The sequence below is a fragment of the Thalassospira xianhensis MCCC 1A02616 genome, from assembly GCF_003326475.1.
Lineage (GTDB): Bacteria > Pseudomonadota > Alphaproteobacteria > Rhodospirillales > Thalassospiraceae > Thalassospira > Thalassospira xianhensis.
Genome location: NZ_JPWA01000008.1, coordinates 57,672 through 114,773, shown reverse-complemented (window position 1 = coordinate 114,773; position 57,102 = coordinate 57,672). Strand labels below are relative to the sequence as shown.

Here is a 57,102-nt window from a genome sequence, read left to right as displayed (position 1 = left end):
CCTTCCTTCTGGGTGATGGTGGAGGTAGGATGTAATTCTGGAAATTCCAGATATCTTCAACATCAAACAGCGAGTAAGACGATGAAACGTACCGTCGAAATCTGCGCTGCTGAAGGTGGCAGCGATAGTCAGATGTTTGTTGGTGACTTGGCCAACGCATACAAGAAGTACTTCGACCGTAAAGGTTGAAGGCACCGCGTCAAGGATATCAGTCCAAGTGACGCGGGACATTACAGCATAGCCCTCGAGGTTGAGGGCGAAGATCTCACAAAATTTGAGCAAGAAGCTGGCGGACACCGAATTCAACGGGTGCCTCCGACCGAAAAGCGCGGCCGCGTCCATTCATCGACCGTGACCGTTTCCATCACGTCGGAAGGCAGCGTTTCGCCAGAGTTGCTGCTACGGGACGAATGTCATTTCCGTGTAGAGTGGTTTTCGGGGACCGGTAATGGCGGACAACACAGAAACAAGCATCAAAACAGTTGCAGGGTCTTCCATGTCCCTACAGGCCTCTGTGAAGCGCGCCAAGGCCGAAAGAGGGAGAACAACCTCCGTGAAGCTAAGACAGCCCTGATTGCTTCTCTGGAGGCTCTGGTGCACCAGAACAAGCACACCGACATCAATCAGATGCGACGGATGCAAATTGGTTCCGGCATGCGCGGGGACAAAGTGATTACTATCCGGTTCCAAGACGACAGGACCGTGCATCACGACACCGGTAAAACAATGTCTACTAAGCGCTATTTGAAAGGGTTTATGGACGAGATCTGGCTCTAAGAGAGATTCCCCGTGTGCACGGGGAACGTCCTTTTTAACTATACACTGACTGATCGCTTTTGGGTTTTCCCCGCGGACATCGGGAAGACTGGTCTTATTGTGCAGCCTGACCTACTCTTCGCAGTGTCAGGGTGCTGGGCTGGCTATGGCACTTTCAAGGATTGAGACGTCGACCTGGCCGTGAACAACCCACGTGAAAGCAAACTCCTCGACGAGTTGCTCCTCAGTGTCACCTGACAAGTCATCGGAACATTGTGCTTCAAGCCACGCGTGCGCCAATTCGTGTGCGAGTGTAGCTTTTATTTGGACGGAGAAGTCGTTTCCCGTGTCCTCACAGGCGTCGTGCAACCGTTCCATGCTGAGGCCGATAAACGGAAACTGCGATGTTCCGTCAGCATAAACGCCATGTGTATTCGCCTGGAGAGAACGCGTCTCAGCTAGAAACACCACCGCCCCAGGAAATTTGAGCGCATCAAGAAGGTCTGCGTCGGCCTCCTCGATCGCTTTCTTCAGGTCATCAAGCTGTTCGGCTCGGGGGAGGGCAGTCAGCTCATAATCCCACGACGGGTTGTAGTCGTGGTAGCCGTGCTGAGGGGGCTCTTCATGTCCGTGATGCAATATATGAACGCGCTGAGCTATAGTCTTCATTTGTTCATATCAACGTGGGGTCGGAGTTGCGTCGTCTTCGCTGTAGGATGGAGTAGGCGCACTTGACGCGGCACTCACACCATGTTCGTTGAAGAGGTATGATGCAGCCGATCCGTGATTGGCCCTAACGTGAACACCATCGGTCTGGACCGTAACAATTGCATCGCATTCCATACTATCCCGGAATACAACCATCTTTATATTGCCCTGGTCGATTTCGATGGCAACGGAGCGTGAGGTGCCATCAGGAGCGTCAAACCACATCATGAGCCCGCCGAGGCCGCCCTCGTTAACCATCGTCGCGTTAACCATCATCGGCCAAGGCTTCTTTTGGGTCTCGGTGAGGTCGTCAGTCTTTCCTTCTGTAACGCGCCCGTCGGAGATCTCACCCTCGAATAGTATAGTCATAGCTATGCTCCTGATAAGAAATGAACAGCCTCAAGCGGGCGGTCTGGACACCATTAATTGGTGGAACCCACATCTGGGTTGAACCGGGCTTTCCTCTGCCGTGATGCAAGATGACTCCTTCACATCACCATTGCGGGCACCGGTTCATGGGTCAGACGCGGCTCTGGAAATTTGATAGCAACGATTTCGACAGCGGGGCTAGTCCCTCTCCACATGTTTCGAGCAAAGGAAGTGTCGATGCTGACGCAGGACATCTGGAAGCCTGTCTCAGAAAGGAATTTGTCATGTTTCGGCGTCGTTTCTTCTTTGAAGCTCTGGCGCCCACTGAAACGGAACGGGGCGCTTTCCTGCGGGATGATGAAGTAGCCGTCGTCTGCGATCTGAGACGCGATATCAATGACATGGTATTCGAATTGGGGACCATTATAGTTTGGACCCGACTTCCCATTTCTGTTGATACGGCCGAAGGGTGGGTTCCCGATAGCCACATCGAAGCGACCCAGGTCCATGTTAGGGATATCGAAAACGTCGGCAACTATCCAGGTTGCTTCGGGGAGGATCTTTCGTCCAACTTCCGCATAGTCCGGGTTGATTTCAACACAGACATATTCAGTTTCCCCTGAGTTTCTCAGAGTATATTGATGGAGGTGGAAGCTTAAAGCCCCAATCCCGGCGCACAGGTCGATATATCGTCCCGGCTCATCCATGGAGCAAGCATATGCAAAGCTGTTTGCAAGCTCGAAAGGTGTCATGAAGGCACCCGCCGGACTGTTCACGTGGTTTGCATCTTCCCTCCAGTGCTCTAGCACGAATTCCCTTTCGGGCAGGGAAAGAACATCCTGTTGGAGAATCTCACATGCTTGAGCATGGAGCTTGGCTTGCTGTTTGGTCAGTTTGGCCATCTTGGAATCTGCTCCGCAAAAATAGTAGTGCCAAATTAGACTTGGCGTCTGTGCTTTCGAACCATTGGAGCAGAACTCTTGGCAAGAGACCGGTGGCATTTGTCCGGAGAGGGTATCCGTAAATTCGGGGTCTATATTGGTAGTCAGTGGCGAAGGTTGACAAACTGCAACCTTCGAAGAATATTAGTTGCCTTGTGAAGAGCACTATCAAACCCTGACCTCGGTCTGCGGTTTCGTCAAACGCCCCTTTTTGGGGCGTTTTGTCGTTTGACAGCTGACGCATGGAAGTTTAGTGATTATTGGTGTGAAACATAACTATCAAACCACAGCCTTTGGCTTACGGTTTTCATAAAGCGTTCCCATTGGGAGCGCTTTATTGTTTGATGGAAGAAGTCAGCTAACGTAATTTCACTCGTTGATACGACTGACCGGCTATTACCTTGCGCACCCGGGTTAAGTTGTCACAGCCGATACGAGAGGCGATTTCGGAAAGGGGTAGGCCGGTTGCCGAAAGCTCTCTGATTGTGCACACATCCTCAATCGAAAATCGGTTCGCTGGCGCACAAACAACGGCAGCGGCCCAATCAGGGTCAAGCCACCGCTCATTCAATGCCTTCGCGATAGGGCGGTTTTGCATCCAGTTTTCGAGGGTTCGTTCGCGCTCTTCTGGAGACAGGGCACTTTCTTCGCTAACGATTTTTCTCCGGCGCAAATAGCGAAGGCCATCGTGGCCGCCAGGTATCATATTTAGCAATCGTGTATCGTGCCAATGACCGGCAACAATAGCTCGCTCCGCTTGATAGAGCGTATCAAGGTCATCCAGCACAGCCAAGACGTGGTGATGGACATGGGTGAGACGACCACCGTTTCGGCGCTCTCTGAATGCTTGATGAAACTTCAGTCTGGAACCGCGGGCAATAGCAGCTTTATGTTCAGCCCATCGCTTTCTCCAGCTTCTCCTTGTGATTCCAACATAGAACAGGCCATTGAACGGATATTCATGTTCGTTGCCAAACATGTGTTCATACAGAACATATCGAGGTAGCTGAGAGTTGTTTCCGTGAACCCGCTTAGTTGTGACCAGATACTCAAGCTTTGTCGAAAAAATTTGGCTTGGTGTTTGGATCGCTCCAATTTCGTATGGCGGTGCAGCTTGGTCTGTGAGTGCGGCTTGAATGTTCTCCATACTCAACGCTTGCCTAGCCATGTATGGGTCGGTAACCACTTCAAAACGCAATATCGGGTGAAGAAAAACATACCCATGCTCGGCAATATCGACACTCTGCCCCATCGTTGATACGCGGGCATCGTCCGGGACAGCAGAAATAGGACCAGGAGGGATATAAAATCGCGTCCATTTTTCCGAATTTTTGATGGCGACAAAATGAATTGTTGGTTCGGGGTCACCAACTTTAACCTTAAGAGGAACGCCTGCTATTCCATGCATGTCTAGCTTCAGGCCAAACTCCTTGTGCCTGCCGAGAAATACGCGAAAAAGATGGTCGAAGTGTGGGAAATGAGCATGAAGCTCTCTTGGAGCAAGATGCTCAAACCAACGCTGATTCAAGATAAACTTCTGCCCCTTCGCCGACATCAGATATCTGATCGCGGTGAACTGTCAGGTTTGACCGTCTGACGCCATTCCTGTTCTGAAATGGTCTCGCCATTGCGGAAATACCGCTCACCTTCAGGCGAGACGAAGGCAGGCCCAAATGGGTTGTCTATTTTCTTGGTTTCCAGGTTCTTAACCATCACAGAATCTCCTGTCCGGCTATAGACGAGGAAATGTGTTTCTTCTGAATATGGTGGAATGTCTACCTTCGGTCGAAAGGCATTCTCCCATTCGTTCATCAGGCCGGTAACCAATTCGAGGCAATCTTTCTCCACACCGCGAAAGTCTGGAAGAGCTTCGACCTTTTGGTTCAGTTCATCTTGCAGTGTAGGCTGAATCTCCAACAGTCGCTTCTGGACGGTAGTGACTTGATTGTAAGAGAGCCACGGCCCGATAGCGGCCACCTCTTCGGGCTCAGCGACAAGCACAGCCGCCAGGTCAAAAACGTCTCGAGGTTGAAAGTTGCTACCTCGATAGGCAATCTTTTTGGCTAGGATTTCCCGCGGGCGCTCAATGACGACATCATGCCCCATCAATTTCACGTTCTCAAAGGCGTCCTTCTGCACAACGGCTGTGCTCGCGATGAAGTCGATTTCCTGCATTCCGACAATGAGCTTTACGGCCGTCGCCTCTTCACTGTAATCAGGGCAGAGCTCTTCTGCCGTGTCGTTGAAACGCGGGGAACACTGCCGAACCAACCCGATGTCTTCGGAAAAGAGATCCAAATCCCGTGATTTGCGATGTCCGTATCTGCGGAGCAGCATCGAGCCACCCCCGATCGTGAAATCAAACGACCTACCGGTCTTTTCCTCGACCGCCTTGATTACCGCAATAGCGGTTGGGAGCAGGGACTTCCAGTCGTCGTTATGGGGTCCGTCGTGAATGGGAAACTGGGTCATGGTGCGGACCTCCAATCTCATTGGTAGCTTGACTATCTGGTCTCAGCAATTTTTCCACGTGCGAAATCTGTTGCTGCGTGATGTCATGCTTCCAGTAGAACTCTTTCTTGATCCTGTCTGGCAATTCTTCCAGAAATCGTTGCAAATGACCAAGCCAATGCTTTTCAACGATGCCCGACTGAAATGTTCTGACTATGGTTGGAATGCTGATGATTCGCGGAAACGGTACATTGACACTGGCAAGCACAATCCGGTCTACATTGGATGAGCTTTTGACATTCAAACGGGTCGGCGCGTATTGCTCGGACGCGTCGCGAAAGCGCGATAAGGCTCTCTCCACCGATTTATTGCCAGCACGATAAAACACGGACCCAATTCCCTTCCATTCAAGCCAAAGCGCCCGAATAACCGATAGTCGTTAAGCCAGTATCGTCTGTTCGCACGCTTGCGACAAGAGGTCCTTTTGGACGCTGTTCCCCAGCAAGACATTTCAGTCGGATGGTTTCTTAACGCCACTCCAGTAAGAAAGTCCCATCGGTGCTTCTCTGCCTTCCGCACTCACCGACCGGCGCAATCCCTCCCATTTGAACAGGAGATTTTTGCGCACCTTGCGCTGGTTCTCACTGAGACGTTGGCGACCATCAAGTAATAGCATGATGCTGGTATCTAGCATAAAGAACGGCTGCCCAGGCTCATTACCCCTTTCGCCTGCCTGCACCAATGGACAGCTATCCCGGTACCGGTTCAAGTACTTTTCATGCCAGCCAAATGCGGGGAACTCCTTGAGATAGTCTTCAAAACTGACAAGGAAATCCTCGAATTTTTCAGCCCATGATTGAAACTGAGAAGACATGGGCTTTTTATCCCACCTCCTGCTTGCAATTCATCGGGCAAGGCCGGGTTTGTGAGGTGGGGGCAGACCGGAGGATGTCCTCAGCCGATGCAACTTGCTTTGCTGGCTTCTGGTTCAATCCACGCACCGTCTGCTTGGCCAAGTGGACCTCTTGATGGACAAAGGCTTTAATAAGCGCGGTTTTGGTTGGCGGTGTGTTCACCATAGTCATTTCCTGCTGAAGGATATAACACTTAAAGGAACCACGAAAGCGGTGCCGGTATCTCCACTCTTTGCCGGGCAGCATGCACCCGTTGGATGAGAGAGGTGAATTCTGATAGCGACACCGGCGCAACTTTTTTGAGCTGGTAGAGACATCTCGTTAGAGCTTCCAGATTATCGTCCCTGGTTTGAAAGAGACCTCTCGACTTCGGGTTTGCCAGACAATCCATAACGATCTCTTTGGCCTTCAGATTTCGTGCTTTGTGTTCCGCGTGCCAAGCGGTGACTTCCTGCACAGAGACATCACGTATGTTCTGGGTGACGGCCCTGGCTTGTACAGCAATCACTGCAACACTGAGTGTTATGACCACGAGCCCCATGAGCAATGCCTTAATGTATGTCTTCACGGACAGTTTTCCTGTTAAAAAATGTCATTTAAATAGCATAGTTCATACTTCAGTGAACGCCAGCCGTAATATGGTCCAGCAACGGGAACTGTGGCATCAACCAATTATCTACCGAGACTTGTCGGCCTGAGAACAGGGCTAGAGAGTTCGGGTCTTTAGCGGCATGTCGGGGGCAGCGCACAGTTATTCAACTCCTCCCGCCGCGCGGCGACAACGGGACGAATGAGACCTGGCAGTTCGTCCAGATCTAAATTCTTTGTAATGCCGACGACTGCCGAGATGTTCGGTCGGTCTGTTATAGCGTATGCCGCAGAACGGTGGCTGCCATCCCAAATACTGAAGCTGTCATGACCATTTTCGTGACGGCCATAAAATCCGACAACGATTGGCTCGAAGACCGGCTCGTCAAGTAAGGCATCCCACATGCCAGGCATACCATTTTCCGCGGCTTCTAGAGACTGCTCCTTCCAGTACTCTTCGGCATCTTCCTTAGACCACAGTGCGGCGACCGGCAGTTTGGCGATGTAGAGCCAGTCGAGTTCTTCAGGCTGTGTGCTGGTCACCATATCTTCCCAGCGCCCGGCAAACTCCGACAGCTCCTCCGGGGAACAGCCAGACCAGACGTCATCGAGGTTGCTCATGTCGTATTCCTTGTGTTCCTGTCGTAAATCCTTCGTGGTAAACCTGTCACGTCGAAAACTCACCACGGCTTGGCGTGTGGATGGCAAGATTATAGTTAAACCGGAGCCATCGAATTGAACACCGGCAGTTCTTCCAGCTCTAAACGCTTCTCTTCTGGGTAGTTGCTTTCGGTGGGATAGACAAAACAGTTATCTACAATCACAGCCCAGTTTTGTGGGTTCCCGAAATATTGGGTTATTTTGTCGCGGTCGGCCGGATCTTGCAGATCGAATACGACTTGACTCTCTAGTCCCGTATACAGGCTAATCCACAAGTCCACGACATAGCGGCGATCCACCACACAAAAATCGTGACCGCCTACACACTGAATCTCGTCATCCGTGCACTCTGGGTTCTGTTCGCAAAGGAAACCATAGATATCTGCACGACCAGGGTAATCGCTGGCAACAACGCGTGCGCAATTGGTACACGTCCCCATTGGCTCACCGCTGGGCAAATAAGCTATGATGTCTGCCTTCGCGCGCTCTTCAGGCGTCATGAGCTCCTGGCGTTTTTCAGTTGACATACACGCGTAATAGACGCCGATTTCCTCTTCGGTAGCATAGCGCTGTTCAAGCTCGGTTTTTACATTCATGATTAGCCTTTATGCGATATAGCTCCGGTTCGAAAACAGCATTTATTCGTCGCACCAATGCCCCATATACAGAGCAAAACTCCGAGTTAGGGTCTGTTTATGGGGCAAAGATTTATGCAAAATGTTTCAAGGAGAGCATACCGGCAAATCAGGAAATAGTCCTAATGGATTCATACGAAACAGAACTGGAGCGCATATCTTGAGGCATTACTAAGAGGTGCTTGCCATGAACATCCATGAATTAGTCTATCTTTCGCTTGTTCTGCCGAGCTCAAACAAACTCTTTTGCCAGCTCATCCTCAATGGCATGAACATCGCACAGAGGTAGCTCGACAAGAACAATAGCATCTCTGGGAACGAATGAATGGTATTCACCATGGTCGCTTTGCAGGCGCATGATCGACCGTCCGCTAAGGTAAGTGTACGTCTCGTGCGCACATTCCGCCATTGTCACGCTCTCGATCTTACATCCCTCTTTGGTGTGTACCACCGTGGTACGGAATTTGCCTTCAATGTCGTCGATATGAATGCCCTTATCTTCAAGAAAAGACTGCACAAATCCCCGCAAGACGCCGTCACCTTCCAGTTCCTCATCCCTGTGAAGACTAAGCGCACTCTCATACAGCCCTTGTGCCTCTGGAGATGGGAACCAGTCCTCGGTGGAGGGACTTGTCTCACTATCTTGGGAAGCTTCATCCAAAAGCCAGATACGCTCAACGAGTAGCGGGTCAAAAACCAATGCCTTATTGTTAAGAGTCTGAACCTGGAGCCATTGATTTTGCATCTCCCCGAATGTATCAAGTTTCCCCATAATATACTCGCGAGTAGACCACGTAATGGGATACCAATGCGTAACGCCGTCACCGGTACGCAACTTGATTCCGAGATGTCCCCAATAAGGATCAATGAGATCCTGCTTTGGCTTCAAACAAGTCCAGTGATGTGCAGATGGAATGGGCGTTTTGTTTTCCAGTAGAAGTTTGAGGTTATAAACACTTGTTTCGAAAACTACAGCCAACATGCTGAGAGCGTCGGCCTCACCCAACTGAGGAGCAATACTCTTAAAGTCGTCAGAGAATGCCAGAGGCATAGTAAAGCTCGAGCGCAATTTACGATACAATTTGTCGAATTTCATATTTTGAATCCAATCCACGTGGTGCAACCTTCGCAAAGATAGAAAGAAAAATGTTTGACGTGTCAAGGAAAATTGGACCAATTTTGTTTGGTGTCTTTACCGTTGGACGATGGCAGGCAGTATTTTGCCGTGCCGCAGGAAGCTCACAGCCACTAAAGTCGCGAACTAACTAAGGATTAGTAGGCTGATATGGCTTGCTGAAGATGTCATCCTTCATCCTCCGCGGCCTAGTGATTGCGCGCTTTCTGCGAGCGACGGATTCATGTGTGCAAGTTCTGTATGGCTTCCGCAGTAGATAGGATTTCCTTGGCCAAGGAAGTGACTTTCAAGTGCGATCGGTCAACTGTATTTTGAGTTTTACCTCCATCTGTTAGTTTCTCGTTACGAAGCAAAACGTTCTATGTTATCCTTTCGACATATCTTTTCTTTAGGGACGCAACATGAAAGAGAATGGCAACCAACCGGCAGCAACCGTGACTGCATGGCTGGAGAATATTGGCAATTATCGCTTTGTTACGTCGAACAGACACAAAATCGATGAGCTAAAAACGATCAAGTGGCCACTGGGAATCGAGCAGGGTCTCGACCTTCCTGAGATCGACGGCCCTCCTGTGGAGATTGCTATCTACAAGGCAATTGCCGCCGGTGCTGGGCGGATTGTGGAGGACAGTATTCTTCTGATAGATGGCAAGGAAGTCGTCGACATCAAATGGAGCTACCGAAAGGTCCTGGGAGCCATTCTGTCTGACGGACAACCGCACGAAATCGTGTGGCAGTCGACCATGGGCTTGAACGACGGAGAACGCATCTTCATCTTCGAGACGCAAACGGAATGCGATTTGGTTTCCAATCCAGATACGAGCCTCCCAAATGCCATCGCCTTTGACCCATATCTCCGGCCGAGCGGGGTAGAACTGTCATTCCACGAATTGCGTGGGACAGGGGAGCGGGAAATCTTCAATCCGCGGTCCCGGAATGCAAGGAAGCTTCTAATCGGCGAGCATACATTGGTTCGGCCGATTAATGAGGTGCCTGAATGGAATGGGGCCTACCAGTCGGCTTCGGCTGAAGGTAGGCCAGTTGGCTCTGAAAAGGCTTTCTAATGCTGGTGTCTTTCCATCCGTGAGAGTTGAATTCTTTAAAACCTGGCCCCTTTTGTGGGCTACCCGCTACTTCGGATGGGACATTGCCATGAAATTCCTCGAAACATCGTTTCTCGCGCTTGGAATTATCGCTGCCACAGCATGTTCAGTTCAGGCTCAGGAATACGGCATCCACTACACCATGGGCTCTGTTTACACTGCCTCCGAAGGTGTCTCGTCCGGCATCAAGCTATCGGTAAGTGTTGACACATCTCGACTTGACATCACGGACGGCGTGTCCCCGGGAGCGTGTGTTGATGCGAAGGTTACAGCGGCGGGCGACGGTACAGTCACCAACTTGGTCTCCTTTGTCGAAGGTGGGGATTCTGACAAGTTCGGTGTTTGCTCACCTACGGAAAAACCGTGCGGATTTGTCCTGGCGGCCGGAGAAAGCTGTAATGTTGGTATTCAGCTAACCGGTTCCGGAAACGCGGACTTTTCTTCGTCGGTTGTCGTCACGGGAACAGGCGCTCGCGAAGTGAGAGTCGGGCTGCAAGCAAGCAGTTCCGGCTTCGCTACAGAGCTCAACTGACATCACGCGGGCTTTAACCATGTCGAGTTCCCCCTGAGGAGGCAATTAACGATGACAAAACACCTCACGGTCTTTCACGGATCTGTTTCCATGGAAATAGAGCCTGGAGAAAGTTTGGAAGGGCTGTTTAATGATGAGCTTATTGGAAAGGGTGGGGATGCGAACTCGGCCTTGGGCTTGCACACATCTTTTTCCCGATGGGTGGCGATTGAATATGCCGAAAACCTTGGTCGAATTACACAAAAGCTTCCGGTCGTCTACGAAATCAGTGTTCCCGTTAATCGCATTACCTGTTTGCTCGGGACATCTGAATACCTGGGGATGGTCGACGGTGAAAGAGTTTTGACCCACAAGGATTTCTCGGCAATCCGTTCTTCAATGATTAAATCTGGCATTGATGCAGTCGTCGTTGAAGGCTGCGAGGATATTGATCCTTGCGTACTTCTTCAGCCGTCCAAGTGCTCCGTAATCTCCCGCTATACCGCCGACACAATGTCTTTACGCCTTGAGGCAGGCGAAATCGCGGAGGAATCAATTCTACCCAAGGGCATTGAATGGGTGTCAGGTGGCGACTTCCTGACCCCGGAAGAATTGATGTCAAACCGCCTAGCCGCGGCACCGGCACCGAATTAGGCCGTCGCTGGTCGGTCCCGCTTTTATTTTGAGAGTTCGATACCAGTGTGTTTCTCGAGCTGCGTTTTCGCGAAGCCTTTGGCAACGTCGACCAGAAAATCGAACGTAAACACTCCGGCTTTCCGTACTCCCGCCCTGGTCTTATTCCAAACCTCTTCGTCTCGCACGCTATCAAGAAAGTCATGACCATCCCAAAGGATGCGCTCAACATGCCAGTGTGTGCCAGTACGTGCAAACATGACAAGGTTCCGTTCGGACAGAAGCTGAATATGATGTGATAGTTGTCGGGCGCGATTTTGCGAAAGCTCTGTATCCTCGATGCCGAGGATTTCACATTCTTCACTGCTAAGGCAAACGAAATCAGCTCGTCCGCCCTCTATCTCAAGCATCAAGCTCCGTATCAGTTCCACGTCTCGTTGCACGCCCTCTATCCTCCTCTGGCGGCGAAGTTAGTTACAGAAGGTAGCGGATAATTCAGATACTTCACAAGGCATGTTTTGACTGATATCGGGGGCCTCCGAAACATGGGGCTTGCGACTTTTTCTAGATGTTTTCCTTTCCTCTGTATATTCTTTCCTTAATCACCATGGAAAGGAAATGACATGCCTTCGCATAATGCCTCCGATACAGATGAAAAGATTGTCCAACCGGGCAGCTGGTTTGAACGAATTCGCCGGATACGTATGAATGACCTGCAAAACAAAATCGCTGAAAAAATGACTCAGATGTCGAGCATGATGCTTGAAGGCCAGCTACCCGACTACGCCGGGTACGATATTCAAAGAGACGCTTTGGATATTGCATCACTGGCTCAGGAAATGGCGAATCTGGTGACCAACCCTTTCTGGGTGCTGCCTCCGATTGGGACAATCGTCACAGTCAATGTCGGGGATGCATCCCGGCCTAACGATGTGCTTGGTGTTCCAGCCCTGTTCGGCGACACACGCCCGGTTGATGGTACACGTTGTGTAATTGTTGGTCATAATCCGTCCGCCCCAGAGCCTTTGGTGCTTACCCCGCTGCATGACTATCAGAACCGCAATGGACGCCATGTTGTCGTCACGGATGAACCTCACTTTTCCGATTTCAGCTACGATGATCTGGTTCCGGTCGGGAAGTCGACAATGGAAGGTGGGGAAGTCTTCGATGGGTACCATTATGTCAAGACACATACCCGCTCAGGACCAGCGCATGCATACCAGGACGGGATGTTGAATACCGTGATGGCGCTACAGGCCGACGGCCGCGTTATCGTACTGGCTCACGGAGCGGTTACGGTCGCCAGCGCAAACGGAGAGAGGGGTGTTCATTGCATTGGGCTGGCAAAAGACTTTGAAGAGATCCGGGAAGCCATGAATTTCACCCCGATCAACAAAGCAACGGCACTGGACGCCGAAGCCATTAGGCGCCCAGCGCCACGAATGTAACTCATCACATTCAGGCGTCAGGTACGAGCAGTCGATGGTGGTTCGGCTGCTCGTCCTGTTCTATGGTGCCATGGGTGCGTCCGGCTGGGAAACTGGCTCCAACCGGCTTTCTACCCAGGCAACGACAGCTCCTTTTAAGCCCTCCGTGTCGTCGAAGGCATATTCACCCAAGGTCGCCATATAGAAGCTGTCCTGATCGCCCGGTGTTGAATACCCGAATTCATTCAGGACGAATGCACCATCCATCGTGAAAACCTGAACAGAGAGGGTCGTTTCTGTGTAGCTGGCGCTAGCGGCCGACGATAGCGCCTTCACCACAATTTCGTCATCGACACTCTCGTCTTCGGCCGGACTGTGTTCAGCTTTGAAGCCGTAGGGTTCCAGTGCTGTGGTCAGATCCGATAATGCCTGTTTAATCTTGATGGTGACAAATGACATGGGGCGCTCCTATAGAAATTCAGGTCCGACTTAACGGACTGTATCGGAAAGTTATGCATGGTGAACAAGGGATTTTCGTCGCTCGGGCTAACCTAGACCCTACATCCCGCCCCAAGGGCCACCCCTCGGACCTTTATCCTTTTGGTAGCTGATGATTGGTCCATCGGCTGCATGATGTCGATCAACCGGCTGGAAACCACACTGCGACAATACATCGGCCGCGCGCGAGTACGGGATGATACCAAGAAGTAATATTTCGGAGGAAAACGCAATGGGCGCATGCATTTCCCTGTTGCGGGGAGAGCCGAAGATTAACGTGTTGTCATTGGATTTTAGCGCCATGATTTCCAGGCCGTATCCGTTGCCATCGTCTTCCGTCCTGGAATGTGTTGGACGGTAAGCATAGGTTTTAAGACGCGGCCCAGGATTATCGACAGCAGTTTCTATGACTGAACCGGCGTTTGTGGTCACCACGGTTTTTGCACCGGGAACTTCAGGATCATCAATCAGAACGGTATGCGGGTGCAGAGATTGCGGAAAATATCCCACGATTAACCCAGGTGTACCCGCGGCTGGAAGGTAGTCGCTCTCCTCTTTGCTATCGGTGAAGACAACCTCAGTACCAAGAGGAAGAAGCGTTGTGCGCGGTTCTTTCTTGAGACTGACGAGCTTTGCATTAAGAGCCTCCAGGCTATCGCGATAAAGCTCCACGCGCTTCTGCATCAACTGGACCTTTTGGGCGGCACCGGTTCGCTTCAGAATCCGTAGTCTTTCTTTCAAATGGACCTGGACCTTCTTTGTCTCGGAAATTGCTTCGTTGAAACCCTCTTCGTGCGCCTTTTGCAAGGCGTGAAGGTCATCTTCATTATTGAAACCGGGAATCTCGATTTCCCAATTCTCGAACTCTCGAAAGAACAGTCTTATATCCTCATCGGAAACCACTGTTCCCGGCTTGACGTCAAAAAGTGTGGAGGCTGGGCCATCATCAATATTGAAAAGCGTCGATAGCGTGACACTGTCGGCAAAACTGACGAACTCGAAAACATTCTCAATCAGTTTCTCTGCTTTGAAACTAAGTTCTTCATCATTCAAGGAAACCGGAAGAAGCTTCGAAATCGCAGTTCCCCTGAGCTGATAAAGGTGCTCTCTATGCAAGTGTTCAAGAACCGGGCCATATCTGTAGGATATGACCGGCTCTGAAACCAGAGCCTCCCTTGTCTCTGCAAGATGAAAACCATGGCAAAGATATATCAACATCATCATCTGCGGCTCATCCATCCGGCGCCCATTTTTAGCCGCCAGTTTGAGAAGCTTGTTTGCAACAATTGCGGAGCTGTATGCCATATCGGTTCAACCATCATGATTTCGTTCTTCGCAGGCTATCATCCCCTAACGCAAACGACGACACTCACGGCGATACACTTCGTTTCTGGCTCCGTGGAAGATCCATGGAAGATGTTCGGAACCTTTAATAGTGATATCCATATTAAAGGTTGGCACAATAACCTTTAATAAGGATTGTGTTGTTAAAGGTTACATCGATGAAGCGCGCTCAATTATGTGAGAGGCTCCAAGAGAAATACTCTCCGACGTCAGGATGTGGTGTGGTGCGCGCTGAAGAGGTACTTGGTTCGTTCGCCCTCCGTCTCCGTCAAAGGATAATCCATCAGGGTTAAATCCGATCCTGATAGCATTGGCAAATCAGGAGCTTCTGAGCCGCCCTTGCTTTTCAACCCGCCACCGCCGGGTCATGCGCAGGAATGCTTGGATGAAACACTGGCTTGAGTACGCTGACCTTGTCAATTATCTGGCCGACGCAGTGGTAGACAGCATCAAGCAGGAAAAGAAAGCAAATCCTGTTGTGGAGAGAGCGCGTGCAGCCCCGCAAGGGTTCCGCAGCTGCCAAGACACTAGGCCGCCTTGTCAATGTGCCCTTCATCACTCCAAGGTATCTTGAAGGCCTTATCGAATGCTCGTACCCTGCGGCCAACAATGCGATTGAGGCCCTTGTAGAGAAAAAGGTTCTCCGTGAAAAAACCAATCAAAAGCGAAATCGGATATTTGTTGCCGAAGAGGTTCTTTCCATTCTTGGGCACGCGCATGGGGTGCCGCCGCAAGAGGCGTTGGAAGAGGCACAGCGATTATTAAGCCTGTGACGGGGTGCCTTCTCGACGTTCCTTTACTAACGCAGCAACCTTTTCGTTGATAATCTGCCAGCCGCGAAACGCCGCACGATTATTGTCCTCAGCCATATACCGGGCGTACTCGTCATTTTCTGACTGGAGGGCTGCGCATGTGGCGACTAACTTCTCTAAATCACTCCTGAGAAGTTCGATAGTTTCTACGTTTTCACCCTGACCCATCGACACGTGACTTGAGATAAGCTCATTGTCGACCGCTTCAGTTTGTTTCAACCAGGCTTTGATTCGGTTCAAGGAACAGGTCATTTTCTTTATCCAAACAAAAGGGTTACTCGTACTGGTATGCGCAGTGCCCCGCAGTCACGGGGAAAACTCAGGTCAATAAATGATGCGGCAAACGCTACGAGAGGCATACCCCCACATGCGTGGGGAAGCCGTTGCTGCAAGGGCAGGGATGCCCGAACTGACTGGTGTACCCCCGTGTGCACGGGGAAGACAACTACCGGGAGGAGGCATAGCTGGCAGCCCAGGGTGTACCCCCACATGCGTGGGGAAGCCTGAAAGGTTTGCCGTCAGATGATGAACCTTTGCGGTGTACCCCCACATGCGTGGGGAAGCCCCTTAGATGTAAACCTTTGTAAACGCGCGATCTATATTTCTATGACCACACAAATGCCTAGAATTTAATCAAGTATGGGATGACAAATTAGCCTTAAGATTTATCCTTGTCAACACAATCGGTAATCCTTGTTGGCCTGATCCGGTTATTCAGGTCAGTCAATCTGCCGCCACCGCTTCATCTCAGGAAACATCGCCGCTCCACCCCGATTGTGCAGAGACGTCATTCCTGCATGGGCCAAACCATGGATGCCAAGGTAACCGGTAACCCGGCCGTAAGGGCGACCCAGTTCACTTGAAAGCAACTGACTTCGCACATTTGCCCCGGAGGAGCCATAGGCATCATCTTCAATGATAATTTCCGGCTTTAAGCCAAGATGCATGCCTGCGGCCCAAGCCCATGCTGTAGCTTCTGGGTCAGAACACTGCATCGCGGGCTGAAAGACCTCTGAATCAGGCCCCAGCTTTTCCACATCATCAAGCATGAGCTTCAGGCCTTCACGAAGGTCGTCACTCATTAAATGGCGATATCGGCCAGGTGTGATTGCAACATGCCCGGCCTCATGTAAAAGGTCACCGATCGCGCAAACTTGTGGATCGACCACAAGTGACCCTGCACGGATAACAACGCCGTCACAGAAGCCAGAAACGCCTGCTTCAAAGGTCGCATTTAAACCGACTGTGTCGGCCAGAAATTCCACAACTTTGTGAAGGTCACTGGTACTGGTCATAACGGAACCCGCCTGTTATTCACCCATACGCAGGAGAATGGGAACAAGGAAAAGACATTGCAGAAAAAGAGCCGAAACATTGCTACCATTTTTGACAACTTTTTCAAGCAAAAGTGATGACAAAGTCCTAATGGCTGTGCAACAAGTAATGGAAATACCGGGACAGAAGGACAGATCATGCGTTGTACACTCCCTGCCATATCGATGTTGGCAATACTTGCGTTAAGTGGATGTGTAACCGGAGACGGACAGTCTCAGGGAACATCTGTCAGCCAACCGGCGCAATATGCCATATGGGAACAACAGGTGCTGTCTGCTTTGCCCGCGGATGCAGACCGCCAGAGATATGTGTTGGCCCAACAGCAGAGTCTGCTCGTAAACGGACAGTATCGAAGAGCTGACGGCCACATAGTACCGGTTCCGCTGAATGTGCAGTCATCTGATGGTTATTCGATAGGCGAGCGGAACGCCACTTCTGGGGAGAAATACCAACAAGACACGGATGCCAAGCTGAAGTTGTCGACTATCGGTCTGGAGTAACCAGTGGTATGACGACTAGCGCCCGCAAAGCCTTCCTCTGGCTTGTTCTATTCACGCTCGCCTATCTCGCAGTCGAATTGCATTTTAATGCCACTCTGCTGTCCATCGCGAGTTCCGCCGTCAGCACGGCGGCGCAGATTTCTGATGTTGAGCATTACGGCCGAACTGTCAGCGGGTTTGGCTTCGGGCTGACCCTTCTTGGGTTTCTCGCCGGTTCAGGTTTTCTTCCGAACAGTAAATTGGCACTACTTTGGGGTGCCGGAATGATTGCATCGGTCGGCGTGTTCTGGTTCGCTCCCGGGGAAGAGTTAGCATTTGTCTTCTTCCCGGTTGTTGGCACAATCCTCGCAGGATTGATAGCGTACATCTCGCTTCAGGAACCCGAGAACACGGGTATTCTCAAGTGTCTTGTGGTCCTTGCAACGTTTATGACGGCAGTCCCCGGAATGTATTTCGGTCAGAAATACCTTCTCGATGAACTCGTAATCAACCCTTCATCCGGGGAAGACCGGTTGCTGGCCAAAAACATCGCGCTTCTCAAGTCAGGGCTCTCCAACTACAGCGTTGCGATCGATGAACTGGATCTCGAGGCAATGGGCGGACGTGAAACTCCTGAGGCACAAACGCTTCTGAGCCTCATCGGGGCGGTGGCCATGAACGCGGAGCCCTTCGTTAATTCGATCATGGACAACGCAACCCGCAAAACCATCGTTGAACAGGTGGCGCGCAATCGAATGCTGGTTGACCTTGATGAAAAGTACGCGCAGTACCAGGATGCTGGCGCAAATTTCGAGCGGGACTTTGTTCAGATATATGGGAAACATTCGAAAGAATACGGTGACGTTCCTAGCCGAGCTGGCCGAAAGGTCGATGAGGAATGGAGCCGTATGCAGGCAGAGCTCGATAACAGCTTCAAGCGCTACACAGCGGCATCTGACCAGTTTCTCGAAGACATGCGTGAATTCTATGGCCAAATCTATCCTGACCGGTTGCAGAGATTTTACAAGAGCCTGGGACGCTGCGACACGCGCGCATGCGTCAACAAACATCAAGAAGACTTCAATAAACAATGGGCTCGCTCGCGCTCCAAGGCTCCGGCCCCGGATCAGATGGCTTTTTGCCGTAGAGAAACAGATGGAGAAGCTGCTGGTCGAGCGGTTGGTGATTTCGCGGGACTTCGGCTTCTGGATCTGTTTGACAACCTTCAGGGTGATAGGCAGTGGAAATGCCCGGCCGAGCCGAACACCGTGTTCAACAGGGTTGTTGAGATACACATTCCGTCCTTCACCGAAAGCTCCGGTGGCAGGCCACCGTTTATGAGCCAACAAGAGTTCCGCGCGCATTCGAGCGTCATTCAGGAAGTGCGCAATCAACTGGCCGGGCGAGGCCTTAAACTTCCACCCAGTTGGACTCCGCTTAACAAGCAGGCATTTGCAGACGCGGTCTATGAGAAAGCAAACGGCGAGCGCGTGGCAAAATGGCGAACGTCAATAACCAATGCGCTTGGCTTCTATCTTCCGCCCGGGCTTTCCCGGCAACAGTTGATATCTCAAAAAGACGTTCAAAGCGTCATTCGACAAAAGGTTGGTGATGACATCTACATATCCGGCTGGAGGTGGGACTGGTCACATGAAGCCTTCACTCGGCAAGTGGTACTGCCTCGAATAGATCAGGCAATCAAAGACGAAGTTTCCGAGTTCAAAAGCAATGCTGTGAATTATGCAGACGGCGGTAGCCTGGAAGAACTCGGGAAATCGGCATATCGAGCAATTCTGGTACCGGTGATATCGCTGACCTTGTCGCTAGCATTTGCCATCTTCACAGCCGTGAAGGCTGTGAGCAGTATCGTCCTTCTGTTGACTGGAGGCCACCGCTACGCACTGATTGCAAGCAAGTTTGCCGTTCTGGCCGCAGCAACACTCATTGTGTTTGCGCCATTGTCTATAACGAATGCCTATACCGAAAGCGGCGCTTACAAACGCCTGCACTTGATGGCGATGGATAGCAGCCCCGCGGTGGCGTCCCTGGCCGACTGGACGATACGAATAGAACCTATTATCGCCCCGATCGGGATGGCGATGGTGCGCACCTACAATCCGCTGGGTGCGGCGATAGTGGACGACAAATCAGAGAGTGGCGATGAAAGCAGCCCGACCCGGCCCGTAAATTTGCCGGATGACTATGCGCCTGAACTGAACGCGAATATGGTCCGGGAGGTCCAAAAAGCCGTGGGGGCAATCCCGGACGGAGATTATGGCCCCAACACAGCACGGGCCGTCAGAAACTGGCAACAGAAAAACGGTTATGAACCGGCAGACGGGCGAATATCGGTTCGACTACTGCAATTCGTACGTGAAAACACATGATTGTTGTCAACATATGTTTTGCTTGTTGACTTGCTCCGGATTTCAAGGAGAATGAGGTTTATTCTTGAAGGATAGATTTGAGTCTCGCGGTCTTTGATCGTGAGATGCTACTTTCATGAGTGTTGGCGTTGGAATGGTTCAAGCCGGTCCATACCACTGTGAAAGCTGTGGGGCGTCCGAAATTGGGCCACATGACAAGCCAAGGCCGCTTTCTGAAGAAGAACAGAATTGTCAGTGGTATGCGCCAAACTCAGAACCTGGGTCCTCGGCGAACGTCATCGCTGGTAAAGTAGTCTCTTGCCACGAAATGGAGACAGCATACCGCCTGAAGTTTGAAGGTAATGACGACTGCGGCAAACCCGGCATGGTTGAGGATTGGTTTCGGGAGATAAGGAAAAAGAGTCCCTCGTTTTCTTGAAACGATAGTACCGTCCGTATCATCACACACATCTGAACTGGGAACCGCTATGTCGAACGACAATTCCAAGCCGCAAGGCACGCCGCTATCTCGTCTGTCAGAGGCGAAGCACCTGAATAGCTTAATCAAAATGCTCGATGTCGTTGGTAAAGGGGATATCGATGAAGGTATTCTCGCCTTGTCAGTTCTTCTGGCTTCGGATTATCTAGAGCAGGCGAGAGACGCGTCATGGTTGGTGAAGATCATGATGCTGATGGCCGAACACAAAGCAACGAACGGAAATATTCTTGATGTCCGCGCTAGCGGCTTAACCGGCTTGCCCAAGCAGGAAGCAAACAGCATGGTGCGAACCGTCGAGGGGCTGCTCAGTGAGAATGCAGCGCTTAAACAGCAGTTTTTTGATGCATCTCGTGATGACATTTCCGAGAACGATGTCACTGAAGCTCGCCATTTGTGGGCAATGCTCGGCAGTGGCCCGGAACATATGGAATATGCGATCTCGAAGGTCGCCAAGCCAATGCTGGAAGAAGTTACAAGTAGCGCGCCCAGCATGTGATTATCGGCCGGACTGAGCCGGTGTAGCAGAAGCCCCTCGGCCACCACTGATGTCCCAAAACTGCAAGGATAGCGCCCAAATGCCAGTCAAAAAAAACTTAGACCTCGGAAGACCTCTTGAGTTCGGTGACATTGAGCATGATTTCGTTTTTCCGATCCAAAAGGAAAATAACGGTCGAGTTTTTTGCTTCTGTTGCCAGGATAACGGGCGTGACACTGATAATCTTGTCCCTCTGAGGCTTAGTACCGGTGTTTTCACCACACTGACCCGCAGCCAGAACGGGGAACCTGTGTTCCTTTGCTTGGAGCATATCCCTTATGGCGATGGTTCGGTTGAAATCTTCACACCTGAAGTGACTGAATTACTCAGACAGAAGCGCAATAAACAGAATACGGGAAATGCAGCGCCTCGGATGTAAGGCTTGTCGTGATGCTTTGGGTGTTTACGGCAGGGAGGCTGATTGGCCTGTGGTTACTTGAACTTGTTGGGCAAAGAGGTAGGGCATGAGTCACTGGCTTCTGGATGTGATAGCTGACAAACGCACCCGGGCGTTGAAAGAGGCGGCTCGTGCCCAGTTGTTTGGTAGAATGACGCAGGAAGCACCGGCGCTCAATACAGAACTTCTGCTCGAGGTTGTTGCTGCGCTCGAACTTGCCGTGCTCGACCTAGATGCAGAGCGTCTGGGCCCAGATGATGAACGTCTGGCGTTTCTGCACAAAGCTGCGACAGATGCATTCCGATTAATGAGGGTATCGGCCCTGCCAGATGCACAAATGGCTGCTGCAACCCAACTGCTGCGAGCTTCTGCACTCGCCGTCATTGGCAATCATGGCGCGGAAGCAGCCCAATGGCTGAGAACTTTGGAAGTTGAACAGGGTTGGCCTAATCTGCCGCTGAATTCGGATAATTGGGGGGAACGTTGCCGCGCTACTCTCGCCGATATCTGGCTGCGGTTGATGTGCGGGAAGGACGGGGATGACCGCGATGTTATTCTGGCTCGTGTGTCTACCCTGCGAGCTGAACAACAAGAACTCGAACAAAACTATCTAGCATCTCTTGGCGGCGTGGAGGCCAAACGCTCTGCACTTGAGTTGATTGCCATCTACCACCTGACCAAAGCCGCGGATGTCCTGGCCCATTTCATCACCGGTGGAGTAGAAGAAGACAGCTATCAAGTTCAATCTGTTCTTGATTTGCACTTTGATGGCGCTATTGCCGCTTGTGATACCGGCAATCTGCTGGAATTGGGGCCATTGACGTGTTTACTTGCGCGTGCTGCTACTCAAATGGTGGAAGGTTGTTAGCGGGGAAACCGCTGACCAATGTTTAGTTTCAGTAAACTACTAATTTCACCGATAGCTGAAAGTGCAGTATTTGCTGAAACTATTCGCCTGTAATGGGTCTATGGCTACCAGAGGTACTGCAACCATGTTTCCAGAACGGACTTCTCGCCCCATGTCGTCCTTCTACCCCTGTCATATATTCACCCTGTTCCTTTTGAACTTGAGACCGGAACAAGTGCGCGGGCTTCAAATAAAAAAAGCGCTCAGAAACTATCAAGAAAAAGGCCTCCCATGTGAGAGGCCTTTTTATCTCATAGGCAGCATCCAGCTTATCTCTTACTCCGAGACCACTGCGAAAGTCCTTTTCACTGTTACAGTGATAGTCGCGTCGTCAGTTACCTTGGTGACAGATGGTTCGGACAGGAGTTCATCATACGGGAACTGCAAAGTGTAATTTCGGGAAATCAGTTGCGCCGAAGTGACCTTCTCTTTGTCATCGACACTGATTGGTTCCAATTTCCCTGTCACAACTCGCATATCAACACGAACTTCGTTGTCATTGAGATTGTAGGCAGCACTCAGATCCATACCTGTTCGCAGAACATCCTTGACTTCGACTGTCTTGCTTTCGCCCTCAACGGAAGCAGAAAAGGAGGCGAATTCCTGCTCGCGATGGGCTGAGATCGCAGCGCGCGAGGGTTGGTCCGGGTAGACGGCAAAAGTGGTGATGTACTTTTCAACGTCTTCTGAGGATGCTTTTCCAGACGTGACCGAAATCTCAAACATCGTAGTTGGAGATTTCGGAGAGTCATACGCCACCAATCCTTTTGCAGGTACGGCCAGATATAGCATGGATACGCCAAGTAGTAGTGCGTGTGCGCACGCGAGTTTTATCGAGTGAATCATCTGAAGTCCTCCTGAGAAATTAATTGGCTTGCGCCAGGAGGCGGGAATAACCGCCTGAGCTATCGTCTGCGCAGTGCATTCTTAATCTGACTCGCCTCCGAGCAGCCTTTTCACCGTCACCGTGATTTTTCCCTCATCAATTACCTTGGTAATTGATGGCTCGGAAAGGAGTTCATCATAAGAGAACCGCAAGTTGTGAACTTGAGTGGTGATGTCGGGCACCTCGATTTCTGCATCCCCTTCACCGAATTTGTTAAATTTCGCAAAAGTGACTCCCAACTGAACATTGATTTGTTTGTCATTCGGGTGATAGGTGGCGTGCATCTCCATGCCAGTTTTCAAAACATCCTTGGTTTTAATTGTCTTGCTACCGCCTTCGAGAGAGTCAGAAATCGTGGTTTCCGTTCTGGAGACATATTCGCGTTCGCTATTCTGCCAAATAAGCGCGTGTGCAGATCGATCTTTGAAGATGTAGAGGACAGTGTTGCCACTTGTGACGACCTTGGCGTCCGGTTTATCAATGGCCAGAGAAATCTCAAACATGTCCGTTGGAACCGCCAAGGGGTCAACCACAACGACAGCTTTTGCAGGCATGGTTGCCCACAGCAATAGCATCGATACGCAAAGAAGCAGCACGCCTGTGCATGCGAGTTTCATTGAGTGAATCATCTGAAGTTCTCCGACTTTAATTGGCTTGCGCCAAGGAATGTAAATACCCGCCCAAGCTATCGCCTGCGCAGTGCATCCTTTACTTTTGGATCTCCTGAAGTTCGGAACACCAAAGAGCGATTTCACGCTCATCCTCAAGTTTTAGGATTGCGATCCTGCCGTGCGCACACCAAGAAATTTGGGTTCCCGTCATACCGCCCGGCCACAACTTCCGTGAACGGATGTGCTCATGGGTGATCGAGCCACCTTCACAGGTTGGGGTGTTGTCAAACAACTGAAACAGCCCTTTGCGACGGCGCTGACCAACCTGATACTTGTACCCTTGCGTCATCGACACATCATGAAAGCCGTAGGGCATCAATTATGCTCCGAGCGAATCACAAGAGGTGGGGATAGCCACTCTGTAGGATGCATTTGACAGCAAACTTTCGTGCTGCCCCTCGGTCAGGAGGCGAAGCCTTTCGTGTCGCACATCGGCCATCAGATGACCCTCATTAATCGGAGTGTTTCTCAGTCGTGCAGCTTTGTTCTTGAAATACAGTTCCCATGCCCAGTTCATGGAAACACCTAAACGGAACGAGGAAACGGTAACTGAAATTTCTGATAGCGCGCGGCCGCTCAGCTCTCCACTTTCAATGACGCGCCGGAAGGCTTCCTGGTCTCCTCGGCTAAAATCGTGCTGAAACCGGGTGCAAACATTCTCGACCGCATCGTAGGCCAGAAACAATTCGAAACAGCGACTTTTGACCGATTTGGCGATTACGTCCTTGTGAGTGCCCCAGCATGAGGTTGCCTGATACATTGAGGTGAGGGCTTCCTGTCCCACTTTGGATGCAACCCAGGAAACACCCGCCTTGCAATGCTGGCTAATCCATTTGAGGCGCACTTTACTCAGTGCGAAAACTTCTCCTCTGATACGGTCAGTGGTCGTTTCAAAGAAAAACGCGAGTTTCGACACGAGCGCCTGCGAAATCTCCGCAGTGCCATCTTCACAGGCGATGAGATGCAATGGGTCAACTCCCACGGAGAGAGCGACGTCTTCGACGCTGAGCTTATGCTTGACGCGGAGTTCCTTGAGCGCGTTCATGCTGTTTTCCTTCTTGCGACACAGATCGGGGAGCTTGGGTTTAATCGCGACAGGCTTCGTCCACGATTTCGCTGAGCGGCATGTCGAGCATGACAATCTCTCGCGACGGAACGTACCAATCACAGTCGCCCCCGAAGTCCGAAAAGCTAATCATTCGAGGCACGTTGCTACACAGGTTCCCGATGGCCGCTTCAAACACTGCCAGACAACCTGAATTGCACAGGGTTTCCGTACGGGTAGTGCCATCGACCATATGGGTGTTGGTCGCGGTCATGGCATCATGAAGGTCAAGAAGATCTGAAATTTCCCACTTTTCCATAAATTTCGTTGCGAGCTGATGGAAACTTACAGACATTCCCTCAGGGAAATCCCCTTCAGCGAGTGAGATTTCCACTGCGCCTTTGAAGACTTCCGCAGGATAATAGTTAGAGACATGGAATGGCGCGTCCCGATAGGAGCTTGGCATTTCAGCAGCCTCGTCGACGAACGTAATTCGCTCGATTTTCAAGGCATCAAAGACAAGCGCCCTATTGTTCAAGGTCTCGGCCGCAATCCATAATTCACTGCGGCTGTCGTCTGCCTCGAGGCACTCAGTAATTTCCTGATAAGCCTCTACCGAAATCGGATACCAGTGAGTGACAGACACTCCCTTTAGCTTGATGCCGATGTGACCCCAAAAGCCAAACTCGGTGAAGTCATCAAATTCTTTCGTCATCATAGCAGTAGAGACAACGTCATCCGAGAATGGATGTTTTCCCGAGAGGTGCAGGACGCTTGTCCCGAATGCCACCGCCAAATCCCGCCAAAGGGTTTGCGACGGCTCAACAACACCTTCTTCCACATCATTAATGTGCTGCGGTGGAACATCCACCATCTCGGCGAGATCCTCGACAGAAAGCCTGCGGGCCTCACGAAGGATTCGGATTCTTGACATCTCGCTGTTCTCCTTAAATTTTAAAGGAGAATATGAGGCGGCATTTTACATGTCAACATAATTGTCTTTGTTCGGTTGAAGAATTAGACCTTCGCAGCATGGGCCGCTCGGAAGTGTCAATCCCGGAAGTAAGCTCTGCGGGGATGTCGAGAGTTTCGGTATCGTTTTCGAGTAAAAGCATAGCTCTGCAAACTTGAACTTGAGGCTTTTCATCCAAGTGGAGTGACCCTGAGTCATGGAGCCAGCATAGGGTGCGAACGAAGCGCGTAAGAATATTCTTTGATGCTTCCTTCCACATAGCCGCGTCACCCTGCCCTACAGAAACGTTCTCCTCACTTGCGGTGGGTTGAACTACGTCATCGCCTTGCTCAGATTGGCGTTTCTGTTCGCACCTCGCAACCACGAACCCAAAGTCCGACAGGTCTCCCTGAGCGTCAAATTCGTTTTCGTGAATAGCTGGGAACTTGCCCCACGCCAACGGTCGCCAGATATACCGGTTCCCGGCGAATACCCATTGAAAAGGGCCAGTCGAAATAGGGTCACCAAACAAGGCTTGTGCAACGGCAAAGTTCAGTGCACGACCGTTAAGGGTTGAGATTTCAACTTTCATGGGTGGTTTCCCTCGTTTCTGCGTGATACATCGCTAAAAACCTCTTCGACGACACTATCATATTGTCCAGAGAAGTACTGACTCCACGCGCGGCCTCAACTCAAGCAGGGTCGCGGCGAACACACCGAACGTAACGCGGGTTCTGGGCGCTGCCAGCCACCATCAAGCCGGGAGATGAGGCGGAAGTCACATTTAGCATGGAAATTGATGAACCACTCGAACCGAATGTATGCGTTGTCCAATATTGGGCTGGATCGGGGACATAATTGTACGGCTCTCCCTCCAAAGCAGCTTGCCCTAAAGGCAAAATTTTCTTTATGATCGAGTGAGAAGGTGCATACCAGTCGTCGTACCCCTGAACATTTGCTTCCGCACAAGCTGTTGCAGCCGAAGGGGTGGTTACCGACGGGTTCACATTGGTGAACCCCAAGATGCCAGCCTGAACACCAAAGCCGTCTGAGTCTCCAAAGTATGCATCCGGCCCCAAAGCGGCTTCCAGCCCAGCCCAGTGGCTTGGGTCAGACGCAATATAGAAAGGCATCGGACCCAAATCTTCCTTCATCATGAAGTAGCGGTATGATGGGCCGCTAAAGGAATGTGTCCCGATGTAAATTAACGAGTCTTCACACAAATCGCCGACGGATACTGCTTCGTCACAGGGACGATATTTAACAGTTATAATGAAAGGCTTTGAGTCGAACTTGTTCGCGCCGTCCGTAACCGTGACGGAAAAACTCGAAGTTCCTGGAGCGATTGGAATTCCCGACAGTTCAGTGACATTTCCGGTAACCGGGTGAAGAGACATCCATGCCGGTTTGTTACCCGAAGAAAAAGTCAGTTCCGGGCTGTCACCCGCGGCCGCTTCAATTTGAGCCTCGTACGTTTGATTGACAACGCCATCTGGTATCGAAGTCGTTGCAATCAATGGCCCATTTTCTTCAGATGGCGCTTCATTCTGGCCGTAAACGGAATATAAGTGGTGGCGAAACTGATAAGTCTGCGCAACAACGGGCGCTTCTGAAAAAGAGGCCGTTGCGAGCAATGACAGTATGATGAGGCTCTTTTGCATTTGCAAACCCTCTGGTTGGAGTGAACTTTGTAGTCCGCCCCATAAGGGAGGGGAATTCAGATATATCGCTGAGACTTGGATATTGGACTGTTTTGCTTACCGATGGTTGCGGGGTTGTAAGAAAATGTCAAGGAAAATAGAGATTTGTGCATACCCCACGCATGTGGGAAGAATTTAGCAAGGAAGACCAGTCGGGGGGTGTCAACATGTATAAGGTGGTAGGTTCTGTACCTTCAATCTTCGACCTCGTGGTCAAATTTTTCAGAACCTGGCGCGGGCGTTGAAGACATAATTTCCCGGACTTCTTCGGCGGTCAGGTCAATTGTTTTCAGTGCTACCCTTCGGCGATTCTTTGAGGTGCCGTGATTCTTTGACTGTATTCGATGTCTCATTTTGTTGCTTTCTGCTTTCATGTTTGCGCAGAAATAATAGGAAAAATCTGCTGAAAACGCTACTATTGATATGAAGAAGAGACTTTTATAGACAAACTTCTTGCTTTTTTGCCGCTCTGAATGAAAAAGTCTCTTTGGCGATGCTGTTCGATTAGCGCCCGTAGTGCAAAGATAAGAGAGTGAGATCAATGGATCCTTGTGCCCCAAAGAAAGAATGCCCGAAACTACAAGACCTTGGTATCACCCATATCGAAGAGTGGCGTAAGGGTATCTCGCAGCCCGATGGGCTTTGTCTGGTGTGTGGTCCAACGGGGTCTGGCAAGTCATTCACCTTGCATGCGAGTATCAGAAGTGATGAACTCTCTGGCATGCGCCTTCTCGACATTCAAAATACGCTCAGTGCCGATCTAAAGCAAAAGGTCGACAGATGTTTACGTGCTGGTCCAGAAGCTGTACTGGTTGACGAAATTCGCTCATCAGAGGACGTTTCGCTAATTCTGAAGACTGCTGGAACCGGCCACCTTGTGCTGACGACTATGCAGGCGAATTCAATACAGGAGGCACTTCAGAGATTGAGCGGCGAGTTGACGTCAAACAGGGCGGCGTGCCTTTCAGTTTTACGTGCTGTACTCTGCCAGAAATTGGTGAAGAAAATTTGCTCGACTTGCAGCGGTCAGAAGGTCGATGACAAAGGGGCTGTTTGCGCGGACTGTGGAGGTTCAGGTTCCGATGGCTACACGCTGGTGTCCGAATGCGTTTTCTTTAACAATGAGCAAGAAGTTGAAGCCGCATTAGCTGGTCATTACTCGTGGCCCTCAATCGCCGAAGATGCCTATGAGAAGGTTAGGCAAGGTTTCATCACTGAGCAAGAAGCGGTGAAAGTCGTGGGGCAAGAGTTGTCCGGAATTCTAAAGGCGACCAGTGCCGCATAGGCTGTTGCAGACGCCGGTCGAGAATTACGCCGGGCGCTCCTTGATGGAGCGCCCTTTATCATGCGAGTAAACTCCATCATCAGGCAAGGAAAGCTGCGCTTAAACGATCCCTCTCCTCTAATCCAGATAGCAGCGAAGCGGGGTCAATGAAGAATGTCACCTATCGGTATCCTGGTCGTGGACTTTCAGCCAGGAGCGGCAGTCTCAATCCGAAAATGGCATCACTTCCTGTAAAAAGCGGCGACATTCTGAAAATCTTGGACTTCAGGGTTGTACTCAGAAGCGCACTTAAGAGCGAACTGTCCTGAAGCTCGCAGGATGTATTCTAGCCTTTTGGATGCGCAGTTTCCACAGGAAATGAAGCCTTCCCACAAAGTCCCGTTGTCTCAAGTGGCTAATACCCCCGTACACGCGGGGAGGACGTCGATTAGGGAATGGAATTTGCCAAAGCAAAAGTCTGGCCAATGCGTGCGGGGAGATGTTTGAGATACGCAGGTTAAAGAGGATGCCCCACAAGCGTGAGGAAGTGTTTTTTGTATCACCCAAATTGGGATACTCCCGGATGCTCCGGGAAAGAGGATGCATTTGCTAGCTTTTCTTTTATCTGACCAAGGATAAGTGTCAAGGAAAACTTGCGGGCGTATTCCCCGCATGCGTGAGGAAGACCAAAGCGCTGTCCGAAATATGTATGCAAATTTCGGTTTCACCCCACGTCCGTGGAGAAGACAGTCACGCCCGTAACACCTTTAGCGAAAGCAAGCCTTGTCCATCCAAAATGTACTGTATATTGGACATTGAAAGGTATGTTACTAATTAAGTAAAAAATATTGGACATGGCGAGCGGGAAAGAATGAAGTAACCTCATTTTTCTTGTTGCCAGCCCGGCAATAGAGTATTGTTAATCCTGTTGCGTCTAAAGGCCTAACAGAGTTTCAAATTGAGCGTATGAACGGGATTGCGAAAGCAATGCGCTCCTCCAACTACAGCCAAGGCTGTAGTTATCCGCCCAAGAGCGGCTATAAAGGAGCCTAGTTAAGAGAAGCCCCGTCGGTTAATCCGGCGGGATTTTCTCATTTTTAGGCTATAATGGATTTTTCTGATTTTGCCGAGTAGGCAATAATGAAGAAACCGATCTTCCGCAGTGCCGGTTGCTGGCTTTGATACGTTACATCACACACGCTAGCGCTGGAAACATACAGACGTAATAGCCTTCTCGATACTTTTGTCACTTTGAAAAAGATTTCGTAATCGACAGGTTTGCCTGCCGGATTGACAACACGGATTGCAATATAGTTGCCATTACCCGTGTTGTAATAGGGCAGCGTATTGAGCGACAGGATGTGAGCGGGCACACTTTTTGTGAGTTCATATCGGTCGAAGCAGAAAATACGGTTCTCCCGAATGTCGGCATAAAGGTGTACCCCCACGCCCGTGGGGAAGACTCTTCATCAAGCTGAATATCCGAAGGCGGCTGGGGTGTACCCCCACGAGCGTGGAGAAGACCGCTCTATACCCATTTTCCTACGGCAGTAGTGAGGTGTACTCCCACACATATGGGGAAGACAAAGCCATTCATATCGACCGACCGAGTAACCAAAAGTGTACCCCCACGTGCGTGGGGAAGACGGTATCGCGGACAGGCTCAGAAACCGAACGAAGGGTGTACCCCCACGTGCGTGGGGAAGACCGCGACGGGTCTTTCAGACAGGCAAGGTCATCTGGTGTACCCCCACGTGCGTGGGGAAGACCAATCCGTGGGCGATCTGGCGAAGGTCGTAACCGGTGTACCCCCACGTGCGTGGGGAAGACCCTTGCTAGTAACTAATTGAAAACAATTGATTGTGTCAATAGAAATTTCAAATTTGCCTATTTTTTAATCAGAAGTAAACCGTCAAAATCTACAACCTCCCGACTGGGTTCTCCAAGAGTTCGTATCATAAGTTTTCCGTTTTGTTTACGTGAGGGCCAAAACATTAGGATTGATCCGTTGCGTGTCTCTTCATACCAATCGGCTAAAGTTTGCCACACAGTATCGCGGATGCTAGATGACATTGATGGCTGCACGAATACGCCCTGAGAAACTTCCAACATAATTGATGAAAGAAACCCGTGAAATCTTGGCTCTAACGTGCGAACTACGATTGTGATCATTAGGTTGCCCCGGTTTCTAATGTCATAAACTTCTTAATATTATCAATCATTTGTGGAATAATATCGTGCTCTCTTAAGTACGCAGCGGCCCGGTTGCGCACTTTCTTTTCTAGCGAATCACCAGGTGAAAGAGTTGCAACAGTGCCAAAGGCAATATCGAGGAGAGCATCCTGCCGATATAGGTCTGACATATCCAAAATGAAGGAATCACCTGCGTCCTCATGAATAAAGCCTAGCTGGGGAATGGCCCCTGTTGCTGAAACCGCTATGCTGGCGGCAGAACGCAAAATGGAGGATGCAAAATTAATCGCTTGATTTGGCATGTCAGCACTTGCTGGGTTGTGCCGGTCATAGCGCCTCCCTCGCCATTCAATCCCATAACGCTCAGCAGCAAGTCGATAGGCGACTTTGACTCTTACCCCTTCCATTCCTCGCAGCACGTCCAAATCCTGAGTTCGGACAATTTCTCCAAACCGCATCGCATACATCTGCCTGGCAACTCTAATTCTAGAGACGGGGTCCGACCAGAGTTGTGCATGACTTCGAGCAATGTCAGAGCTTTTTGAAAATTGCGGCGGTGAAGTATAGAAGCGAACGCCACCGCTCCCTATTGCTGCCACTCCGCATCCATGATGACAAATAATCCTAAGAGCATCATGGGTGATTGATGTTCCAGGCCCGAGTAAAAACATTGATATTGTTTGATGCGGAATCTGGTACCGCCCTTCCTCAAGCTCGCTACCAGAGGCTGCCACAAAGCTCAGGCAGCCGGAGACGACCTCCAGCCGACCGAAGTCTAACCAAAGGAGGCCGTGTCTATCCCTATACGGGATAGACACCTTGTTGATACCAAGCCGACCTTTCAACATTTGCTCAGTCTTTGACCGGACGCAGAAGCATCATGCCAAAGCCGTAGGCCTTATGGCGTCCAACACCACCTCGTAGCAATTCTGCAAACGCAACCGGGTCGGTCACGGTCAACTCACCGTGGAAAGTGATGTCCGGTCCATTGATTGACCGACCTTTACGTGAAGCCTTATGCATCTGGAAACGCTTCATGGTGCCGGTGTCGACCGTCGCAGCGCCCATAAGGCGCTCTTGCAGCCATTCAAGATAGACGTCTTCACGCGTGCCAATAGGCTCGCAAACGGCGCTATACCTGGCATTCAAACATGCAACCTGGTATGCATCGACTTCGGCACCTTTTTTGTATCCGCCAATATCTTTGGCAAGACGACGAACCGGTCGCAGGCGGACATCGAAGGCGTAACGCTTGCCCTCTTTCCATGCAGATGGCATTCCCTTCATCTGAATGCGCTCAGGCGCACAAACTGCGAGTGCGTTCGGCATCCCGGTTTCCGCTGCGGTGGCGCGCAGATCATCAATCGTCTTTGTGGAATAGGCATACAGGGAAGAAGTCTTCGCACCGGTTGCCTTCATCACTCGAAATGGCTGGAGAACGCCTTTTCCGAAAGTTTCGGAGAGGAGGTGATGCAGTGCCTGGCCTTCATCATTGTGATAGCCGCGCTCACCCCGCCAAACCTGAAAGGCGACGGGGTCGAACGGAAGGTGAATCATGGAATAATCAGACATTGGTAATGTCTCCGGTGGTGATTTTGGGAGGTGATACGTAGCCTTCCACAACCAGGCGAGACCCGCCATGGAGGCGGCTTTGCCAGTTGCGTGTATCGGGAAGGTTGTGAACCTTATGAACGTTGGGCCCCTCACTCGGACCATTATTGACGGGCCACAGGGCTCGCAACTGGCAGGGAACGCCTGCATCATTAACGACGGACGTCGGGATGCTTGCAATAGCCTCATAGGCGCTTGGAGCAGAGATCAGTTCCCCATAGCGGATAGGTCCGGTCGGCAGGCATGTTTTCCGTCCGATGAAAAGCGGACGACATGGAGTATCCAGAGCGCTTGCCACATCAGCGAGATCTGGCAAATTCGCGTCGTCGAACCGAAGAGCAACGATTGCGTTCAGGTCCTGATGAAAATCCCGGAAGCGACGGTGGGGTGCGTCGGTATTGCCACTTGTGCACATCTCCACAATGCCGCGCGTTGTCCAGCCTTTATCAGACTTTGACAGTTTGACATTCTGGGTGTCGGTCAAGACTGGATTGCTTGTCGACTGTTCCAGTCGTGTCGCGAACACAAGACTATCCTGCAAGGCTTGCAAGTTTGCAGTGTCGGTGCGCTTCCATCCAAGTGCGTTGGCGATCAGCCCAGTAATCATTGAACTGGCAGGGAAGTCACGGATGACGCCTTTTTGGTCCACCGCAGCACCGCCGAAAGAAATCAGCGGTGCTTTCAGGGTGATGACCAGCCAGTTGTAAGTGGCCAGATTAGACATCCGGTGCCTCCAGGACACGGGCTGCGGCCCACTCGGCCACATCTTTGAGCGACGACCGGGACATGCCACCGACGGTTTCCGGGCTGAGCGAAAGCAGGCGTCGCTCTTCACCAGTTGCATAAGTTTCGTCCAAAGCGGTCAGATGCATGTCGAGCGCGCGGACGGCCACTTCGCGATCATGCGGAACTGCCTTCCGGTAAGCTTCAGCCAGAGAACGCGGCGCACGGTCACCGGTTTCAACCAGAAGCAAGTCGGCGCGGGAGTAAGGGGCAGTGGAGCCTTTCTTGGCACCTGGGGACACTTCGGCAATCAGGTAGATGAGATTGTGAACCAGTCGGGAAGCAAGTTCCTTATCGCCACCGCAGTTTGCAATCAGTCCCGGCAGGTCAATGACTTCATAGCTGTAGAACAGACCGCTGTTGACTTCGGTTTCCTGCACGGTATCCGCACCTGTTCCACTTTCGCTATCACTGGCGAGGTCGTCGACGGCAGTGAAGTAGTCACCTTCGGTTTCTTCGCCATGTACTGTGAATGCATGAGCAACGTGCACCGGTGCGTCGATGTTTGCCTTTGGGTCTGATGTAACCATGCGGCCGAACATTGCTGCTGGCACACCGGCGGGTGCTGAGGCGTTTGCAGCCATAGCTTTGTAATTGACGCCCTTCACCCAGTCCTTGACCAAGGCAGCCGCCGAATTCGCGTCAGTAGCTTCGCCTGCGATGCGAGCAGCATTCTCTGCGAGGAATTTGAGTTCCGGTTCGCCCAGCAGCAGTGTCTGGCGGCTTTTCTTACCTTTATCAGCTTTGTCGCCATAGACCAGCTTCTGGAACTCGGGCTCGATTGCATCAATGATAGCACTGTCAAACTCACTTCGCAGGGGAGCGATAACCAAGTGAGTGACCAGCTCGCGCGAACGAACCGAGTCAACAAAACCGGCGACATTTTGAAGGGCATGCGGGTCGTTTTCTGCAACGCGCCAGTGGCGCTTCAGGCACTGCGATGAAATGCGCGTGCGCATGGTTCCGCCATAAAGCATCTTTTTCGCAAGACCGGTATCGTCGCGGTTAATCAAGGCTGCGGTATACGTGTGAAGCCCATGGATCTGGAGGAAACGGGGAGAAATGGTCATGGCTCAGTTACCTTTCGGGTTGGTGGCGGCGTCAAGACGCCCGTAATAGGCTTTGGAAAGCTTTTGAATGTGAGAAGGGTCGTCAGACAGGAGCAGGTTGGCGATATCGAAGCAGTCGATACCGATGTTCTTGTCCCGTTTGTTGGCAATCATTCGTACCGCCCGCTCCAGCCCTTCGGCACGACGGTTGAAGGGGAGGGCGATAAGTCTGGCCAATCGCGCCTCTGAGAAAACGGGCATTGCATTTGCGCCCGAAACCCATCCTGACTGGCCACCGTCGCAAAGCGCCCGCCCAAGCGGATAGCTTCTGGAATGCAGCGAACCTGCATCCCCCTGAGCGGCCCGCGGGGTTAGGATTGCCATGATTTTGGTAATCGCCACCCACGGCTCGACCGGCTGGTGCAGGAAGCCATATTGAGAAGCGAGGCGCCAGAATGCCGGAGCGCCAGGCCCTTTAACCTGCTGGCGGCGTAATTCAGCGAGGTCGCCAAGCGGAAGGCCTCCAAGGTGGCTCGCAAGCTTGGGGATAATGTCAGTCAGCGTCATGATTGGTCACCTTCGATTTGCGGTGGTGTTTTCCCGGTATCTTGGGGAAATCTTTGTGAAAGAAGCTCCGGATGCTTTGAGGCAACAATCCTTCTGAATGAAGCAGTTGCCCTGGCTTGCGCGCGATGCCGCATTGACGAAAGTCCGGGGACCGTCATCAGAGCCATTTTGAAAGCTTCTGTCGCCTTGGTATGAAGCTTGCGCACGAATACGGCGCGCGCTTCATTTGCTGCATCCGGCTCAGCTTCGAAACGCAACCAAAGTTCCGGGAAGAAAATCTCGTCGGCCATCCGTTCGAAGTCACGAATGAACCGGGCAGCCCGGCTATCGATCCGTTTCATTTCATCAAGGGAGGCTTTGGTTGTTTTCCCGTCCTCGGCCAGAACTGCAAGACTTGCTTTGAGAGCAAATTTGAAGTTCCCGATTTCGGCGACCATGGACGATGCGATTTCATGCAGTTCTTTCTGGCGTGGCCCAAACGCGCGAACAATACGCCCACTAATCGGGAGACACCTTTTGTGGAAGCCATCAGTTTTGCACTGGCCGCGCGCCAGAGCCGCCATAACCATGAGATAGGTTTCATCTTGCGCGTCGGTTGGCGCAAGTCTGGCCAGTACAGGCAGTTCCCAGTTTCCCGAGAATAGAAGGTCTACGACACGGTTGTAGGAAAACGCGCTTGGGAAGTTTTCCGAGTGCAAATGGAATGCTTTGTTCTCGGTGATATTGATCGGCATGAACGGGTCTTCCAAGGACCCTTTGAATTCCTTGGCATTGATGCGCGTTTTGCTCGATCCTTCCCGCACGGCAAATATCTGGGAGCCAGCAACCCCGAGCCGATAGCGGCGTGAGATTTCGATAAACCAGATGTCGAGCTCAGTAACCTCGAGCTGTTTTTCTCCGTCCCACATCGGAAGCCAGGTCAGGCAAATTCCACCATTTGGCGGAAACTCGATTGCGGAGCCTTCAAGGACGATTTCTCGGGTTCCCAAAAGCACTTCAATATTACGCCTGAACCATGCGCCCGGCATTGGATCAGTAGCCTTTGATGATCCAGTCATCGGAGCAAGGCTGACGAGTGTGCGGGAGGAGAAGCCGCCGTTCATTCGGGAAATGGACAAGTTGCCCCGCCCTACAGCGCCTTCATTTGTCTGGGCCGAAATCAGCGCATACACCCAATCCTCTGGCGGTGCATTGAAGGCGACGGCCTGCTTCAAATCGTGGTTCCGCGAGGTAATAAGGACATCCAGTGAATCAGGGGCATAATCCCGCTGACGATCGCTGCTCCAGAGGCCTTCACCTGTCGGTGTTGGCGCTTGCATGAAAGCCGGGCCTTGAACATCCATGTTGGTCAGGCACCAGGGGGCGTCATCCGGATAAAGCTTGGTGAGACCGCGCAGCGCGTCCAGCCATTCCTGCTCACTTTCAGGACAGGATAGCTTATCCGCACGGTGGAGAGCCAATGCACCCAACTGCACAAGGAACATGTGCCACGCTGGTTCCTGATGCGCCCTAAGGGCACGGAAACTTGTGACTTCGTTACGAGACAGTGCCGCCATCAACCCGGGCAGGGTTAATTGACCTCCCGGCACGACGCTGAATAGCGATTCAGTCAAGAGGTTGTACCTTAGTGAATTCATGAGGATTCCTTTCTCAGACCGGTTCTCATGTACCGAAATGAAACACCTGCGATTTCAAATGAAAGCCCACCGCGCTCTGCGATTGGAGTGACCGGCGTGTTGCTGTGAATGGTGCCAGACCAGTAGGACGGAAGGGTCACGCTGTGTACGTCTTGCCCAAAGGGGCCTGAATAGGGAGCATCAAACTGGATACGCGCACCGTCCGCGCCCAACCGGGTGCGAATGGCATCCCCGTCTTGCGGGAGAGGCGGGGTGACAAAGAAGTCTTTGCTGCTGTCGAGCAGGACATGCTTACCAGCTTGAGCGGTTGCCATTCCTACGCCGTCATACCCAGCTTGATAGGACCGCCATGAGCTACCGAGTTCTTCTGAAAGAGCGTCTATGAATGATTGATGTGTGGTTCTCTCGACCAGTTCCCGGTTCATGCGTGGCAGCTCCCATACAGGGAGGTCCGCAATGAGACGACGGGTTAGCTCGCATGCATGAAGGTTGAGATAGACACCTTCCCATTTCTTTGTCGCGCCCAGTCCATTTTCCATTGCCGGTGCGGTAAACTGGTCAAGGCCATCTGACGGCACCATCACGACGCAAACCGGCTGCTCAAAACCTTCAGGTCGACCGATATCATGCCGGTGAAGGCGACCAATACGCTGCAAAAGAACATCAGATGGAACGAGGTCCGTCACGAGATAATCGGCATCGATGTCGAGGCTTTGCTCAAGGGTTTGGGTCCCAATGACGATTAATCCGTGCCCAGGTGTCCGAATAGGTGACAGTGCTTCTTCGACGGCCAAATCCAAAAGCTGACGGTCTTCGGGAGCGAACCTGCTGTGATGCAACGCTGGTGCCCCGGCCACTTGCAGGAGTAAATTCCCATACCCGCGCTCGACCGCTTTCAACCATGTATCTGTGGCAGCCGATACCGTGTTCCTGATGACAAGCACGCGCGCGCCCTTCATTGCGGCACCGAGTGCGTAGTTGACAGCAGTGTCCGACGTCCAGTCTTCCGCCAGCACCATCTTCACGCTCTTGCCCGGAAGCTGCCAGCTTTCGGCAGGAACCGAATACGGAACGGAAGAATGCCTGGTCCAGATAGCCGGGAAGGCGGCGGATACGGCAGATTGGGCGTCGGGACGTTGGTCATTCCGGCGCGTCCCGGTCAACCACCGCATCCGGGCGGCCGACCCGAGGGTTGCAGACATAAGCATGGAGTGGCCGCCTAGCTTCGTATGCAAGCTTATGAAATGAGCGATGATTTCCGTCATATAAGGGTCGGAGGCGTGCACCTCGTCGATGACGACAAAGGACCGGGCGGCCGATGACATTCGAAGGTGAGCGTGCTGGACGCGCATACCACCCAGCATCAATTGGTCGACAGTCCCCACCGCGATGGTCGCCGCGAGGAAGCGTTTGCAATTCTCCGCTGCCCAGCGACCACGACGCATTTTTTCATCACTATGCCCGTCGTCATCCCAACGGGTCTTGAAATCCGGAAGAGCGACACCTTCAACATCACCGGCTTTCAGGTATCCGGGCACCGCGAGAACCGTTTGAGGTGCGTCGTCGCCAAACAGAGCTTTCATCATGCGGTGGATGCGCCCGTGCAACTGCCGCGCGGCCGCACGTGTCGGCAATGCGAAGTACAGGCTGTCAACCTTCCCGGCCATAAACAGAAGGAACCAGCGCCACAGCGCGGCTTCGGTTTTTCCCGAACCTGTCTCGGACTCCAGGATGACCACCTGTTCATCAAGAGGGACTGTCCCGATAAGCTGTTGAACCGGTCGCGGGAGCCTGCCCTCAAACACGTCTTCAAACTTCAGTCGGGGAGAAAGTTTCTCGGCCAGGTGTGCAACATCAAGTCCCACATCACGAATCAAGCGTTTTGCGATGGACCGTGCGCGCCGGGAATAATCTGGCTCAAAATCCGGTCGGAACGCGAAATAGTCCTTCATCGACCCAAGCCAATCACTCAGCTGAATGAGGCCTGCTACAAAGTGCTGAAATTCTGCATTTTCCGGGAGGTCGTCTCCACCATCTTCAAATGCGAGAGGAAACCACTGCTGTACCGCCACCCCTAAGTCACGGGCGGCATGAAGCGGGTCATACCCAACTTCATTTATCGGTGACCAATCGGGCGAATAGTGGTCGTTAGCAGCCACCGGTGCGCCATGATGCGACAGGGAAGAAAGCAGGATGCCACTGAAGGATATGCCCCAATCCTGCATACGAAGAATTTGCAGGTTCTCAGACAGTTTGTGGTTCAGCGCCCCTCCGACAATCGCGACACCTTCCCTGATATGGCCAGACACTGGGGCTTTGGCGAGGTTGAAACAAGGCATCGGCAAATAGGCCCACAGTTTTCGCTGGAACCCGGGACATATCTTTCCGATATCATGCAGGAAGGCAGCCACGGCCAAACGCTCATGGTCTGTGGCGGTTAACGGACGTCCCGCGACAGCATCGAGAATCTGGCTAAACACGCGAAGACGGATAATCTCCTGAAAACAAGCGGCCACATCCGCCATATGATGTGCCAGGTGGTGAACGCCGTTTGCATCCGCTTTGCCACATACGGGCACTATCGCTTCTGTAAAAAGCGCAGAGGCGGGGGTTTCGATCATCGAACGCGGCATCACGTTTTCCTTAATGTCTTCGGGGATTAAAGGAAACATGATCAGTTTTCCTTAAATCAAGCCCTGTATCACACAAATGTTTAACACGAGTCAAAGGAAAATTGTAAGGAAAACAAAAATTTTGCTTTCTGTGCCGCTGCGCCTCCGAAAATGAAGATGTTTCTGGGCTTCCGAGCATATCCAAGGAAAAGATCTTCTCGTTGACTGCGGCCCAAATTTGCGAAGTGAATGGACGAGAAGATACGAAGGCACTAGGGTAGGCGAGAACAATATGTTGGAGGGTCTTCAGGTGACAGGCAAAGAAACCATAGAAACTCGGCCCGCAAGTCAGCGGCTTCCGCGAGCGCGCCGAGCAAAGCTGTCGCCAACCGACAAAGAGGTTCTGTTGGTTGTAAACAAATCCGAGGACCTGGAGATCGATGTTCTGACAATTGTTGCGACCCTGCAAAGCGGGGCTTTACAGAAGGTTTGGTCAGAACACATGTTGCGATTTTGTCAGGTGGTCCCGGATGCAACGAGACGACATTTCCTTGAAGAACACCATATTACAGCCAGCCAGATGGCGTTAATCGAATTGATGCTGAAACCTGAAAATCGGTTGAAGTGATCTGCTTCGGGAAAGGGAATTGCCATTCCTTCTTGATGCTTGCTATGTGCCGACGTACTCAGCAGGTATCTGATGACAGGGGGCGTCGTCGCGAACGAATGCGTCCCATAGGTGGAGAGCGCGATATGCCAGAAATCAAAAGGTCATGGTGTACCAAAATGGCGGAATTGGAAGGCGAGCATGAAATTGGCGTCGGCTTTGAATTGTCGGGGAATGCCTTTAGCGATGTATATGTTCGTTCGTCTGCTCACCGTGAACTGAACCAGGGAGATGAAGTTGATGTTCGGTTCTCCGGTTTCTCGCACGACAGAAGGGCCTTCGACAATTGGGTTCCAGCGGTGGTGGTTGAGATCCAGGGGAGCGATATCTTCGTCCGCGAGGAGAGTGGCGAAAGGGAATACTGGCTGTCTGACAAGCAACTAATCCGCCACCGCAATGGAGAGGTTATCTATCGCGGTGGGAATTCATCGACCAGCCCTGTGTCACCCTAAAGGCGTTTCGCGACGTCCTTAAGGGGTGGGTGACGCCGGTCCCGACTGCTTGTCTCGAAGTGCCGCCAAATAGCCTCTCAGTGATGGCGAACCTGCACTCAACTCATTCTCAATGTTCGCAGCGCATGCCTTGATAACATCGTCTGGTACTGATGCTTGGGCAACCGCAACCCTTTCTATGAGCTCGCTCATGAAATGAACCAGACGAATATTCATGGGGATAGTTTCGAAGCTCCGTTGAAAACGGTATGCCGCCTGGAAAGGGTCAGATACCCGAAGGGAAGTCTCGAGATAGCTTTCTACGAGTTGTTTGTACTCCGGGTCTAGATCGCTTGCTTCCCAAGGAGACACAATTTCAGCATTTATCTGTTCTTGCAGATACTCAAGGATTGGACCCGAATTCTGTTCGGAAATAGCCTTCCTGACACTGTAGTCAACATTGATGTCATGCCTCTGCGCCGCCAATTCCAATTCACTGCGAACGAGCATCTCTTGCGTCAGCTCCGAAACCGATATCCCTTTGTGTCTCGCCGCCCTTTCGCGATCTGCCTGAAGCGATTGATGAACAACACCGATACAGTGGCAATCAGAAAGCTCAGGCTTTGCATCGCGCCCCGGCCCCCAAAAGACAACCCGATAGGAAGGGCTAATGTTCTCTGACTTGAATGTGAAATACGAACCATAATCGGTCGTCAGAACCGGTTCATCTTCTGTTGCCATCTCTCAGCGCTCTCCTAAGTGCGTCCACGGCCGCATGCTACGGCTTCCCGTTATAGTGACACCTCGGCTTGCAAACGTGTGTCGAAATAGCATTTGTCCCCAGGCACGTGGGGAAGACGCAGCCGATGCGTTGCCCGCGTCCGCAATCTGTGGTGAACCCCCACGCATATGGGGAAATACCTGGGAAGCCGGAGTCTCTTCAGGTCTGATAGGAACACCCCCACAAGCGCAGGGAAGGCAGACTTTCCAGTCGACATAATCACATCTCCAAAGGAGCACCCCCAAATTCGTGGGGAAGACCTTACGATGTTCTTTGGTGTACTCCTTACCACACAAACTATTGTTCGTATGGTAAGGAGCATCCCCGTAATTACGAGGAAGACAATTTGCGACCTATCCACGCGCAAACTTGTGCCGGTGCACCCCCGCATGCACGGGGAAGGCAAGCATCGGAATCTGGTGAATTCCGCTTGCTCGGGTGTACCCCCCGCCCGCGGGGAAGACCAAAACGCTGGGAAGTATCCATTCAATCAATGAGGCGTACCCCCACGCACGTGGGGAAGACGTTTCGCCGGTTGGTGCGCTGGGGCTTTGCCAAGGTGTACCCCCACATGCATGGGGAAGACGCCCTAAAGCGCAGTGATGCGGCCTCTCCCGGCGGTGTACTCCCGTATGCACGGGGAAGACCATAGCCCACTTCTCTAACGCTTTTCGGTCCACGGTGTACCCCCACGTACGTGGGGAAGACCCCTTGACGTGGACTTGACTGGCGAAAGGTTGAGGTGTACCCCCACGTACGTGGGGAAGACCCTTAAGGTTAAGTCTTTGTAAAGGCGCGATTTAAGTTTTCAACACGACAAAACTGCCTAGAATTTAATCAAACATGAGATAGAAAACTAGCCCCATGTTTTATCTTTGTCAACACAAACGGTAATCCTTTCATTCTTCAGCGCGAGGCTTCTCCGGCTTGGGAATTGAATGAACTTTGTCATATAGAATGTTCACCCCCTTTCCATTTGGAAAAACGGACGTCCATTTATCGCGATGCACCAGACTGTCTGACAATGCAGCGTGAACATCATGTACAACCGACGCATCTGCGGTGATGAAACCAACCGGTACAGGCAGGCGGTCCGGGTCTGTATGGGCAACGTAGACGATGACGGCAGCAAACTTCCCGGGGCGCAGGATGATTTCAAGGCTTCCTGCAATGCTATCCAGTGGAAAGAGCACCATTTCGTCGAAAAGCAACGTATCCCGGCGGTCTTTGTACCTTTTGGTGAGTTTTTTGCCTTCAGATATGTGATCCGGTGGATACTCCCCCTTCAACGCTATTGCAAAGGCGGCTTCGCCATCGCCTTCTCTGAGCTTCCGAGCCGTCGCATCAAACTGTTCTCCCTTGCCCCATAACGGGTAATCTGGAGCAACCCAAATCAGGCGATCATTGGCCGTAAGCGATAGTGACTTCTCCACCGCATCATAAGCTTTCATAAACCCGTCACTGGTCGAAGACCCTATGAAGAATTCGGTAACGCCATCGACTGCGAGAGCACTTTTTCGGCCGGACAAGATGAAGGAAATGCAGGCTTCCAAATCAAACGAAGTGGAAGTCATGAACTGTGACAGGAGCTGATGGTCACAGCTGGCCAGCCAGGCAAAAGCATCCTGACTGTCGCGCGGCCACCTATAGCTTCTGAGCTTTTGCATGATGGCTACAATGATAGGCTCTCGTGAACGCCCCACGCGCCCGGCTTCAAGAAGATCAGTGAAGTCTGGCTCAACGATGACTTCACCGTTGATGCTTGCCTTGATGGGGATGCTCATTGGCAGGCTGAGAACATCCAGAGGCTCGACATAGTCGATTGAATAGAGTGTCGTTGCCCGACCATCCCCAAATTTGTCGTTGAATTCACGGAATGTCTCTTCCTGGAACGAAGCACGCACATGGTCTATGGCATTCGATGCTATCTCTTTGTCTGCTGAAAGTTCGTCAATTGTCCGCATGTAGGGCGCAAACTTTTGTCGATAGCCAGGGGAGTTCCCCAATGGCAGAGAGACCGACAGAAGGTCGAATGTGACCAGTTTATCAAGCTCGGCAACTTCCGTGATTATGGGGTCACCATCGCTCTCGCGAAACAGAGATTGCCCACTCTGTGTAAGTGCCAGCCCACCGTCTTCTTCACTCACGTACCCAGCCATCATGAGGTCATGCAGGAGGACGCCTGTTTCTTTCTTCGATAGCCCGAAATATGACTGAAGGTCTTCTGCCGTCGCCCATTTCAGCGTATGCAGAACCAAGAGACTGTATTCCATCGTAAGAGGAATCAATCGCTCTTTGGTAACGGCGGCTATAATCTTGAAGTTGCGCGCCGGTAGAAGGTACTCGAAGGTGTCGACAACGATTTCGTTGTGGTTGGTTTCCTTTGCCATTTCTCAACGAGCCCCCAATTTTTTCGAAGGAATCATGTGTGCTTCCTTGTATGTCGGGCTCACCACTTTTCTGGCGATACCGCTCAGGGGATTTTCAGCCCATTCTTTGGAGAAGATGTCCCGGCATCCGACGACAACCAGTCTGTTTTTCGCGCGCGACAGTGCGACGTTAATCCGGTTCAGGTTAGCGACATGCCCTACAATCCCCTTCTTGTTGCGACGCGTCAGCGACAAGATGATGATCTCATTGTCCTTCCCCTGATAACTATCAACGGTGTCGACTTTCACCATCTGCTCAAAACCTTCCGGCCATTCCTTGAGCATCATGCGCTGCCTTACAAGAGCTGCCTGTGCCGCATAGGTGCAGATTACGCCTATCGTCGGCTCTCCTGCGCGAATGAACTCTCCAAATCCGTCGATAAGCGTCTGCTGAGATGCCAGTGTTTCAAGCAGATGAACAATCACGTCAGCTTCGTACCTGTTGTTGTAACTGGTGCCGGATTTCTGCTCATAGGCTTGGCTGCCTGCCATATCTGACGTATCGACCCAGACCAACTGCTCGTGAAACGGAACAGGTAATCCATCATAGTGGGGCGGAACCGGGCCTCGGCCGCTCACCAGCTTGGCCCCTGGGTAAAACTCGTCGGAAACCATCTTGGCGATATCATCAGCCATCCGATACTGCTCAGTGAGCGTCTGTCCAATAGCCTTCCCGTACCCAGATTCAAAAATCCGTTCGAAGTCTGACCTGAGAACGTCCGCCCTTTCAATCCCGGCTACCCGACTATTCACATCATTGACCACCTTGAAGTTATACATCGGAGCCAATTGCTTGTGATCGCCAACCAGAAGAGCACGCTTTGCCACTTTTAAACCGACAGCCAACTCTCCCGCCGTGCAGCGCGCGGCCTCATCGATGATAACCAGGTCGAACTGCATCTGGGAAAGGCCGATTTTCTGATGGCCAATGCCAACACATGTTCCGCTGACAACAGACCGGCTGCGAACGAAGAAGTTCTCAAGTGACCCGTTCTTGCTTGCCAGAACGTTCATCCAGCGGCGCGATATTCGGATGAGGAAGTCGAGCTGGCGCACGGCATCAAGATTGTTGATCCCGTATTTGTCTAGGAGGATATCCTTCGCCGTATACAAGAACATTTCCGGTTCAACTGTTTTTCCGTCAAGCCATGCGGGGGCTTCAACCGCATATGCCTGCATCAGGTTCCGTTTACGTCGTTCTGAGAACGCTTCACTGATGTCTTCCGGGGCTCCATCAATAATCTGTTCGATAAGGTCCGTAAATCGAATGGAGAGAGCATAATACTGCCGGACGAACTCTGGCTCCAACCCGAGACGCCGTGATAGCAGAAGAACTCGCTCGAGCATTTCAGCTTTGAACTGCTGACGGTAGCTGTCTTGCAGATGATTAGAGTGCAGGTCGACTAATCGGTCGGAAACCTTATCCATATTGCCGACACGAATGATTTCTATGTCCCCGCCATACATCGCACCAAGGTCCATGATCTTTTCAACCGCATGGTTCGTTGCTTCGTTGGCCTGGCTCAATATCAGAACATTCCTAGCCCCGCCTTTTGTCAGGGCGTAATGGCAAAAGCTTGCAATGAAGTGCGTTTTGCCTGTGCCCGGAGGGCCTTGTAGCAGCCCGATTGGGCCATATTTCCACAGGTTCTTGAAAGCTGACACCTGTTGCTTGTTTAAACGATAGCGTTCGATATCTGTATTGGTGACATCGCCTCCCATCACCACGGGCAGTTTTGACGTAGCCGGGGCAAAGTAATCCACCAGATTGTGAATGAGGCAATTGTCGTCGATTATCGCATTCAGTGCGTCCCTGCGGCGCCGAAGGTTTTGCATCGCTTTCGTCGAGACGATCTTGTAGGTGCGCTGTGGCGCAATCCGGATGTCTCCAAACTGTCGGCGCGGCTTCCAAACCTTCATTGTTGTCGACTGCCGGGAAGAGCTAATGCTGCGGGAATCCACTATTCCGACCGTCGTGGTACCAGATAACAATTCCAATCGGTCATCTGGCTCAAAATCAAGAGCCGGTTGCCCATCGGGAGTTTCATAAGAGACAATAAAAGCGTCACCATCTTTGCGCGGTGGAAGCGTGACGGTGATTTCCTGTGTCAGTTCCTCCTCTGCCTCGATGGTCGCGCGCCACAATTCAATGATTGACCAGCGAGGTGCATCTGGCGCCGCGACTATCGCTTGCAGATCGTCTTCCTCGTCAGATGTTTCTTGCGCGCGGGTTACCGTAGCAGCGTCTTTTGACGCAGAGTTCTCCTTAAATTGCTCGTAAGCATTCTTGAGCTCCCCTTTCAACGCCCCAATTGAATGAGACCGGCCTTTTCCGAAGGAGATACCGGCTGTCAGTTTATGTTGGGCTTTCCCCCACACGAACCGGAGTGTTTTCGTTTCGGCATCGTTGCAGGAGATGTATTCCAGGCTCCAGTCCTTGATGGATATCTCGATTACAGCTGTCTGGGCTGCACCCGCAATCTGAAACCGGACCCGGTTCCGCTTGGTGTCTTCCTCAATGAAAATGGCATACTGCTGATTGTCGGCATAGAGCTCTCCTTGCTCATGCAAATAGGGCGACTCAATATGGTATTCTAGGACGTGTGTTGCACTGACCGGTTGCCGATTTGGATGAAGAAGCCGCTCTATAGCTTGTTTCACAGGGTGCAGCGTGTGGTTGGCCGGAGAGCCCTCGGTAATAGTCGCTATAGCTTCTCGGAGAGACTGGATATCGGCTGAAGAAAGAGCATCTGACGTGCCTGTCTCGACCCAGACTAGGATATCCTCCACGCATTGGCAGATCGCAAACCTGTCCCTTGAGAGCGGACTACCGTCTCCAGTGGTCGGCGTGTAACGTGCCGTTCCGAGATCCTGAGCGCCACTAGAGGAGTAATCAGGAATGTCGATTAAAACCGGATACCGGGAATCAAGCTGATTTGAGAGCAGAATATTTTCCGGTTTGATATCACCGTGGAACAGGTCGTTGGCATGCAGTGCATCCACCGCGGCCAGCAGCTTCTGGCAAAATGACAACAACTCAGACCGGTTCAGCTCCGACAACGCTCTTTCATCAAACACAGTGCACTCGGAGACTTCTTCTGTAACGAGGAAGAGGGTGTTGTCGCTTGCAATGCCAAAATTGATGATTTTCTGGACACAGCTCAAATCAAGTGCCGCCAGCTTCTGCGCCCGATAGAGGAACTCGCTAACGGATGCGTCGCTTAAACCGTTGGCGGGCCAGTATTTCACGATTAGCGCGGGCGCGTCTTCTGCCGGTTGGTGTCGCCAAATGAAAGGCGGTGTCATCGATATCCATGGACCGCTGTTTGGTGGATATGATGCCATTGGGAAAATGTTTTGCTTATGAGCGACGAATTCCTCAGCATAGGAAAAGGGCTCATTCTTGAAGCTCTGTGTTTTCCGAACAAAGTCCGCCAACATTTCCAGACCATCCTGAAAACGGTCTTCAGGCACCGGGCTCAAGGCTTTCTTGAACCATAAAGTGAGGTCTTCGGAAATCTCTGGCGGAAAAGCACTACTGTCGTCGAGAACGGGTACGTTCTCTTCTTTGCGCAATGGAACCCCCGTTAATAACTCCCATACCAGTGATGCTGTCAGGAAGACATCTTTTGCAAACGCGGTAGACTTTTCTCCAAAGAAATCTTCTGGAAGCTTGGCGTTAGTGCCCATCATGTCTATGCGACGGTTTGAAAGTGTCTGTGTATCTGGGTCAGGGAATTGGGCGACGCCGAAGTGAGAAAGCTTTAGTGTGTTGCCTTCAATCCAGACGCAGTGGGGGCCAATATCGCGGTGGGCCACTTTGATTTGGTGTAAGTCTGCAATGGCGCTAATGAGAAACTTGGCATGTTCGATGCGCTTCTCGAATGAGATATTTTCACCGCGTGCCCGGGCATGCTGAAGAAGGGTCCGCGCATTTCTCGAAAGGTCAAAGAGTTCCCAGTATCGAATGGAATACTCAGTGTCGCGCATCATGCTTTTGACCGCTGTGTGACCATAGAATTCTGCATCACGGTCCTGAATGAAAGCAAGCGCGCGGCTCTCACGCTGGACGAGAGGTCGACGTGTTTCTTCGGCACCACCACTCGTTTCCAGCTTCGAGTAGTCCCACAGACGAAGCATTGCTGTATTGTTCCGATCCTCATTGGAGGTCGCCCGATAGTCTTGATAAACTTGCCCTTGAGGAAAGAAAATCGGGTCCCCGTCCGCTTTATAGACCTCGCCATATAGCATTTGAGCGGGAAGAAACGGACTTGAACCATCCACCTTGAAGAACTTGGAAAGAACGTTCTTTCTGGATTTGTCACAAAGTGGCGTTTTCTTGAACTTTCGGGAAAAGTAGTCGGAGTCATGCTGGAAGAACTGATTGTAGGCTGAGCGACCAGCAAGCTTCAAAAAATCATCGAGCAATATTGCATGCGCTTTGTCAGCATCACTCAGACCTGAAATATCAACGTTTTTATTAGTGAAGACGACGAATGGCTGAATCGTCGGACGAGGGCCATCCCATAGTTTCGGAGGTATCTTGTTCATGTAGTTCGTAAGATGGGACACCATGCATCGAGCATTTTCGGCTATTTTGTCGCAATCTGACCCACCGCGATATTTACCTTCCTGATACCAAAATCCTCCACGGTTCTCTATGCGCCCATACCAGTCTTTCAAATCGGCAATGATAATCCGGTCGTGAGTAATAATTATAACGTCAATCTCACGCATTTCGGAGGATTTGGCCGTCCTGCGCATCCAAAGCGAAGAGTATCCATACCAATCGTTTGGAAAAGCCGCTTCCAGCTTGGTGAGAGCCGCAACTTCCCTCTTGTGGGGGCCTTTAGCAGAAGCTGATTCAATGCGCATTTGTATCCCCCGAGCCTGATCGTTTTGGTTGTTAACATCGCTTCTAGCACCCTCCAATGTCGGTGTGAATATTTTTGACGCCTAATTAAGCGATTGTGGTTTGCTATTGGATGTTTCAAGATGGAGAACCACTCGATGGCCATCCGTTGTTAAAGTAAAATTGGCTTGACTTAAGGAGAGAGCAGATGCGTAAGTTTGACTTCAAGGTCGTCGTGTTTGTAGATGGCGCGCCCAAGTATATTGACGGTTCTTACCCGGATCTGAGGTCTGCCCAGCGCAGAGTGGTTCAAATGGCAAATGTCTCCGGTATTGTTGACGGGGAACGGGTGTTCGCTGTTGACGGTGATGACGACCTTGTGATTGTGGACGGCGGCGGACAGGTCGTTTCTGTTTGGCACCGGTTCCTTGAAAAAACTGTAGAGAATTTCGCAGATTTCGACTTTTCGGCCTTCCAGGCTGAATGCGAAGCACGCGAAGCCATTCGGCTGGTCGGGTTCCGGATTGAAAATTGTGCAGGGGAGTGCATTCACGGCACTTTTGATGACCCGTTCAATCTGTCCCAGTCTGACATATTGAGTGATGACGCGGTTTTAACCGCAAAAGGATGGGCTGATAGTACGCACTTCATCGTCAAAGAGGTTTGGTCAGCAGACCCGGCGCTATACAACAAGGTGACGCACATTTCCGAGCAGGGGAGCTCTCCACAGCCGTTCTGAGTGTTTCCGCCAAACCTACTCATACTTTGGCATCCAGGCACCCCTCAATAAATGTTGACATTGTCATCCGCGGTATCTTTGCCGCTACATCGTTCAACATTAGGAGAGAGAGAGTCCATGGCCCTATTGATTAACAAGCGGCATCCTGTTGGCGGTGCGTATGTGGAAACTCTCAGTGGTGGCAGGGTGTTAGCTGGGGAAGCGCTTGAAAGCGCGTCAGAATTCAAGAATGCGCGCGCAGCATACGATCGCTTCCGTCCCGTCAATTAGTATGAGCAGCGTCCCGCCACCGCACGACGATGGCTCTTTCTATGAGCCTTGCCTCGTAACTCGAGAAATCAGAAATCACATCGATGTTGGCGAAGAAGTCGTCAGTGGCGCAGCCACCAAGGTGTCCCTTGGTGTAATCGGTAAACTCGCCAATAAACACGATATCTCGGTCGGCTCCCCATTTTGTTGCGGCGCGAACCATTGCGTTATTGGTTGTTGGCCACGAGCATAGCAGCACATCGTGAGCATCCCCATGCAAGTCGACGGCCATCTCAGCATCAAGCTCTTCCACGGGGCAGTACATGCGTTCGCCATGGCCGTCATGGCCCGAAAACAGGGAAGTGGGCGTTATGGAGACGCCCTGCTCTGAAAGGAGTGCTGCGAAGTACCCGTTTCCAGCACAGATCTCCAGTACTCGCTTTCCTGACAGAAAGGTGGCCAGTTCATTAATGAATGGCTGAGTAAACCGGCCGTAGGCTACGGCATGTGTGTTTAGACAGGAATAAGAAAACCCGGGTTTCATGGAAACTATAGCTCCATTTTCTTCGTTCACTATTTAACAGCGCCGACGCTCCCTGAGCGTATCGTGACGAGCCTACCTTATCAGGTGGCATCCTTCAAAGGACGTTCTCAGTGACTTAGCACTGAAAAATAGACATCTTCTGAAACGTTAGGTAGTTTGATTTTTGAATTATCTATCGGGGAGATAGTCGCGGGCTTCTGCGACTTGAGAAGAGAAAGAATATGACCGCCTTAAGTCACTGGAAGCTCAGAATAGACAAACACCTTCGTGCTTTGATGGGGCTTAGCCAAGTTGCTCAGGATGAACGATCACATGATGACGACATCATTGAGAAAGCCCTGGTCATTCTGTGGGACGCCGCAAACCAGGCATCGACGACACTCAAGAGAGGGTTTAGCTCGGTTGCTGGCCGCTACGACCCAACGCACTCCGAAATTGAAGAAATCATGGCCGACGAATTCCTCACGTTGGATGACAGCAAATTGAGTGCGTTGCGAAGAAAGTCAGATGCACGCCTCTTTGAGTCAATTTGTAGTGCTATCGGCCGATTTGAGGGTGCATATCTCAGGCGTCATGACGGTATAAGGAAGGAAACAAAGGTTCCAGTAGTAACCGTTGAACTGGGTGATAACGAGTGCGGCTTTCATGTATTCAGAAGCAGGCGTCGAGGGGCATGGAAGCCAGGTGCAGGAAGTAAACCAACTTTTGAAAAAGGTGTCCTCACAGGTCTTCGCATCGTACCCGCTGTGATTGATGATTTAACCGTGTCAGTAGAATGCATTCGTCCGTCTGATCTTCGGGAATTTGACATCGAAAACCCTATCCGCTTCGCGGGATGCACATTTGATAACTTCACACTCGGCACTAAAAAAACGCAAACAGGATTCTGCGTAGTAACAGCCGACGCCAAAGACAAAAATCAGCAGATTGAGGACGCGATCCGTAGTGCAGTGGCTCAGGAATGCCATTTACTGGTTTTCCCGGAGCTGACAATCGACCCGGACTCAATTACGCTTATTCAAACAATACTGGCGAGATTGCCGCTAGAACAGCAGGCCCCAGTCGTGATCGCCGGGTCATGGCACCATCCCGAGAATGGCAGCTTTACGAATAAGTCTGTCGTACTGCATGGTGAGTCCATCGCACCCATCACGTACAATAAACGCTTGCCGTTCCGATATGTCTCTGACGACGAGGACATTATTAAAGGGCAGTCGCTTCTTTTGCTGGAATGCCCATTCGGCATATTGACGGTCGCAATTTGTCTGGATTTTTGTGACAAAACACAGATTGGAAATTTTGTCGCGCTCGACCCCGATTTTGCCATTGTACCGTCATTTGGCAATGACCAAACCCTTCAGGGGCATCACGATACAGCGAAGTCACTATACCAGCAGCGGTCATGTCGTACCTTTGTCGTCCAGCAACTAGATCCAACTCAAATTGGTCAAGGCGGTTTGACGGCGCATGGTGGATACGTACACCAAAGCTCATCCGAGCCATCTATTCACCACAGCTCGGCTCCGGTCTGCGTGTGGTCATCCGCAACAAACTCTATCACATAGTTTCCACTGGGATGTCGTAAACTTGACATTAATGAAGTGAAGTGTAGTGTAGTGAGTGCAACAGGTAACTCTGAGGGTCAACTTCAGAGATTGGGAACGAGCATAGGAATGGATAGATCGCAACAGCAAACGCCAGGCAGGCGTTTATGAGGCATCAGGAAGGTGCCATAGGAGAGTGTATGGGGCTGCACAATTCTAATGAATCCCTTGACAGGGATACCTTTGAGACCGGTATGAAGCGTCTTGAAGATGGGGAACTGCATCTGAATGATGCCTTCACGCTGATTACGCGGGTATTTGACAACGATCCAACGGACAAAAAGGACCGTCTTTACGACGCCATCCGGAATGTCTCGTGGCAGATGCTGTCTCGAGGTGAGGAGCAGGCCGATTTGAGCGGCTGGGCCAAGCTTTGCATGCGCACCGCTACCTTGTGCGCAACAGGGGGTGACGGCCGCTGTGCTGGTCGATTTGAGGCTATCAGCGACTTGCTTCAGCATTCGTCCAATTCTGTGACTGCAAGGCCGTCTGAAAACGATTTGCTCGCGAAAAAGCATGTTCGCGAAATCATCGAGATGTGTCTCCAGTCAGAGGATTTCTCCGTCAGCCGTCAGGAAGTTCGAAAGGAACTTGGCATCCGCGATTCCAATGCAACAAGGGTCATCAACATTATGATTGATAGCCACGTTCTGGTCCGGGAACAGATGGGCAAGGAAGCTGTTCTGAGACTCTCCGAGCGAGGTAAGGCGTTTGCGGCAAAGAATGGAATCGGTTCGGTTGCAACGCCACCGGTCAATGTTCCCAGGATGGCATCGTTGCGAATTCCGGTGTCAAAACTGAAGGGCATGTTATTGATCCCTGTCGGGCACACGCCGGACATATTTTTGGAACAACTCAGCCAACTTCAAAAGCGTGTCAGGAATTACGTCGTACACGATGGGCACTGGAGTAACTTTCAAGAGGTCACGACGGCCCGGAATCTCAGGTATGCGCAGTCTAATGAAGGGGTGCACGACGTCCAAGCCCAGTACCACGCTGCAACGCTGCAAGCCTTGAACGTCGGTGATAATCCTCATGGTTTCGGTGTTCGCTACTACGGCAAAAGAGTGCAGGCGAAAGCCGTAGAAGCAGAACCGTTGCTGTACGTTCGACAGGGCAGGTTGAAAAGGCCGTTCGGCAGGTCCAAGGTTCCGTCGAAAGCCTGACGCAGAAAAGGTCGCTCGGAATAGAGCGACCTTTTTCCTTCCGTCCAACTGCATATTTGACAGCCACGCACGTGGAGTTGGCTGTCAAATATGCAGTCATATGTAAACTTGAGATTGACGAATGGCTGGCATCGGGGCTTTCCTCAGGCTACTTCGGAATACAAGGTTGTGAAGTCGTTCAGTGCTGATAGCAGCCCGTCTGTGCCGCCACATGTGGCCGCCAACTCCGGGAACCTTTCAGCGAAAGAGGATACGTCCATTCTTAGCTCACGCTGGGACTTGTTCGTGATTTGTTCCAGCGGAAGTGCCCGGACAAGCTGATGATAGCTGGCAGTCTGTTCTCGGTCGCGCTCCATCATCTTTTCGCTTTCTTCCTCAAGTTGCCGCATGCTCTCAAGAAGGTCACGGGTGCTATCGGATGAATGCGAAACCTCGATATCGGTTAGCATGGTAGTGCTCCTGTATATGGGATGGTTTTGGTCGCCTGAAATTGATACTCCTGGGATGGGGTGTTGTCAACATTATAGGTGGGGCGTTTTCAACTTTTTTGCACTTTAGAAAGGAAAATGGTTTTCTTAATCTTCGCGTTTTCCTTTTGTTGTGTTAGTAATGTTTAATGGTCGCGTGCGAACGACCCGTGAATTGCCAGGTGGGAGCGAGTTAATTTTGCCCTGAAGAATCTATGCTGGAGAATGATAGATGAGGCGTGAACTTGTAGAGCTGATTGAGGCGGCCCGGAAACTCGGTGTGCAGAGGATTCCAACCCCCGACAATCCGCGATACATTCGGATTGTCGGCGACCGCAAGGACTTCCCGGACAGGCTCTACAGAGTGGCAATCGCACTGGAAGCTGTTGACCGACTGGGTTCCAAAGCGCTTGAAGGTGTAAATGACCCAACTCTGAATGCGGCCCATCTAAGATTGGCAGTCGACGGTATTTTCCGGTGGATGAAGGCCACAGGCGTGGATATTCAGGAACCGTATCAAATCGTAGCGGCCGCCCTTGGTGCAAAAGGGGCGAAGCGTGGAAAGATTTACCGGAACGCTCCAAAATTCGATGCGAACTTTTCCAAAACTAAAAAGCCGAAGCCCATGCTTCAGGTTATCCCCACCGGAGACGAGCCGACAACTCTTGCGGGGCTTCGACAACGAGCGGCCCAGGCACACTTCACCAATCTCAGCCTTGGAGCCGCGGCGCCAAACTATGGACGATAAAAAGGTGAGATACACCCATTAGAGGAAGTCCTTTTTCATCGCCACGGATATAAACTGGTCAATGCTTTTGGTGGCGTCTTTCATGCGTTCTTCGAATTTTCCCGCGTGGAAAAGACTTAAGTCTGTCGGTCGAAAGTTGAAAATCCATAGCGATGATTTACTACGTGGAATTTTGTCCTTGAATACGAAGGTGGAGATGGGCTCATCCGGCGAAATAGTCCAGTTAGCCAGAAACCGAATGTTTTCTTGGCCTTCAATATACAAGGCACCCTGATCGGAATAGTTTTTATCAAACCCCACAAGATAGTTATTCCAGACCAAATTGAACTGGTCCTTGTCGAGAACGGGGCGAATTTTGAGATGCATGATTCTGAAATCAACCGGTTTAAACAGGAACGCTCAAAGTACACGCATAGGTAATAGCGAACCTTACCGTATCCATCAAACTTTTTTGACGACCAGAAATTGCGAAAGAGTGAAATTCACTACTAAATAAACGCGAAGGGGCTGTCTGCTGAAAAAATGCAGACAGCCCCTTCGCGACGGATTTCCGGGCCTCTAAGCAGCCATCAACTCCTGAACGATTTCCTCGGTGACACCATTCATGGTTTCCGCACCGGTGTCGCCTTGCTCCGCCCTCTCGATGACCCGCCGGTCGACTTCGTTCTTGGCCGAGCCTCCAGGGAAGCGTCGCGCGAGGCGCCTTCGTGCTTCGACAGGTCCAATCGTGTTATACAGACGCGTGCGTATCGCATTGTCTGCCGGTGTTGTCGAGAACGCCCAAATTTCCATTGGCCCAAGCGTGTTGTATAGCAAATGCTCGTGCTTGCCGTCCTTCATATTGAGAACAGCAAGAAGTGGTGCTCCGCCTGGACCCGGGCCACGAAGGTTATGGGTAAGACAGGCTTTAGCGGTATCCGATAGGCCGAACGTGGCCGCAGCTTCATTGGCATCTTGTTCGGTATTGGCCCCCATGATCCAGTATGATGTTGCCAACGAAATCATGTCTGCATCGAAGTCACCGATAAGCTGGGATGCCAGAGAAATCTGAATGCCCCATTTGCGGCCTTCTCGCATGTAGATAACGACCTGCTGACGTACCTGCGGCGTATTCCTTGTACGGTGGAATTCGTCGAACACAATGCGTTTGGGCGTTTCACGAATGCGCTGGATTCTCAGGCGGTGATACGCCTGATACTCTTGAGGGAACTGCTTGAGAATCTGGTCGTTCAGATAGAAGTCACGGGTCGTTACAAAGGTTCCAAGCATATAGACCAAGGCAGTCTGCTTGTCGGCCGAGCCACCCCCACTGGGAGCAGCCTCATCCAGGTCCAGTGCGACGATGCGCGCCGCGCCGATTTCAAAGCGGGTCGGACCAGACAGAATTGGATATTCCCGCAAGGCGCTGGAAATGGTTCGGTTGAAGACCTTTAGCAGAGGTTCGCCCGATTCCGTGAGTGCCGAACCAAATATGTCCTGAATCTGCTCTGTTCTCGTCGCCATCAGATCTTCGACACGAGGCACCGCGTACCGTTGCGCCATTGTCGCTTCGCGGATGGCTCCGGCGGCAAACAGCTTATCGACGCACTCCCACCAGGTCGGGCGACCGGAAAGAGCGATATTGTGCTTGCGCAGGGCTTCATCAACCTGAAGGTCTTCACCTTCAGAATATTGCCGCGGCTTTCCTTTCTTGGTTTTGTCCGAGAAGGTTTCGTAAAGCGTATCGATAATGGCGCCGCTGAGCTGTGATAGCCCGCTTGGCGCTTGCCCGCCATGCTCTGTTCCCAGCATGGTGATAAAGTTCTTCAGAGTTGCCCTGTCCATGGGCAAGCACTCTCGACAGCCAAGTTGGGTGTCGAACGGGTTGATAGAATGCTCACTGACCATCCGAAGGCGCTTGTACTCAACCTCGTGACGGCGACTTGGAGGCAAAGCCTCCTTCAGTAGAGAAATCAGCCCGGACGAAGAAGGACCGATATCGATGATGGCGATACGCGGCAGCTGTGCCCCGCCCGCACCAGATGTCGCCATCGGCGATAGGCAGAATGCAAGGCTCGTCGAGTTCAGGAAGACGGACTTTCCCTTCCCGGGAGGGGCGTAGATGATGTCAATGAACGTATCCTGCTGTGATGAACCCGGCTGGAAAGGCCAAATTCGCCTGTCGATGGTGCGGAATAGGATGCTGCCCTTCTCAAACGGGCTGGCATCCCTGTCCCAGGGCATCATGTAAAGCGCATCCATGAGAGGGGCACCGGCAGCGGGGGCGGTGGAGGCAACATCAAGGCCAAGCGCACTTGACATGACACCTGCCAACGGGTCGCCGGAAGATGGAGCGGCATTACAATACCCCCACGATTCCACGGCGCGCTGAAGGCGACTGGAGCGGGACTCAATCAGGTTCATCTCGCCATTGGGTGCCCATGTTCCAAACGAGGCCCTGAAGCGCACGACAACTCCGCCCTCGCGTTCGAACGCTTTGAGCTGTTTAATGGTGTCTCGAATAATCTTGTTGTCGCCGCTCGAGAAACCGGCAAAGGCTGCAATGAGGTTCTTTAAACCGAACAGTGACATGCCGTCCCCCTCCAAAAGGAAGGAGGCTCGCCATGGGAACTCTTCAAGCTCCATCAAGCGGGAAAGAAGATGGCTGAAGGGTTTGACGTCCTGCGGACCAACGGTCATGTTGACGCCGCTAAATAGATAGCGTCCTATTCGGACAATCTGAGAGTTGATGCGTTCCGCATCCACCGAAAATAGCTGATCGTCCAGCTTCGGCCACAGGAGATGGGATATATCCCCGGATTTGATTTCCGGACGCATTCTCCAACGTGGTTTGGCTTCTCTACCGCCGGATGGTGCCTTCCCTAAATCTCCGGGAAGATAGGGATGCCAATTGGAGTTGGCCGTTGCCGGATCGATACTGTTCCTGATTGCACCAAGGGCGGCATGAACGTCCGTGACAGAAGCGCGGATCTCGAAACTTTTCAAATCAGCCATAAAGCTTGCCACAAAGGCCTCGTGACGGGTCGTCATGGCATTGCTGAGCAGGAATGGGTTATGTGAGTTAGCGGCTGCTGGCCAAAGGGGCGGTGCCTTCATTGCCACCCTTGCCTTCTTGAGTTCCTGCTTGCCGAGTGCCGACATTCGCGTCCATAGAACCATGTAGAAGCTTTCCGGAACGATATAGTTCGGCAGGACATTCTCGCGCTCCTCGAAAACGTCATCGAGGTTCAGGTCCAGACGCTTGGCAATTGTGCGTGGCGTTATGTTCAGAGACTTGACCAGATCCCGTGACAGGTCAGGGTCTCTTGAGAAGAAAACCTGAATAGCATGTCCGGGGCGACCAAGATATGGAGAGAGACTGGTATTGGCTCGGTTCACAAGGACATTCAGCTCGTGCCCGCCCATCATCCGCTTGATGCCGTCAATTCTCACAAGAGTTGCCAACGATCCGT

56 protein-coding genes and 1 pseudogene (1 of these 57 cut by a window edge) are annotated in these 57,102 nt (G+C 51.6%); 18 read left to right on the top strand and 39 right to left on the bottom strand.

Annotated features, from left to right (window positions below; genetic code table 11):
* Positions 1-15 precede the first annotated feature (15 nt).
* Both TH5_RS25980 and TH5_RS08925 read left to right on the top strand, forming a co-directional pair.
* A pseudogene (locus TH5_RS25980) lies at positions 16-348 on the top strand (PCRF domain-containing protein); the annotation flags it as partial.
* A 3-nt stretch (positions 349-351) separates the two neighbouring features.
* Positions 352-777 (top strand): peptide chain release factor-like protein, encoded by a 426-nt coding sequence (locus TH5_RS08925; RefSeq protein WP_279627757.1) that lies wholly within the window; start codon positions 352-354, stop codon positions 775-777.
* A 126-nt stretch (positions 778-903) separates the two neighbouring features.
* Here TH5_RS08925 and TH5_RS08920 read toward each other — a convergent pair whose 3' ends face one another.
* The 11 genes from TH5_RS08920 to TH5_RS08865 form a co-directional block, all read right to left on the bottom strand.
* Positions 904-1,425: a protein DA1 gene (locus tag TH5_RS08920; protein ID WP_114121567.1), complete on the bottom strand. Its 522-nt coding sequence runs from the start codon at positions 1,423-1,425 to the stop codon at positions 904-906.
* A gap of 9 nt (positions 1,426-1,434) precedes the next feature.
* Positions 1,435-1,833, bottom strand: a complete 399-nt coding sequence (locus TH5_RS08915) for a hypothetical protein (RefSeq protein WP_114121566.1) — start codon at positions 1,831-1,833, stop codon at positions 1,435-1,437.
* 119 nt (positions 1,834-1,952) lie between these two features.
* Positions 1,953-2,735, bottom strand: coding sequence for a class I SAM-dependent methyltransferase (locus TH5_RS08910; RefSeq protein ID WP_114121565.1), 783 nt, complete (start codon positions 2,733-2,735; stop codon positions 1,953-1,955).
* A gap of 397 nt (positions 2,736-3,132) precedes the next feature.
* Complete coding sequence (locus tag TH5_RS08905; RefSeq protein WP_114121564.1) at positions 3,133-4,329, bottom strand: GIY-YIG nuclease family protein; 1,197 nt, start codon at positions 4,327-4,329, stop codon at positions 3,133-3,135.
* Positions 4,329-5,246 (bottom strand): nucleotidyl transferase AbiEii/AbiGii toxin family protein, encoded by a 918-nt coding sequence (locus TH5_RS08900; RefSeq protein WP_114121563.1) that lies wholly within the window; start codon positions 5,244-5,246, stop codon positions 4,329-4,331. The genes TH5_RS08905 and TH5_RS08900 overlap by 1 nt, the downstream gene beginning before the upstream one ends.
* Positions 5,212-5,613, bottom strand: a complete 402-nt coding sequence (locus TH5_RS25300; RefSeq protein WP_147250083.1) for a hypothetical protein — start codon at positions 5,611-5,613, stop codon at positions 5,212-5,214. The genes TH5_RS08900 and TH5_RS25300 overlap by 35 nt, the downstream gene beginning before the upstream one ends.
* 123 nt (positions 5,614-5,736) lie before the next feature.
* A complete protein-coding gene (locus TH5_RS08890; protein WP_114121561.1) occupies positions 5,737-6,099 on the bottom strand; it encodes a hypothetical protein in 363 nt (120 codons plus the stop codon).
* A 233-nt stretch (positions 6,100-6,332) separates the two neighbouring features.
* The gene (locus TH5_RS08880) at positions 6,333-6,707 is read right to left on the bottom strand and encodes a hypothetical protein (protein ID WP_114121559.1); all 375 of its coding nucleotides are present in this window, start codon (positions 6,705-6,707) and stop codon (positions 6,333-6,335) included.
* Between the two features lie 155 nt (positions 6,708-6,862).
* Positions 6,863-7,348, bottom strand: a complete 486-nt coding sequence (locus TH5_RS08875; protein WP_114121558.1) for a hypothetical protein — start codon at positions 7,346-7,348, stop codon at positions 6,863-6,865.
* Positions 7,349-7,443: 95 nt separating this feature from the next.
* Positions 7,444-7,983, bottom strand: a complete 540-nt coding sequence (locus tag TH5_RS08870) for a hypothetical protein (RefSeq protein ID WP_114121557.1) — start codon at positions 7,981-7,983, stop codon at positions 7,444-7,446.
* A 271-nt stretch (positions 7,984-8,254) separates the two neighbouring features.
* Complete coding sequence (locus TH5_RS08865; protein ID WP_147250082.1) at positions 8,255-9,136, bottom strand: hypothetical protein; 882 nt, start codon at positions 9,134-9,136, stop codon at positions 8,255-8,257.
* Positions 9,137-9,558: 422 nt separating this feature from the next.
* On the opposite strand from TH5_RS08865, the gene TH5_RS08860 reads away from it, so the two are divergent.
* The 3 genes from TH5_RS08860 (at position 9,559) to TH5_RS08850 (ending at position 11,425) form a co-directional block, all read left to right on the top strand.
* Positions 9,559-10,221: a non-canonical purine NTP pyrophosphatase gene (locus TH5_RS08860; RefSeq protein ID WP_114121555.1), complete on the top strand. Its 663-nt coding sequence runs from the start codon at positions 9,559-9,561 to the stop codon at positions 10,219-10,221.
* Positions 10,222-10,309: 88 nt separating this feature from the next.
* Complete coding sequence (locus tag TH5_RS08855) at positions 10,310-10,792, top strand: hypothetical protein (protein WP_147250081.1); 483 nt, start codon at positions 10,310-10,312, stop codon at positions 10,790-10,792.
* Between the two features lie 51 nt (positions 10,793-10,843).
* Complete coding sequence (locus tag TH5_RS08850) at positions 10,844-11,425, top strand: hypothetical protein (RefSeq protein WP_147250080.1); 582 nt, start codon at positions 10,844-10,846, stop codon at positions 11,423-11,425.
* Between the two features lie 23 nt (positions 11,426-11,448).
* Here TH5_RS08850 and TH5_RS08845 read toward each other — a convergent pair whose 3' ends face one another.
* On the bottom strand, positions 11,449-11,835 hold the full coding sequence (locus tag TH5_RS08845; protein WP_279627756.1) for a DUF2513 domain-containing protein: 387 nt from the start codon (positions 11,833-11,835) through the stop codon (positions 11,449-11,451).
* A 192-nt stretch (positions 11,836-12,027) separates the two neighbouring features.
* Here TH5_RS08845 and TH5_RS08840 point away from each other — a divergent pair, with 192 nt between their 5' ends.
* The gene (locus TH5_RS08840) at positions 12,028-12,852 is read left to right on the top strand and encodes a hypothetical protein (RefSeq protein ID WP_114121551.1); all 825 of its coding nucleotides are present in this window, start codon (positions 12,028-12,030) and stop codon (positions 12,850-12,852) included.
* 60 nt (positions 12,853-12,912) lie between these two features.
* Here TH5_RS08840 and TH5_RS08835 read toward each other — a convergent pair whose 3' ends face one another.
* Both TH5_RS08835 and TH5_RS08830 read right to left on the bottom strand, forming a co-directional pair.
* Entirely contained in the window at positions 12,913-13,290 is a 378-nt protein-coding gene (locus TH5_RS08835) for a hypothetical protein (protein ID WP_114121550.1), read from the bottom strand.
* A gap of 99 nt (positions 13,291-13,389) precedes the next feature.
* On the bottom strand, positions 13,390-14,634 hold the full coding sequence (locus tag TH5_RS08830) for a Panacea domain-containing protein (protein ID WP_114121549.1): 1,245 nt from the start codon (positions 14,632-14,634) through the stop codon (positions 13,390-13,392).
* A gap of 530 nt (positions 14,635-15,164) precedes the next feature.
* Between TH5_RS08830 and TH5_RS25295 the strand changes: the two genes are divergently transcribed.
* Complete coding sequence (locus TH5_RS25295) at positions 15,165-15,446, top strand: hypothetical protein (protein ID WP_147250078.1); 282 nt, start codon at positions 15,165-15,167, stop codon at positions 15,444-15,446.
* Here TH5_RS25295 and TH5_RS08820 read toward each other — a convergent pair.
* The gene (locus TH5_RS08820; RefSeq protein WP_114121547.1) at positions 15,435-15,737 is read right to left on the bottom strand and encodes a hypothetical protein; all 303 of its coding nucleotides are present in this window, start codon (positions 15,735-15,737) and stop codon (positions 15,435-15,437) included. The two genes, TH5_RS25295 and TH5_RS08820, sit on opposite strands and share 12 nt — an antisense overlap.
* Before the next feature lie 467 nt (positions 15,738-16,204).
* Positions 16,205-16,780 (bottom strand): hypothetical protein, encoded by a 576-nt coding sequence (locus TH5_RS08815; protein WP_114121546.1) that lies wholly within the window; start codon positions 16,778-16,780, stop codon positions 16,205-16,207.
* Between the two features lie 548 nt (positions 16,781-17,328).
* Here TH5_RS08815 and TH5_RS25480 point away from each other — a divergent pair.
* The 4 genes from TH5_RS25480 to TH5_RS08790 all read left to right on the top strand — a co-directional run bounded on the left by TH5_RS25480 (position 17,329) and on the right by TH5_RS08790 (position 21,964).
* Positions 17,329-19,686 (top strand): peptidoglycan-binding domain-containing protein, encoded by a 2,358-nt coding sequence (locus tag TH5_RS25480; RefSeq protein ID WP_167443504.1) that lies wholly within the window; start codon positions 17,329-17,331, stop codon positions 19,684-19,686.
* A 467-nt stretch (positions 19,687-20,153) separates the two neighbouring features.
* Entirely contained in the window at positions 20,154-20,660 is a 507-nt protein-coding gene (locus TH5_RS08800) for a hypothetical protein (protein ID WP_114121544.1), read from the top strand.
* 79 nt (positions 20,661-20,739) lie between these two features.
* The gene (locus TH5_RS25290) at positions 20,740-21,078 is read left to right on the top strand and encodes a hypothetical protein (RefSeq protein ID WP_147250077.1); all 339 of its coding nucleotides are present in this window, start codon (positions 20,740-20,742) and stop codon (positions 21,076-21,078) included.
* Positions 21,079-21,163: 85 nt separating this feature from the next.
* Complete coding sequence (locus tag TH5_RS08790) at positions 21,164-21,964, top strand: hypothetical protein (RefSeq protein ID WP_114121542.1); 801 nt, start codon at positions 21,164-21,166, stop codon at positions 21,962-21,964.
* Between the two features lie 315 nt (positions 21,965-22,279).
* Here TH5_RS08790 and TH5_RS08785 read toward each other — a convergent pair whose 3' ends face one another.
* From TH5_RS08785 to TH5_RS08755, 7 genes are all read right to left on the bottom strand, one after another.
* Positions 22,280-22,849 carry a hypothetical protein gene (locus TH5_RS08785; RefSeq protein ID WP_114121541.1) on the bottom strand — a complete coding sequence of 190 codons (570 nt, stop codon included), beginning with the start codon at positions 22,847-22,849 and terminating at the stop codon, positions 22,280-22,282.
* Positions 22,850-22,930: 81 nt separating this feature from the next.
* Entirely contained in the window at positions 22,931-23,644 is a 714-nt protein-coding gene (locus TH5_RS08780; protein WP_147250076.1) for a hypothetical protein, read from the bottom strand.
* Positions 23,598-23,876 carry a hypothetical protein gene (locus TH5_RS08775; protein WP_114121539.1) on the bottom strand — a complete coding sequence of 93 codons (279 nt, stop codon included), beginning with the start codon at positions 23,874-23,876 and terminating at the stop codon, positions 23,598-23,600. Before TH5_RS08775 ends, TH5_RS08780 begins: the two co-directional genes overlap by 47 nt.
* Before the next feature lie 3 nt (positions 23,877-23,879).
* Positions 23,880-24,605, bottom strand: coding sequence for a helix-turn-helix transcriptional regulator (locus TH5_RS08770; RefSeq protein WP_114121538.1), 726 nt, complete (start codon positions 24,603-24,605; stop codon positions 23,880-23,882).
* Positions 24,606-24,645: 40 nt separating this feature from the next.
* Entirely contained in the window at positions 24,646-25,539 is an 894-nt protein-coding gene (locus TH5_RS08765) for a helix-turn-helix domain-containing protein (RefSeq protein ID WP_114121537.1), read from the bottom strand.
* Between the two features lie 52 nt (positions 25,540-25,591).
* Entirely contained in the window at positions 25,592-26,149 is a 558-nt protein-coding gene (locus TH5_RS08760) for a hypothetical protein (protein WP_114121536.1), read from the bottom strand.
* Between the two features lie 100 nt (positions 26,150-26,249).
* Positions 26,250-27,218, bottom strand: a complete 969-nt coding sequence (locus TH5_RS08755) for a putative Ig domain-containing protein (RefSeq protein ID WP_114121535.1) — start codon at positions 27,216-27,218, stop codon at positions 26,250-26,252.
* A 580-nt stretch (positions 27,219-27,798) separates the two neighbouring features.
* Here TH5_RS08755 and TH5_RS08750 point away from each other — a divergent pair.
* Complete coding sequence (locus TH5_RS08750) at positions 27,799-28,542, top strand: ATPase, T2SS/T4P/T4SS family (RefSeq protein WP_114121534.1); 744 nt, start codon at positions 27,799-27,801, stop codon at positions 28,540-28,542.
* Between the two features lie 1,076 nt (positions 28,543-29,618).
* Here the strand turns inward: TH5_RS08750 and TH5_RS25285 are convergent.
* The 9 genes from TH5_RS25285 to cas3 form a co-directional block, all read right to left on the bottom strand.
* Positions 29,619-29,969 (bottom strand): hypothetical protein, encoded by a 351-nt coding sequence (locus TH5_RS25285; RefSeq protein ID WP_425275483.1) that lies wholly within the window; start codon positions 29,967-29,969, stop codon positions 29,619-29,621.
* Positions 29,970-30,408: 439 nt separating this feature from the next.
* The gene (cas2e, locus tag TH5_RS26145) at positions 30,409-30,693 is read right to left on the bottom strand and encodes a type I-E CRISPR-associated endoribonuclease Cas2e (RefSeq protein WP_114121533.1); all 285 of its coding nucleotides are present in this window, start codon (positions 30,691-30,693) and stop codon (positions 30,409-30,411) included.
* The gene (cas1e, locus tag TH5_RS08740) at positions 30,693-31,562 is read right to left on the bottom strand and encodes a type I-E CRISPR-associated endonuclease Cas1e (protein WP_114121532.1); all 870 of its coding nucleotides are present in this window, start codon (positions 31,560-31,562) and stop codon (positions 30,693-30,695) included. The genes cas2e and cas1e overlap by 1 nt, the downstream gene beginning before the upstream one ends.
* 4 nt (positions 31,563-31,566) lie before the next feature.
* Positions 31,567-32,286 carry a type I-E CRISPR-associated protein Cas6/Cse3/CasE gene (gene cas6e / locus TH5_RS08735; protein WP_114121531.1) on the bottom strand — a complete coding sequence of 240 codons (720 nt, stop codon included), beginning with the start codon at positions 32,284-32,286 and terminating at the stop codon, positions 31,567-31,569.
* Positions 32,279-33,049: a type I-E CRISPR-associated protein Cas5/CasD gene (gene cas5e / locus TH5_RS08730; RefSeq protein ID WP_208638425.1), complete on the bottom strand. Its 771-nt coding sequence runs from the start codon at positions 33,047-33,049 to the stop codon at positions 32,279-32,281. The genes cas6e and cas5e overlap by 8 nt, the downstream gene beginning before the upstream one ends.
* Positions 33,042-34,178: a type I-E CRISPR-associated protein Cas7/Cse4/CasC gene (gene cas7e / locus TH5_RS08725; RefSeq protein WP_114121530.1), complete on the bottom strand. Its 1,137-nt coding sequence runs from the start codon at positions 34,176-34,178 to the stop codon at positions 33,042-33,044. The genes cas5e and cas7e overlap by 8 nt, the downstream gene beginning before the upstream one ends.
* Before the next feature lie 3 nt (positions 34,179-34,181).
* On the bottom strand, positions 34,182-34,724 hold the full coding sequence (locus TH5_RS08720) for a hypothetical protein (protein ID WP_114121529.1): 543 nt from the start codon (positions 34,722-34,724) through the stop codon (positions 34,182-34,184).
* On the bottom strand, positions 34,721-36,337 hold the full coding sequence (locus TH5_RS08715; RefSeq protein ID WP_208638424.1) for a CRISPR-associated protein Cse1: 1,617 nt from the start codon (positions 36,335-36,337) through the stop codon (positions 34,721-34,723). The genes TH5_RS08720 and TH5_RS08715 overlap by 4 nt, the downstream gene beginning before the upstream one ends.
* 20 nt (positions 36,338-36,357) lie before the next feature.
* Complete coding sequence (gene cas3 / locus TH5_RS08710; RefSeq protein ID WP_114121528.1) at positions 36,358-39,033, bottom strand: CRISPR-associated helicase Cas3'; 2,676 nt, start codon at positions 39,031-39,033, stop codon at positions 36,358-36,360.
* A 250-nt stretch (positions 39,034-39,283) separates the two neighbouring features.
* Here cas3 and TH5_RS08705 point away from each other — a divergent pair, with 250 nt between their 5' ends.
* Together TH5_RS08705 and TH5_RS08700 are read left to right on the top strand one after the other, a co-directional pair.
* Entirely contained in the window at positions 39,284-39,601 is a 318-nt protein-coding gene (locus tag TH5_RS08705) for a hypothetical protein (protein WP_147250074.1), read from the top strand.
* A 125-nt stretch (positions 39,602-39,726) separates the two neighbouring features.
* A complete protein-coding gene (locus TH5_RS08700) occupies positions 39,727-40,092 on the top strand; it encodes a hypothetical protein (RefSeq protein ID WP_147250073.1) in 366 nt (121 codons plus the stop codon).
* Positions 40,093-40,110: 18 nt separating this feature from the next.
* Here the strand turns inward: TH5_RS08700 and TH5_RS08695 are convergent, their stop codons facing one another.
* From TH5_RS08695 to TH5_RS08680, 3 genes are all read right to left on the bottom strand, one after another.
* Positions 40,111-40,812 (bottom strand): hypothetical protein, encoded by a 702-nt coding sequence (locus TH5_RS08695; RefSeq protein WP_114121525.1) that lies wholly within the window; start codon positions 40,810-40,812, stop codon positions 40,111-40,113.
* 939 nt (positions 40,813-41,751) lie between these two features.
* Positions 41,752-43,242, bottom strand: coding sequence for a hypothetical protein (locus TH5_RS08685; RefSeq protein WP_114121523.1), 1,491 nt, complete (start codon positions 43,240-43,242; stop codon positions 41,752-41,754).
* A 3-nt stretch (positions 43,243-43,245) separates the two neighbouring features.
* A complete protein-coding gene (locus TH5_RS08680) occupies positions 43,246-48,156 on the bottom strand; it encodes an AAA domain-containing protein (RefSeq protein ID WP_147250072.1) in 4,911 nt (1,636 codons plus the stop codon).
* Positions 48,157-48,341: 185 nt separating this feature from the next.
* Here TH5_RS08680 and TH5_RS08675 point away from each other — a divergent pair, with 185 nt between their 5' ends.
* Entirely contained in the window at positions 48,342-48,872 is a 531-nt protein-coding gene (locus TH5_RS08675; protein WP_114121521.1) for a hypothetical protein, read from the top strand.
* 262 nt (positions 48,873-49,134) lie between these two features.
* Here the strand turns inward: TH5_RS08675 and TH5_RS08670 are convergent, their stop codons facing one another.
* Positions 49,135-49,665 carry a hypothetical protein gene (locus tag TH5_RS08670; RefSeq protein ID WP_114121520.1) on the bottom strand — a complete coding sequence of 177 codons (531 nt, stop codon included), beginning with the start codon at positions 49,663-49,665 and terminating at the stop codon, positions 49,135-49,137.
* 221 nt (positions 49,666-49,886) lie between these two features.
* On the opposite strand from TH5_RS08670, the gene TH5_RS08665 reads away from it, so the two are divergent.
* Entirely contained in the window at positions 49,887-51,230 is a 1,344-nt protein-coding gene (locus TH5_RS08665) for a carbon-nitrogen hydrolase family protein (RefSeq protein WP_114121519.1), read from the top strand.
* Positions 51,231-51,409: 179 nt separating this feature from the next.
* On the top strand, positions 51,410-52,435 hold the full coding sequence (locus TH5_RS08660; RefSeq protein WP_147250071.1) for a hypothetical protein: 1,026 nt from the start codon (positions 51,410-51,412) through the stop codon (positions 52,433-52,435).
* A gap of 143 nt (positions 52,436-52,578) precedes the next feature.
* Here the strand turns inward: TH5_RS08660 and TH5_RS08655 are convergent, their stop codons facing one another.
* Complete coding sequence (locus TH5_RS08655; protein ID WP_114121517.1) at positions 52,579-52,884, bottom strand: hypothetical protein; 306 nt, start codon at positions 52,882-52,884, stop codon at positions 52,579-52,581.
* A 250-nt stretch (positions 52,885-53,134) separates the two neighbouring features.
* On the opposite strand from TH5_RS08655, the gene TH5_RS08650 reads away from it, so the two are divergent.
* Positions 53,135-53,650 carry a hypothetical protein gene (locus tag TH5_RS08650; protein ID WP_097052956.1) on the top strand — a complete coding sequence of 172 codons (516 nt, stop codon included), beginning with the start codon at positions 53,135-53,137 and terminating at the stop codon, positions 53,648-53,650.
* A gap of 18 nt (positions 53,651-53,668) precedes the next feature.
* Here TH5_RS08650 and TH5_RS08645 read toward each other — a convergent pair whose 3' ends face one another.
* Together TH5_RS08645 and TH5_RS08640 are read right to left on the bottom strand one after the other, a co-directional pair.
* Positions 53,669-54,016, bottom strand: coding sequence for a hypothetical protein (locus tag TH5_RS08645; protein WP_097052955.1), 348 nt, complete (start codon positions 54,014-54,016; stop codon positions 53,669-53,671).
* Positions 54,017-54,208: 192 nt separating this feature from the next.
* On the bottom strand, positions 54,209-57,102 hold the 3' portion of the coding sequence (locus TH5_RS08640; protein ID WP_114121516.1) for an ATP-binding protein. The gene runs 118 nt beyond the window's last position; 2,894 of the gene's 3,012 nt are visible here — the last part of the coding sequence; the start codon falls outside the window, past its right edge — the gene reads right to left on this strand; it ends in the stop codon at positions 54,209-54,211.

Excerpts from the sequence above, each read along its gene's own strand:
- TH5_RS08920 (WP_114121567.1), bottom strand. The coding sequence starts at position 1,425 with ATGAAGACTATAGCTCAGCGCGTTCATATATTGCATCACGGACATGAA.
- TH5_RS08915 (WP_114121566.1), bottom strand. The coding sequence starts at position 1,833 with ATGACTATACTATTCGAGGGTGAGATCTCCGACGGGCGCGTTACAGAA.
- TH5_RS08910 (WP_114121565.1), bottom strand. The coding sequence starts at position 2,735 with ATGGCCAAACTGACCAAACAGCAAGCCAAGCTCCATGCTCAAGCATGT.
- TH5_RS08905 (WP_114121564.1), bottom strand. The coding sequence starts at position 4,329 with ATGTCGGCGAAGGGGCAGAAGTTTATCTTGAATCAGCGTTGGTTTGAG.
- TH5_RS08900 (WP_114121563.1), bottom strand. The coding sequence starts at position 5,246 with ATGACCCAGTTTCCCATTCACGACGGACCCCATAACGACGACTGGAAG.
- TH5_RS08890 (WP_114121561.1), bottom strand. The coding sequence starts at position 6,099 with ATGTCTTCTCAGTTTCAATCATGGGCTGAAAAATTCGAGGATTTCCTT.
- TH5_RS08875 (WP_114121558.1), bottom strand. The coding sequence starts at position 7,348 with ATGAGCAACCTCGATGACGTCTGGTCTGGCTGTTCCCCGGAGGAGCTG.
- TH5_RS08870 (WP_114121557.1), bottom strand. The coding sequence starts at position 7,983 with ATGAATGTAAAAACCGAGCTTGAACAGCGCTATGCTACCGAAGAGGAA.
- TH5_RS08860 (WP_114121555.1), top strand. The coding sequence starts at position 9,559 with ATGAAAGAGAATGGCAACCAACCGGCAGCAACCGTGACTGCATGGCTG.
- TH5_RS08855 (WP_147250081.1), top strand. The coding sequence starts at position 10,310 with ATGAAATTCCTCGAAACATCGTTTCTCGCGCTTGGAATTATCGCTGCC.
- TH5_RS08850 (WP_147250080.1), top strand. The coding sequence starts at position 10,844 with ATGACAAAACACCTCACGGTCTTTCACGGATCTGTTTCCATGGAAATA.
- TH5_RS08840 (WP_114121551.1), top strand. The coding sequence starts at position 12,028 with ATGCCTTCGCATAATGCCTCCGATACAGATGAAAAGATTGTCCAACCG.
- TH5_RS08835 (WP_114121550.1), bottom strand. The coding sequence starts at position 13,290 with ATGTCATTTGTCACCATCAAGATTAAACAGGCATTATCGGATCTGACC.
- TH5_RS08830 (WP_114121549.1), bottom strand. The coding sequence starts at position 14,634 with ATGGCATACAGCTCCGCAATTGTTGCAAACAAGCTTCTCAAACTGGCG.
- TH5_RS08820 (WP_114121547.1), bottom strand. The coding sequence starts at position 15,737 with ATGACCTGTTCCTTGAACCGAATCAAAGCCTGGTTGAAACAAACTGAA.
- TH5_RS08815 (WP_114121546.1), bottom strand. The coding sequence starts at position 16,780 with ATGACCAGTACCAGTGACCTTCACAAAGTTGTGGAATTTCTGGCCGAC.
- TH5_RS25480 (WP_167443504.1), top strand. The coding sequence starts at position 17,329 with ATGACGACTAGCGCCCGCAAAGCCTTCCTCTGGCTTGTTCTATTCACG.
- TH5_RS08800 (WP_114121544.1), top strand. The coding sequence starts at position 20,154 with ATGTCGAACGACAATTCCAAGCCGCAAGGCACGCCGCTATCTCGTCTG.
- TH5_RS25290 (WP_147250077.1), top strand. The coding sequence starts at position 20,740 with ATGCCAGTCAAAAAAAACTTAGACCTCGGAAGACCTCTTGAGTTCGGT.
- TH5_RS08790 (WP_114121542.1), top strand. The coding sequence starts at position 21,164 with ATGAGTCACTGGCTTCTGGATGTGATAGCTGACAAACGCACCCGGGCG.
- TH5_RS08785 (WP_114121541.1), bottom strand. The coding sequence starts at position 22,849 with ATGATTCACTCGATAAAACTCGCGTGCGCACACGCACTACTACTTGGC.
- TH5_RS08775 (WP_114121539.1), bottom strand. The coding sequence starts at position 23,876 with ATGCCCTACGGCTTTCATGATGTGTCGATGACGCAAGGGTACAAGTAT.
- TH5_RS08770 (WP_114121538.1), bottom strand. The coding sequence starts at position 24,605 with ATGAACGCGCTCAAGGAACTCCGCGTCAAGCATAAGCTCAGCGTCGAA.
- TH5_RS08765 (WP_114121537.1), bottom strand. The coding sequence starts at position 25,539 with ATGTCAAGAATCCGAATCCTTCGTGAGGCCCGCAGGCTTTCTGTCGAG.
- TH5_RS08760 (WP_114121536.1), bottom strand. The coding sequence starts at position 26,149 with ATGAAAGTTGAAATCTCAACCCTTAACGGTCGTGCACTGAACTTTGCC.
- TH5_RS08755 (WP_114121535.1), bottom strand. The coding sequence starts at position 27,218 with ATGCAAAAGAGCCTCATCATACTGTCATTGCTCGCAACGGCCTCTTTT.
- TH5_RS08750 (WP_114121534.1), top strand. The coding sequence starts at position 27,799 with ATGGATCCTTGTGCCCCAAAGAAAGAATGCCCGAAACTACAAGACCTT.
- cas2e (WP_114121533.1), bottom strand. The coding sequence starts at position 30,693 with ATGATCACAATCGTAGTTCGCACGTTAGAGCCAAGATTTCACGGGTTT.
- cas1e (WP_114121532.1), bottom strand. The coding sequence starts at position 31,562 with ATGTTGAAAGGTCGGCTTGGTATCAACAAGGTGTCTATCCCGTATAGG.
- cas6e (WP_114121531.1), bottom strand. The coding sequence starts at position 32,286 with ATGTCTGATTATTCCATGATTCACCTTCCGTTCGACCCCGTCGCCTTT.
- cas5e (WP_208638425.1), bottom strand. The coding sequence starts at position 33,049 with ATGTCTAATCTGGCCACTTACAACTGGCTGGTCATCACCCTGAAAGCA.
- cas7e (WP_114121530.1), bottom strand. The coding sequence starts at position 34,178 with ATGACCATTTCTCCCCGTTTCCTCCAGATCCATGGGCTTCACACGTAT.
- TH5_RS08720 (WP_114121529.1), bottom strand. The coding sequence starts at position 34,724 with ATGACGCTGACTGACATTATCCCCAAGCTTGCGAGCCACCTTGGAGGC.
- cas3 (WP_114121528.1), bottom strand. The coding sequence starts at position 39,033 with ATGTTTCCTTTAATCCCCGAAGACATTAAGGAAAACGTGATGCCGCGT.
- TH5_RS08700 (WP_147250073.1), top strand. The coding sequence starts at position 39,727 with ATGCCAGAAATCAAAAGGTCATGGTGTACCAAAATGGCGGAATTGGAA.
- TH5_RS08695 (WP_114121525.1), bottom strand. The coding sequence starts at position 40,812 with ATGGCAACAGAAGATGAACCGGTTCTGACGACCGATTATGGTTCGTAT.
- TH5_RS08685 (WP_114121523.1), bottom strand. The coding sequence starts at position 43,242 with ATGGCAAAGGAAACCAACCACAACGAAATCGTTGTCGACACCTTCGAG.
- TH5_RS08680 (WP_147250072.1), bottom strand. The coding sequence starts at position 48,156 with ATGCGCATTGAATCAGCTTCTGCTAAAGGCCCCCACAAGAGGGAAGTT.
- TH5_RS08675 (WP_114121521.1), top strand. The coding sequence starts at position 48,342 with ATGCGTAAGTTTGACTTCAAGGTCGTCGTGTTTGTAGATGGCGCGCCC.
- TH5_RS08670 (WP_114121520.1), bottom strand. The coding sequence starts at position 49,665 with ATGAAACCCGGGTTTTCTTATTCCTGTCTAAACACACATGCCGTAGCC.
- TH5_RS08665 (WP_114121519.1), top strand. The coding sequence starts at position 49,887 with ATGACCGCCTTAAGTCACTGGAAGCTCAGAATAGACAAACACCTTCGT.
- TH5_RS08660 (WP_147250071.1), top strand. The coding sequence starts at position 51,410 with ATGGGGCTGCACAATTCTAATGAATCCCTTGACAGGGATACCTTTGAG.
- TH5_RS08655 (WP_114121517.1), bottom strand. The coding sequence starts at position 52,884 with ATGCTAACCGATATCGAGGTTTCGCATTCATCCGATAGCACCCGTGAC.
- TH5_RS08650 (WP_097052956.1), top strand. The coding sequence starts at position 53,135 with ATGAGGCGTGAACTTGTAGAGCTGATTGAGGCGGCCCGGAAACTCGGT.
- TH5_RS08645 (WP_097052955.1), bottom strand. The coding sequence starts at position 54,016 with ATGCATCTCAAAATTCGCCCCGTTCTCGACAAGGACCAGTTCAATTTG.